Raw genomic sequence first — 57,671 nt, 5'->3', positions numbered from 1 at the left:
TTTGGAAAACAGTAAGTTTTTTGTAGGCAGCGGGGAACCAATTGATGAACCTATTGAAGCAAGGGGACCATTTGTAATGAATACTTCCTCTGAAATTATGGAGGCTTACAGGGATTATCAAATGGGCAAAATGGGTGTATTAATAGAAGACTGACGAAGTAATTACAATATCGTATTTTGAACTATTTCACTTTTGCCGGGGTAATCTGTATTAAAATGCAGCCCCCGGCTTTCGTGCCTTAGTTCGGCGCCTTTTACAATTAAGTAACTCACAGTAATCATGTTGCGTAATTCGCACAGTTGTGGCGATAGTTCTGTTCTTTGATAAAGGTTTACTGTTTCATCAAACAATAGGTCGAGCCTCCTGTTTGCCCTTTGCAAACGATCGTTATTGCGAACAATACCAACATAATCGCTCATGATAAGTTTGAGCTCTTTTATACTTTGTGTTATCACAATCATTTCTTTGGGCGCAGTGGTTCCGGCGGTATTCCAGTCGGGTATTGCTTTTTCTGAAATGGTAATTTTAGTATTTACTTTTTCTACAGCATCTATAAATGCCCTATGAGCTAAAACCATTGCTTCGAGCAAACTGTTACTGGCAAGGCGGTTGGCGCCATGCAACCCGGTACTGGCACATTCACCGGCGGCATATAAATTTTTTATGGAACTCCTTCCCCATTCATCTGTTTTTATTCCTCCGCAACTATAATGGGCTGCAGGTGAAACAGGTATCATATCATTTGCCACATCAATACCCATACTTTTACATTTGGCATGGATATTTGGGAAATGTTCTAAAAATTTTTGCTGATCCATGTGGCGGCAATCAAGGTAAACAAATTCGGTACCATTTACTTTCATTTCATTATCAATTGCACGGGCCACAATATCCCTTGGCGCAAGGTCTTTCCTGTTATCGTATCGCTCCATAAATGTTTCCCCATTTACATTACGTAAAATACCACCGTCGCCCCGTACCGCTTCTGTAATTAAAAAGCTTTGGCCCCTTACACCGGTTTCATATAATGCTGTAGGATGAAATTGGATGAATTCCATATTTTCAATACGGCCTTTGGCACGATAAACCATTGCCACACCATCTCCAGTAGCAATGGCAGGATTGGTTGTGCTCCTGTAAACCTGCCCGTTTCCACCGGTTGCCAGCAGGGTTACCGAAGCCAGGATTTTTTCAATTTTTTTGCTTTCCAGGTTTAAGACATACACACCATAACTCTCAATATCTGGTGTAGATTTTGTAACCAGGTAGCCTAAATGATGCTGGGTGATAATATCAATTACATAACAATGATTGATGATTTCAATATTTTTTTGCTTTGCTGCGGCTGTAAGTAAGGTGCGCTCCATTTCCCAGCCGGTAATATCTTTATGATGAAGGATGCGATATTCGCTATGCCCGCCTTCTTTTCCCAATTTATAATCCCCATCGGGGTCTTTATCAAAATTGGCGCCCCAATTAATTAATTCCGCAATGCGTTCAACACCTTCTTTCACTACAATTTCCACAATTGCAGGGTTACAAAGGCCATCCCCTGCAATGAGTGTGTCTTCAATATGTTTGGTAAAGCTATCGTGTTCTTTGTCCCATACACCTGCAACACCGCCTTGTGCATACTTGGTATTGGTTTCATCACTTTGTGTTTTAGTTAATACTGTAATTTTTTTTTGAGGGCAGGCCTGTGCCACTTTAATTGCATAACTCAGGCCGGCAATGCCACTACCTATTACTAAAAAATCTGTTTGCATTCAAATAAATATTATAGAAATTAATGGTAAAATACAGGAATTAAAGTTTCAAGCTTTTATAGTTGCATCTTAACCTGCGTCTCCGCATCTATCCACACCTCATTTTCTTTCAATAAATTGATCAATTCCTGCACGGCAATATCGCTATTGATATTTTTTTTCACAACTTTTTTCCCTTTGTATAAAGTTATTTTACCGGGGCCGCTGCCCACATAACCAAAATCGGCATCGGCCATTTCCCCAGGGCCATTTACAATACATCCCATAATTGCTATTTTCAACCCTTTTAGGTGCTGGGTAACAGCTCTTATTTTTGCGGTGGTTTCCTGTAAATCAAAAAGGGTACGGCCACAACTTGGGCAACTGATAAATTCTGTTTTGGAAATCCTGGTACGCACCGCCTGCAATATGGAAAAAGAAGTATTATTTAAGAACCGATGATTATTTTCCATAGGCAAATAAGTTCTTCCCTTCATGCCAATATTTTCCAGCTTTTCGGGGTTATTAATCAACCATATACCATCGCCAAGGCCATCTAAAAACAACCCTCCTGAAACTACGGAAAAATTGATTAACTGCTCATCAATAGTTACGGCATTGCTTTCCACTGCTATTACAACCGGGTTGGTAATTTTTTGCTGCATTAATTCAATAAAAAACATCCGGCATTGTTGCATGGCATTTACTTCATTTGAAAAAATACAAGGCACAAAATTTGTATTGTTTTGCAAAAAAGCAATAATAGCTGAACAATCCTCATCTGCATTTACGGCAATAAAGTTGAGCAACGGTGATGTGCGGTTGGCATTTTGATAGTTCGATCCATCAAACAAAGGAAAATACTTTTCGGGTTCATTTGTATGCAGCCATGTTTTATAACTACATATTACCCTTAAAGTGCCCGGAAGGTGAAAATTGATTGTTTTATCATGAGTAAAAATGAAGTCGGCTGCGCCATCGGCAATTTTCCATTTATCTGTTTCCGGGTTATAAACATAGCCAATAGATACCAAATCTGCAGGAGTTATTAGTTTCTGCAGCATAAAATCTGCAATTACAACTGGTACATGCTTTTTACCGGTATTAATAATTTCATGAGTGTTTCTCCTTGCATATTCAAAAGGTGAATAGGGCAATTCAACTTTTGCTACTATTGTATTTTCTGCTGGAAGGTTTTTGAGCAAATCTTTACAAACTGGTATTTCAAACTCGGGGTCTTCCGTTAAACTTACCCTAATGGTATCCCCAATTCCATCCTGCAAAAGGGAACCTATTCCAATCGCCGATTTTATCCTTCCATCTTCCCCATCTCCAGCTTCTGTTACCCCAAGGTGCAATGGATAACATTCAGCAAATTCGTCGCTCATGTGCTTTACAAGCAGGCGATATGCCTGGGCCATCACCAATGGGTTACTGCTCTTCATGCTCAGCATTATATTGTGGTAATTTTCACTGCGGGCAATACGCAAAAACTCCATTGCACTTTCCACCATGCCTATGGCAGTATCGCCATAACGGCTCATAATACGGTCGCTAAGGCTGCCATGGTTGGTGCCTATACGCATAGCAGTGCCATGCTCTTTGCAAATTTTTACCAGTGGGGTAAAACGCTCTCGAATCCTTTCAATTTCTTCTGCATAATCTGCATCGGAATATTCTATTTGTTCAAATTTTTTTTTGTCTATATAATTACCCGGATTAATTCTCACTTTTTCAACAATCTTTGCGGCAATTTCTGCAGCATTGGGCGTAAAGTGGATATCTGCAATTAGCGGGGTTTCATATCCCCTTTTCCTTAGCTCATTTTTAATTTGCAAAAGATTCTCTGCTTCTTTTTTAGAAGGAGCTGTAATACGCACCATTTCTGCACCAGCTTCAATACAACGAATGCATTGCGCTACTGTTGCCTGGGTATCCATAGTATCGGTTGTGGTCATGGTTTGCACCCTTATTGGATGGCCATTACCTAAAAGGAGTTGCCCAATTTTAACTTCTCGTGTTTTAAGCCGGCTATAGCTGGCCAATGAATTGCAATACGATTGCATGAAACAAAATTAATGAAGCAAAGTTAACGAATATCTGCCTGTGTTTGAGAAGGTAGCGATATAGTGGCATTACCAATCTTTTTCGGGTTGGTTGGGCGACTGTGCATTTTGCTTATTCAATTTATCGTGTAGGTTGCGCTCCTGCTGCATCAGCGCTTTTAATTTTTCTTCGGCATCTTTTTGGGAAAGCCTGGATGATTGTGGCTTGGGTTGCTGATTTTTATTTTGGTCTTGCTGATTTTGCTTTTCTTTTTTCTCCTGCTGTTTACGTAATGCCTTTTGAAGATTTTGCCGGGCTTGTTCATGCCTGGGGTTGAGCAATAAAGCATTCTTATAGGCTATGATGCACTCGTCATTTTTTTTATTGTTTTGCAATACCACGCCTCTATTATACCATACATCAGATAATTCAGATGAAGTACTTAAAAGTTTTGCGGCTTTATCATAAGCGGCTATAGACTCTTCGGTTTTTTTTGATTTATATTGTGCATTGGCAAGGTTATAGTAGGCAATACCACTTTTGGGGTTTTCTTTTATAGCTTCTTTATATTTATTTGCTGCGGCTGAATAGTTGCCTTTTTGATATTCGGCATTACCCTGCTTAATGAACTCATTTTCTGATTGTGCAATGGCAAAATTCGCAAAAACTAAAAAGTGTATCGCCGTGGTTATTATTTTTTTCTTAATGCCTCCATTTGCTTTACGCTTTTTTTCAGTTACAAATACTTCAATTAATAAAAGTATAAAAGCGGCAGCAGCAAAATATTGAAAATAATTAAGCCAATCCGTTAACGAATCATCTTTTACTGCTTTTTGCTCCATATGTGCAATTTGGTTTAAAATATTATTCACCACTTTATCGGTATTGTCAAAATATTGGTAAAGGCCATTGCCACTTTTTGCTATCTGCCTAAGCTCTACTTCATTAAGCTTGCTTATGATTGTATTTCCATTGATATCTGTTTTTAACTGGCCAGTTAATAGGTCTAAAATAGGTGCACCTTGCTGGGAACCCATGCCTACGGTATGTATGATACCACCTGATGCCGCAATATTTTTGGCAACGGCCAGTGCATCTTCATCGTGGTCTTCCCCATCGCTTATAAGAATAATGGTTTTATACTTTTTTTCGTTACTGTTAAATGCGGCATTACTCATTTTCAAGGCTTCAGCAATTATTGTTCCCTGAGTAGGAATAATATCCGGCGATGCAGTAGATAAATACATTTTTGCTGCACTATGATCTGCCGTTAAAGGCATTTGTAAATAGGCTTTTCCTGCAAAAACCACAATCCCCAGCCTGTCGTTCTGCAACCGGTCAATTAATTTATTTACCAATTGCCTTGCCCTTTCCAGCCTGTTGGGTTTAATATCCCCGGCAAGCATGCTTTTACTTACGTCCAGTGCAATCATTACATCAACTCCGTTTCTTTTACCCAAAGGTGTACCCGCAGAGCTTCGCATATTTGCAAGAGAAAATACCAGCAAACTCAATGCAGTAACTATCAATAAAAATTTGATTAGGTATTTACGGGAACTGTAAGCCGCCGTAAGTTGATCTACCAATTTTTTATCCCCAATTTTTTTTGCCGCTTTTTTCTTTTTCCTGAGGGCCTGTAAAAAAATGAGCACGGCTACTACAGGCAACAGTAGCCCGGCATATAATAAATAGGTATACTGAAATTCGGGAATGCTCATATAATACGATAACTGGATTTATTTTTTTAAGTACGAAAGGGAAAATACCCTTAAACAATGGCCTTATTTTTTTCCTTCAAAAAAACCATAGCTCTTTAAAATATCTTTTGTTATGGCAATTCTTGCAGGCACCATATCAAAATTTTTGTCTGGCGATTTAAGTAAGGTTACAAAAAAATATACATGCCTGTTTTCTTCAATCCAGCCGGTAAGCCAGCCAATGCTGTTCCCTGCTTCATCAAATCCCCAACCGGTTTTATAGCTCAGCTTATAAGCTGTATTATCTTCCTGCACCATCAATCTACTCATTGTTTGCTGAACGGATTTTCTAAAGGGTAATTGTTCAAAATATAATTTTTTTAATAGGCCTAATTGCTCATCTGGTGAAATTTTTAAGGTATTATTCAACCAAAACGAATCTACGGGGCCAGATATTTTTTTTGTACCATAACCCAGGCTATCTAACCAAAGCTGCAGGGTATCTTTACCAATGCGCCTTGCCAGCTCCTGAAAGTAAGGAACTGCGCTTGCCTTAAAAGCTTCTTTAAAGGTTAAATCTTTGTTCCAATCGGTAGCTTCTTTTCCGTTGGGGAAATACACTTTATTGCCATTCCATTTTATGGGCATATTTTCATCGGTGGCAGTGCCGGTTTCTAAAGCTATTAACCCATTTACTATTTTAAATGTAGATGCCGGCAAAAAGCGTGTGGTATCCATAGCAAAATTGTAAACGGTTATTTTACCGTTTGAATTATCTAAAAAAGCAAAACAACCGTCTACTTTTTTTGCATCGAAATATTTTTTAAGGCTACTATCTACTTTAGCTTCGTTTGTATTACACCCGTAAATAAAGGATAAAGAAAGGGCAATTATAAAAATATTAGGTTTCATTTTTTTGAATTTAGATGAATGGCTGCAGCTGATAGCGCCTCGTAAAATTTTTTCCCAAACTTACGTATTAATGGTTCTTTTAAAAACTCGTAAACAGGAACTTTAAGTTTTTTTCCTAACGTACATCCTGGCTTACAATGGTCTTCCCTGGGCTCGTAGTTTACGTATTCCGTTGTACTGTTTTTACTTTTTTTTACTATTATGGGAAACAAGTGGCAGCTTACCGGCTTCTTCCATTTTATTTTATTATCGTAAAATGCCTGTTCGACACCGCATTTTACCACACCGTTTTTATCTTTAATACCATACACACATATTGCGCCGTTAATAGCCGGCGTTACCCAGCCAAACTCTTTATGGTACACATAAAGGCCCTGCTTTTCAATTTCAGCAATACTTTCTGCATTGAGGTAAGGTTTTACTTTATCGTACACTTTATCTATCATTTTCAATTCGTCTTTTTCCAATGGTGCGCCGGCATCACCATCTACGCAACAGGCGCCTTTACATTTTGCAAGGTCGCAAACAAATTTTTCCTGAAGTACTTCATCGCTAAGTAAAACATGGTCTATTGCTATCATAAAACAAAAATACTATTAATGCACATTGATAAAACTATAAATATTGCTAGCAAACCTACAGCCCAACAAAAAATAAAAAACCCTGCTCAAAAGCAGGGTCAATAAAAAAAGTTAAAAAATTATTTATTGCTATCGGGAGCAACCGTTCCTGGCATTTGTGTTGCATTGGTAGCAGGTGCCGGTTGAGATTTAGGTACGGAAACCGGTGTGCTTTTTAGTAAATCATCGCCGGATGCTGCACCTTCTTTTGGAATAAAAGCCGGGGAAATGAGGCATAACAAAGCCACAATACCGGCAAAAACCCAGGTACTTTTTTCCAGTACATCTGTAGTTTGTTTTACACCCATAAACTGGTTGCCAAAACCACCAAAAGTACCGGATAGGCCACCACCTTTGGGATTTTGAATTAACACGATTAAGCCCAGTATAACTGCTGCAAGTATCACTAATATTCCGAATATAACTAACATCTTAATTGTCTTTTAAATATTCAATTTGGGCTGCAAAGTAAGCACTTTTTGAAGGATTAAGCAAACTTAATTTTTGATAAATTTCCCTTGCTTTTTCTGATTTGCCCTGGGTTTTGTATGCCTCGGCCATGGTTTCGGTTATAATTTCCTGCTCTTCATTGCTTTTTTCAGCCAAATTTTCAACGGCATGGTCCACAGGCGCATCTGGGGAAACCTTATAATGGCTTTGTTTTTTCATAATTTTGAGCCACTCTGTAAAGCTTTTAAGTTGCTTCCCCAATTTATCGGAGCCTGCGGTATCCTCAGTAATTTTTATACCCTGCGATGCAAAATAATCGGTAGTATGCAGTGGTTCAAATAACCATTCCTGGGGCAAAGCTTGTTGTTGGATAGCAACTTCAGGTTCATTGATGCCCTTTTTTTCTGGCATTGCAGGCTCTTTGTTTTCCGGAGTTGCTTTATTGGGTACGTTTGGCGGGGCTAATTCTTCTTCGTGTTTTAGAAAACTATTTTTATCCAGTAAATTTTGAAGGGCGCCTTCAACAACAGGTATGCCGGCGTTTTCCTGCAACCGTGCTGATTTTTCAGGGATAGGATGTAGCATTTCATTACTGTAATGAAATTCTTTTTCAACTTCAAGGCCTTGACCCACAAACGGTTCATCTATATTAGCAAGGTAAGCCGTATTACTCATTGGCGTAGGTTCCTCATGTATTATTTCTTCTTTTTCACGCTGAGCAATAATTTCTACTGGCTTTATGGCTTGCCCGTTTTCACTATTATTTAACCGGAAATTCAATAAAAATGGATTATGAAAATGCAATGCTGTTTTTGCGGCACTGTTTTCATCGTAAACGGTATCTTTCTTTAACTTAAAAAAATGCGCCAGTGAAAAATACGGATACTCCTCAGTAACCTGCTTTAAAAGGTAAACATCGGAAGAGTCAAAAGAAGTTTTAAAAATTGTCCTAAAAATATCATCCTGCAGCATCGGTTCAGTTTTACCAGTTGGAAAATATCTTGTTAAAAATTTCGTCTGTAAGGTCACGAACTATATCTGGAGATAGCGATGCATCAATTTGCGAAAGTGAGGCATCGCCGGATATATCATAGGAACGGGAAAGGTCGGCTTCAAAACTTTTTGTATCGTCGAGTGTATTCTTAAACGTAAGGTGAAAGGCAACGCTTAAGCGGTTGCCACTTGTATTATTTCCTGTAATGCTTACAAAGGTAATGCTATATTGCGATAAATAGCCGCTGATATCATAATGGGCATCATCGCTGTTGGTTTGCCGCAGGCGTGTAGTGCCTATTATTTTTTGCTTTAGCTTTTCGGTAAGCTCCGGGCTAAGCCTGGTATTTACATATTGTGCTTTATTCTCCAGGTAATTTACTCTAAAAGTTTTTATATCGGGCGATAAAGCGCCTACATCATTAAAACCATATTTGCAGGTGGCAAAATTAAATACGGTAAAGCACATCAGCAATAATAAGTAAGCGGCTAATTTATTTTTTAAGAAGAACATACATTTCAAGTTAATAAAAGCAATGTTAAACATTTACAAATCTTCAATATCATATTCCTTCAGCTTTCGGTAAAGGGTGCGTTCGCTAATGCCTAGGTCGAGTGATGCATCTTTTCTTTTTCCCCGGTGCTTTTTTAAAGCTTTAATGATGAGTTCTTTTTCTTTATCCATGATGCTCAAAGATTCTTCCACTTCTTCATGTGGTTGAATTACATTGGATGAACGGCCGGGCAATATTACCGAAGGATTGCCCGATATTAAAGTATTGGCGCCATTTGAGGCAGGATAAATTTCGTTATGTACCTGGTGGTTTTCATTATTAAAAACTGGGGCGGCGTGTGCCGGGTTTTGTAAAATATCAAAAAACATTTTCTTCAATTCATTTACATCTTTTTTCATGTCGAAAAAAAGCTTGTATAAAATTTCTCTTTCATTGGCAAACTCCGCATGGCTTACACTTGTACCCGTACCTGCCAGCACTGGCAGCCTGTCGTAATGCGTCTCGGGCAAAAAGCCCCTGAATTGGTCAGCAGAAACCGATTTATCTTTGCTCAGCACTGAAATTTGTTCGGCTATATTTTTTAGTTCCCTCACATTTCCAGGCCAGGAATAATGAAGCAAAACTTCTACAGCGCCATCGCTTAACTGTACCGGCGTAGTTTTATATTTATCGGCAAAATCTGATGCAAACTTGCGGAATAATAAATAAATATCTTCTTTTCTGTCCCTCAATGCAGGCACTCGAATGGGCACGGTGTTTAAACGGTAATATAAATCCTCCCTGAACTTCCCGGTATGGGTTGATTCTAGCAAATCTTTATTGGTAGCGGCAATTACCCTTACATCGGTTTTTTGCACTTTGCTGCTCCCTACCCTTATATATTCTCCGGTTTCCAAAACCCGGAGCAGCCTTGCCTGCGTACCCAGCGGAAGCTCACCAATTTCATCCAAAAAAATGGTGCCCCCGTTTACGGTTTCAAAATATCCTTTGCGGCCGTCAACAGCTCCGGTAAAGGAGCCTTTTTCATGGCCGAATAACTCAGAATCAATAGTGCCTTCGGGAATTGCGCCGCAGTTTACGGCAATAAATGGATTGTGCTTGCGGGCAGACAGTGCATGTATGATTTGTGAAAACACTTCCTTACCCACGCCGCTTTCGCCATTAATTAAAACGCTTAAATCGGTATTGGCAACCTGTGCCGCAACATTCAATGCATGGTTTAACCCTGGTGAATTACCAATTATGCCAAATCTGTTTTTTAGTGATTGAAGTTCCATTGTACATTTTTAAATTAATCTTGCTTTATAGTTGCTTCAGCCTTTTCTTCTTTTTTAAAAGCCCCATGCATTATGATTGCTATTTCATCCAACACTGCAAATTCTGCTTTATATTTTGCACGGAAATAATTATTGCCATACATGTTTATGGCCTTTAAATTCAATTTACCATGTTTAATTAAAATATTGCTCTTTATTAAACTCGTATCAATTGAAATATTTTCTAACGGCAAATTCTTTGAATACCTGTAAACCGTTGTTTTATTATTTAATTTTTTTAAAGCTGGTTTTTTACTTATAACAAAATCGAACAAATCAAAATCTACATCATTTTTTACCCTGGTTACTTTACCGTTACGGGTTTCTATTAAATAGGGATCGCCATTATATTCAAAATAAAGTATGGAATATAGTGTAGTATGGGCTTTAACTTCGTAATACCAAATACAGGATTCCAATTTGACGCTTTTTAAATAAGCATCCCATTGCTCCAATGTGTTTTGTGCCTTTGCATTAAAACCCTGGCCAATGCCCAGTAAAAGAAAGATTACTGCTTTTTTTACCATTTCTTTTTTAAAAAATTTACTGTTTTGTCCACCCATTTTATTTTCATGAAACCAATAATTTTACATTCCGTATTATTCGAAAGCAGCTTCCATTTTTTGCACTATTTCATTTAACAAGCTATAAAAGGGCTGAAACTTTTCATCAACAAGTGAAACCTCAGTGGGCAATCTAAAATGATTGCAATGAACACTTTTAAACTTTATGGCAACATTTCTAATATCAATAGCCGTATTTAAGTAATCTGTCTTATAATTCGGGAAAACCTTCCTGCAAACTTTTAATAAATTGTTTGCATTATATTTTAGGTCCTTATAGTTTTGTTCAAGCAGTTGAAAATAATCTTCCCCGGCCAGTTTAACATTGAGCAGCTTGCCCTTTTCGTAAAGGGCAAGATACTTTTCATCTTTATATTTAAAATAGTATATCCTCTTTACAATACTTCCACCGCTTTTAAAAAAATAATTAAAATACTCTTTGGGTACTGCAGTGCTAAGGTATGCTGCCCAATCTTCAATGTTGGTTTGCTGTGCTTTTACACCTGTTACAGAAAACACAATTACCAAAAGCAAAAAAAACCTTTTCGTCATTTTTATTAATGTATGGCTTTACCAATTAAAGTTCCGGCGGTACAAGTTTCAACCAGCACATTTACATACTGGCCTTTGCTAAAATTTTCCTTAGGGAAAACAATTACTTTATTTTGCTCGTTTCTTCCAAAGAGTTCATCTGCATTTTTTCTAGAAGCACCTTCAATAAGCACTTTAAAGGCTTTGCCCACATCTTTTTGCATACTTTTTAAAGAGTGGATACGGTGCAGGTCAACCATTTGCTGCAGCCTTTTTTTCTTTACTTCCAAAGGAATATCATCGGCAAACCTGCGTGCAGCAAGGGTTCCCGGCCTTTCGCTATAAAAATACATATAAGCCAGGTCGTATTGGCAATACTCCATTAGTTCCAGCGATTGCTCATGGTCTCCTTCGGTTTCGGTACAAAAGCCTACAATCATGTCGGTAGATAAACCACAGTTGGGCAATATTTCCCTTATACGATTTACCCGTGCAACATACCATTCCCGGCTGTAAGTGCGGTTCATTAAAGAAAGTACCCTGCTGCTGCCACTTTGCACCGGAAGGTGGATATAATTACAAATATTTTCATACCGGGCAATGGTAAACAATACTTCATCGGTAATATCTTTTGGATGCGATGTAGAAAAACGCACTCTTAAATTGGGTGAAATTTTCGCTACCATTTCTAAAAGTTTGGCAAAATTTATTACCCTATTATTCCTTTCATCAATAAAGTGATAACTATCTACATTTTGGCCCAATAAAGTTACTTCTTTGTACCCATCATTAAATAATGCTTCACATTCTTTCACCACACTGTTGACATCTCTGCTGCGTTCCCTGCCACGGGTAAAGGGCACTACACAAAACGAACACATATTATTGCAGCCCCTCATAATACTTACAAAGGCCGTTACGCCATTACTGTTTAAGCGAATGGGAGAAATATCTGCATAGGTTTCTTCCCGGCTAAGTAAAACATTTACGGCTTTTTGTCCGCCTTCTGCTTCCGTTATTAATTGCGGAAGGGTACGGTAAGCATCTGGGCCTACCACAATATCTACCAGTTTCTCTTCTTCCAAAAATGTTGCTTTAAGCCTTTCTGCCATACAGCCTAAAACGCCTATCAGCATTCCTGGGTTACGCTTTTTATAAGACTTGAGAATGGTAAGCCTTTTACGTACGGTTTGTTCAGCTTTTTCCCTTATAGAGCAAGTATTAATAAATATGAGATCGGCAATTTCCGGTTCTATGGTAGCGCCAAATCCTTCTTTTTGTAATATTGAAGCTACCACCTCGCTATCGGCAAAGTTCATAGCACAACCATAGCTTTCAATATAAAATTTTTTAGAGCCAGATTCATTAAATATTTCTGGTAATGAAATAGCTTCTCCCTGCCTGAGCTCATCAATAGTTTTATGTGTAAATAATTCTTCCATCTTTAAAAATAGAATAGCAAATATACGCAGATTCTATTACAAAAGTGACATAGTGGCAGGCGCTAATCGTTTGTAGCCTGGTTATGGAAATTATCTTAAGTTTACATCCATACATATAAACAAGCCTGGGATTTGAGCGAAGAAAACTTACCATATAAGGATGATACTGAGCTACTTGAACTCTTTTCAGTAACAAAAGATAACGAGATATTAGGTCGCTTGCTTCAGCGCTATACCTATTTATTACTGGGGGTATGCATGAAATACCTCAACAACGAGGACGAAGCAAAAGATGCGGTACAACAGGTATTTTTAAAAGTAATTCATGAACTACCCAGGTATAAAGTGGAATATTTTAAAAGCTGGATATATACCATTGCCCGTAACCATTGCCTTATGCTGTTAAGGCTCAAAAACAAAATGCCATCACCGCTCAGTGAAAATATTGCTTCGGTTACGGAAGATCCTAATTTAGAACAAATAATACAAAAAGACATCCAATTAAACCAGCTCAACTTTGCCTTAGATCAACTTAATGATGAACAAAAGCTTTGTGTAACTTTATTTTATTTAAAAAAACAAACCTATCAGCAAATAGCCGAATTATCAGGATTTACTCTGATGCAGGTAAAAAGTTTTATACAAAACGGCAAAAGAAATTTAAAAATGAAACTATTGAAAATGCAGGAAAATGAACGATGACTTAAAAAATATGTTACAAAACCTCAACAATGAGATAGAGCAGGAAAAACTGCTTCAATATATTGATGGGAAATTGCCCGAACAGGAAATGCAAAAGCTCGAACAACAACTCCGGGACGACCCTTTTTTGGCCGATGCAATGGATGGTTTAAAAAATATAAGCAGTAAAGAAAAAGCATCGTTGCTGGCATTTCAAATAAACAAATCGCTAAAAGGGAAATTGCAAAAAGCAAAAAGGAACCGTGTTAAAAGCCTTTTCAGCAACGAGTATATTATTTACACTACAATAGGCATCTTACTGATTATCTCCATTATAAGCTACCTGATCATTAAAAAAATAGTAGGATAAGATTTAATTCGCCGTTGTAGCATCCTTTGGGTTTACTTCTATATTTTCGGATACTATATAAATATTTCCCGGAACAAGTTTTTGGGCAAGTAATAACTTACGCATCCTGTCGGCATCGCCCCTTTCTTCAAAATTGCCAAACTTTATTTTAATATACGGGCTTTGAAAGCTCATGTAAATACTTTCGTTGGGAAATTGCTGCAGCAGTTTTGTACGTACACTCATTGCCAGATCCCGGTTGCTTGTGCTAAGCAGCATTAAACGAAAGCCTTTTGACATCCTGGGTTTTGTGGCCAGGTTAAGGTTATATTCCGCCATTTTCTGGCCGAGTATTTCTATACGGTTGTCCTGCTTTATGGTTACAACTCCCAAACTATCTTTAAAATCAACCTGAGCTTTGCTCATAAAAGAGCAACAAAAAATAACCACAAAAATTATTATCTGCTTCATTTACATCAATAAATTACCTTTTGCAAAAATGAAAAATTTTCTCTTAATAGATTTAAAAAATAAGAAAAAGGTTTACTCATTTTCGCCAATACCCTGTTAATACCTGCAAAAATGGTTAAACAAAACTCTGGTTGATCGTTTACTTTTTAGCAAGTTTCATACCATAAATTACTGCATGTACCAAAGCAAAAATTAAAGAAATATAAAGCAAGGTCCTGTCTGCATCGTAGCCCACTGTATTTTGATGAAGGAAGCCTACAATTATTAACAATACCGATAACCCAATGCCTGTGTATCGGGCAACATTCATGCCGCTACGGCCATCGGCATCGGTTCCATCTCCCAAATGGCTATGCTTAGCGCCATAAACGAGATAAATATCCAGGCCAATGAGCATCCATACCAATAACCTTATCCAGGTATCCATAGGTAAAAAAACCATCATGAACAAGCAGGTAATAATGCCTAATACGGGAACAATGGGTACTAGCGGGGTTTTAAAACCCCTGGGTACATTGGGCATTTTTTTACGCATTACCAATATACCAATACAAACTAATATAAAGGCAAACAAAGTTCCAATACTTGTCATTTCCCCTACAACCCTTGCCGGAACAAAAGCAGCAAAAAGGCTTACAAAAACCATAAACATCATATTATTTTTTGCCGGTGTGCGAAACTTTGGATGAACAGATGAAAATACTTTAGGCAACAAGCCATCTTTACTCATACTGTAAAAAACCCTCGACTGTCCCATTAGCATTACTAGTATTACAGAAGCATATCCACCCAGTATGGCTACTACAATTGCCCTGTTGAGCCATGGATAATCGGGTTGAATAACACCACTTGCATTGGGTGAGCCCATGTGTTCAATCGCAACATATACGGGAGCAATAGCATCTTTACTATCGGTACCCAAAAAAGTTTTGTAGTTGGCAACCCCTGTCATTACATGTGCAAAAAGTAAATACAAAACAGTACAAATAGCCAATGAGCCCAAAATGCCAATGGGCATATTTCGCTTGGGGTTTTTTGTTTCCTGAGCTGCTGTACTTACTGCATCAAAACCAATATAGGCAAAGAAAACTATGGCTGCGGCCCTAATAACGCCACCAAACCCATGGTTAAAAAAGCTTTCATGGCCAGGCTCAGTTGCCGGAATAAAATAAGGATCGTAATTGCTGCTGTTGATATAATGCCAGCCAAGAAAAATAAAGGTGAGGACAACACTAACTTTTAGGGCAACTATTACAGCATTTACCCTTGCACTCTCTTTAGTGCCTTTTATAAGCAGTAAACTCATTAATACTATAATGAAAACTGCAGGAATATTAATAACACCACCATCCCAAGGCCCGGCAGTAAGCGCATTGGGTAAATGGATATTAAACCCCTTTAAAAATTTTACCAGGTAACCACTCCAGCTAATACCAACGGTTGCCGCACCAACGGCATATTCCAACACAAGGTCCCAACCAATAATCCATGCAATAAACTCACCCATGGTTGCATAAGAATAGGTATAAGCACTCCCTGCTACAGGAATCATTGAAGCAAACTCTGCGTAACACAGCCCTGCAAAAGCACAACCCAACCCCGCAACAATAAAAGAAATAGTAATGGCCGGGCCGGCATGGTTTGCAGCAGCCATTCCCGTAATGGAAAACAAGCCTGCGCCAATAATAGCGCCAATACCCAGGGCTATTAATCCCCAGGAACCAAGTGATCTTTTTAAGGTGTGCTCCCCAGATTCGCCTGCTTCATTCAACAGTACATCCATTGGTTTTTTAACAAACAAACTCATAAGTAAAAATTAGTTGTATTCAATAAATAATTACGGAAAAGTAAGAAAATAATTGGTATTAACCTTACTATTCATATATTTTATGGATGAACGATTACAAATTGGCTTTTAACGTATATTGCAAAATCAAAACCGCATTGGATATAAAAAGCACGTATGGTAACTTTATTGGAATTTAACTGGCACGAACTCTTAAACCCTGCTTTTTATATTGAAAACGGAGGGTTGTGGTTATTTTTATTTATAGTTTTTGCAGAAACCGGATTGTTTGCAGGATTTTTTCTTCCCGGTGATTCGTTGCTTTTTGTAGCCGGTATTTATAGCAATGATTTAATAATGCAGGGCCTCAATATCAATACCGGATCAGATTTTTTACAACTCCTCATCCTTACCGTGTTAGTGATTATCTGTGGTGTTTTGGGCAATTCCGTTGGCTATTGGTTTGGCCTTAAAAGCGGCCCAACCCTTTACAAAAGAAAAGACAGCTTCTTTTTTAAAAAAAGGTACCTGGAACAAGCGCATGATTTTTATGAAAAAAACGGGGCAGGCACCATCGTAGTAGCAAGGTTTTTGCCCATCATCCGCACCTTTGCACCCATTGTTGCCGGTATTGTAAAAATGGATAAAAAGAAGTTTATGTTTTACAATATTGTAGGTTGTATTGCCTGGGCGGTAACCATGCTTTTTGCAGGCCACTACCTCAATGCCTTTATCAAATCAAAATATAATTTCGATTTAAAAGAACACCTGGAAGTAATTGTTATAGGAATTGTATTGATTACAACTTTGCCGGTTATATGGAAACTTTTTTTCAGTAAAAAGAAAAATTTACCCAAAGACTAATGTTGCTATTTACCTAAATCCCTTTTTCCGCATTTTATTCCAAAATGACAAAGATCCTAGTTATACGGTTTTCATCCATTGGCGACATTGTATTGGCCAGCCCTGCTTTTCGTTGTATCAAAAAACAAATGGGCGATACAGCGTTACATTTTATTACTAAGTATTCTTTTAAAAAAGTAACCGAATACAACCCCTATATTGACAAGTTTTTTTATTATCAAAATAATTTGAAGGAATTGGTAAAACAGTTGAAAGCCGAAAACTATGATTATGTTATTGACCTCCACAATAATTTCCGCAGTGCAAAAATAAAATTTGCTTTACGCAAACCCTCTTTTACCATTCAAAAACTGAGCCTACAAAAATTTTTACTTACCGAGTTTAGCCTAAACCTGATGCCCAAAAAGCATATTACGCAACGCAGTCTGGAAACCGTGGCCCCGCTTGGGGTGCAGGATGATGGGCTCGGTTTGGATTTTTTTATTCCCGAAAATGAAATGGTAACTGAAGACCATTTGCCCACATCGCATCAGGCAGGATTTATATGCCTGGTAATTGGCGCTTCTTATGCTACAAAAAAATTGCCCGTACATAAATTAAAGGAATTGTGCAGCAAAATCAACCATCCCATAATACTTATTGGCGGCAAAGAAGACCGGAGCAATGGAAAAAAAATTGCCGCAGCCGACCCGGTTAAGGTATATAATTCCTGCGGAAAGTATAATTTACTGGAATCGGCGGATTTAATACGAAAAAGCAAACTGGTTATTTCACACGATACAGGCATGCAATATATTGCCTGCGCTTTTCAAAAACAGGTATTAGCAATTTGGGGCGCCACTACGCCCCAGCTTGATGTTGCGCCTTACTATGGCACAGCTTACAGGCATAGCGGCCCATATCCCATTTATGAAAACATTTCTCTAAACCTTTGTTGCCAGCCCTGCAGTAAGTATGGCGAAGATAAATGCCCGCTGGAACATTTTAATTGCATGGAAAAATTGGATATGGGTAGCATTGCAGCAAATGTTCACCGCCGCCTTTCAGAAAAATAGCTGTTAAGGATTTGGTAATCCGTGGGCTTTTAATTTTTTATTTGCAATTAAGCCTATTTATTTGCTTTGCCTATTATGAAATTTTCTTTAGCCATATTTTTAATTTTTTACTGTTCTACAGTTAAAGCACAATTACATACCAATGTTTACTGGACCCAGCAAACCGAATTGGCTTCTCAGGAAGTAATTTATTATAACCGCAACGAAAAACTGAGCTGGGCCGATTTTAAGGGTCCCCCGCCAGTGGAAAAAGGTAGTACTGCCGCCATTACCATGAGTGGGTTTGGTTACAAAGCATCGGTAACCACTGCCGGTGAAATATTAAATGTAAATGTGGCGGTGTATTGTTATTTCAACAAACCGCAATCATGGGTAAAGCCCGATAAAAAATCGGCCTATATCCTCAACCATGAGCAACATCATTTTAACATCAGCTTTATTGCAGCAAGTGTATTTGTTTCTAAAATAAAAAATGCGGCAATATCTTCATCCAATTATAAAACCTTAATTCCTTCCATATACAGGGAATGCCTGGATTATATGAACAACCTGCAAAACCAATATGATGAGCAAACACAAAATGGCCGCAACTTTGAAAAGCAGGAACAATGGAACAATACACTTGAAAAAAAGCTTATGGCTATTTCAAAGTAACTACCAGTACAGGTATTTTTAATTGGTGCCGCACTGCATTTACCGTTTCACCATACAATAAATCCCGGAAAGCCGTATGGCCATGTGCGCCTATTACCAAAAGGTCCGATTGGCTTTCTTTTACAATTCTTACTATTTCTTTCACCCTTTTATTATAGCCAATTTCGGCAGTGGCTTTATATCCTTTTTCACTTAAATGCTTTATATATGCCTGGAGTTGCTCCATGTCTTTTTGTGTTTCATAATCGGCAGACTCTTTTCCATGCAACCTTGCAGAAGCGCTTTCCACAATATGCAAAAGCAGGTATTGCGTATTTATATTTCCCTGGCCAAGGGCATAGGTAATAATTTTATAATCGTTTGTACTAAAATCAAGGGCAACGGCAATTTTATTATATACCGGCAAATTAAATGTTGTGGGCATCTCGGCAACGCCATGTATTTTAATAGAAGCATCGGCTTTTTTCTTATGAAACAAAGGAAATAAAATAATATAAAGCAGCAACAGCAGGCAGGCCGCAGCTATAATACTAATTGTAATTATTGCCGCAAAATTATTGCCTTGAAAAACAGGTACCACTTCGTTGATCAACATTCTAATGTTGAGATAAACCAGTACCGAAGCAATTAACCATGCCGCTATTTTAGTAATGCCTTTAATAGCAAAATTTCCCATGGTAGATTTATCGCTCACAAAATGAATAAGCGGAATAATGGCAAAGCCAAGTTGCAAACTTAATATCACCTGGCTGAGTACCAATAAGGTATCGGCTTCGGTTTCTCCATAAATTAAAATGGCAAAAAAAGCAGGTATAATAGCAATAAGCCGGGTAATTAACCTCCGCAACATGGGATTTATGCGCAAACGCAAATATCCTTCCATTACTATTTGACCTGCAAGGGTGCCTGTAACCGTGCTGCTTTGGCCAGATGCAATTAAGGCAACGGCAAATAATACCGGTGCCACATTTCCTAAAAATGATGGCAGTAAACGATGGGCTTCTTTAATTTCTGCCACATGGGAATTACCGGTTTTAAAAAATACCGTAGCAGCAAGTATAAGAATAGAAGCATTTACCAAAAAAGCAATATTGAGGGCAATGGTAGTGTCAATGCGGTTAAATCGCAAAGCTTCTTTAAACCCTTTTTCCGATTTTTCAATTTTACGGGTTTGCACCAGTGCAGAATGCAGGTAGAGGTTGTGTGGCATAACCGTTGCACCAATAATACCAATGGCAATATACAAGGCTTCATTATTGGGCAAGGATGGTACAAAGCCTGTTGCAATTTCACTCAACACTGGTTTAGCCAGTGCCAGTTCAATAAAAAATGAAATGGCAATTATAGCAACGAGCGCTATAATGAATGCCTCCATTTTTTTCATACCCAGGCGCTGTAAATAGAGTAGTAAAAAAGTATCTAAAATGGTTAAACTTACTCCCCAAATAAGGGGCAGCCCGGTAAGCAATTGTATGCCTATGGCCATACCCAATACTTCTGCAAGGTCGGTTGCAGCTATGGCAATTTCGGCAAGTATGTACAATGCAAAATTTATTGGCCGGGGAAAAGTTTCCCGGTTTGCCTGGGCAAGGTCACGGCCCCGTACAATACCCAACCTTGCGGAAAGGCCCTGTAACAACAAAGCCATTAGGTTGCTCATGAGCAATACCCAAATAAGTTTATAGCCAAACTTGCTTCCACCGGCAAGGTCGGTTGCCCAGTTTCCGGGATCCATATAACCCACGCTTACCAGGTAAGCAGGACCTAGAAAAGAAAAAATTCTACGCCAGCCAATATGCTTTGCTGTAGTAGTATCAATGGTTTCATGCACTTCACTTAAAGAAGCAGATTTTTCGTTGAGCAAATTCATATAATACAAAAAATATTTTGGGCAGCCTGCCGGCTGAGGATGGTTAAAGGTTGCTTGTTAATTTTTATTTCTACCGAACCATCAAATGAAAAATGCCGGTTTATTTTTATTTTGGTTCCGATATTTATATGATGGTGCTTTAAAAGTTCATGCATGGTTTGGCTTTGGTCGGCTATGGCATTTACGGTTACCACTTTTTTTTCGGGAATTTCTGAAAGGATAGTTTGTCGAACGGTTTTAATTTTTCCATTGCGGTCGGGAATGGGGTCGCCATGCGGATCGAAAGACGGTGAACCGAGAAATATATCCAGGCGGTGAATGAGTTCCCTGCTGCTGATATGCTCCAGTTCTTCTGCAATAGAATGCACCTCGTGCCATTCAAACCCAAGCTTTTCCACTAAAAAAAATTCCCAAAGCCGGTGCTTACGGATAACTTCAAGGGCAATTTTACTACCCAAATCGGATAAACTGAAATTATGGTAAGGCTTATAGTTAATTAACTTTTTACGGTGGAGCCGTTTAAGCATATCGGTTACCGATGCCGCTTTGGTTTGCACACTGGTTGCAAGCATGGTAGCTGAAACGCCCTGGCCGGGCACATGCAAATGATAAATACTCTTTATATAATTCTCTTCACTTTCCGTTAAATTCATACTATTGAAAAAATTATTTAGGTAAAGCTAAAAAATAAGTTCATACAGGCAAAAACAATTTTAATGTGTTTTTTTTACACATTTTAGCCAAAATGCTCTTTTTTTTGGAGAAATAGCAGTTATTTTGTGGCAAATTTTTTAGCAGTATGAATTTTAATGAGTTTCAGGTTCCCTATTCTATTGATACCAAATACCAGAAGAAAGTAGCTTATTTCTCAATGGAGTTTGCCATTAGCCAACCTTTAAAAATATATAGCGGTGGCCTGGGGTTTTTAAGCGGCTCCCATTTACGCAGTACTTACGAACTTAGGCAAAATTTAATTGGCATTGGCATTCTTTGGAAATATGGCTATTACGATCAGGCCCGTAATCCCGATCAAACTTTGCAGGTGCAATGGAATGAAAAAATATATAATTACCTGGAAGATACTGGTATAAAATTTCAAATTCCCATTCATGGTCACCAGGTTTGGGTAAAAGCCTTATACTTAAACCCCGAAACATTTAAATCGGCACCGCTTTTTTTACTAAGTACCGACTTGCCGGAGAATGATTTTGTATCGCAAACAATTTGTCACCGGCTATACGATGCCAACGTAGCCACAAAAGTTGCCCAATTTATTTTATTGGGTATTGGCGGAGCAAAATTGGTGGATTTACTCAATTTTAACCCGGAAATTTACCACCTCAACGAAGCCCATGCTTTTAGCGCTGCTTTTTATTTGCTCAAAAAATTTGGCAGTAAAGATGAAGTAAAAAAACACATGGTTTTCACAACACATACACCGGAAGAAGCCGGCAATGAAAAACACGATATTCATCTTTGCGAAAAGATGGGATATTTTTACGGTTTCTCTATTGAGGATGTAAGAAAACTCACCGGCATGGAAGATGATTTATTCAATCATTCACTTGCGGCTTTACGTTTTTCAAAATTAGCCAACGGCGTAAGCCAGTTGCATGGCGAGGTGAGCCGTAAAATGTGGGGTAAATATGATAACATTTGCGAAATAAAATCTATAACCAACGCACAAAACTGGCATTACTGGGCCGATAAGCAATTGTACCATTATATGGACAATAACAACGAAGAGGCTTTTGATGACCGTAAACGTTTTTTGAAAAAAAGGGCATTTGATATTGTAGCTGATAATAGCGGCAAGCTGTTTAACCCGGATGTGTTTACCATTGTGTGGGCAAGGCGATTTGCTGGTTATAAGCGTGCAGAATTAATTACAGAGGACAATGACCGATTTAAAAAATTATTGGATAACAAAAAACACCCGGTGCAAATAATATGGGCTGGCAAACCTTACCCAATGGATTACCCGGCAATTTCGGAATTTAATAACCTGGTAAACCTCAGCAAAGAACATAATAATATGGCAGTATGCGTTGGCTATGAACTGGCGCTTAGCAAAAGGTTAAAACAAGCTTCAGATTTATGGCTTAACAACCCAAGGGTACCGAGGGAAGCAAGCGGTACCAGTGGCATGACGGCAGCCATGAATGGATCTGTAAATATTAGTACCAACGATGGATGGATATGCGAATTTATAAACCATGGCAACAACGGATTTTTAATTACGCCAACCGATTATGAAAAAATGTCGGTATTTGAACAGGATGAATACGACGAAGAAAAATTATTTGACATTATAGAAAACCAGGTTTTGCCGCTTTATTACGAAAACAAAGCGGTGTGGAAACAAATTATTAAAAATGGTATGAGTGATGTGAGATGGCAGTTTGATAGCAACCGGATGGTTAAAGAATACTATGAACTTTTATATATTTAGTTGCCCAAAAAGATGATAGAAATTAACCTGCCTATACAAATTCGCTGGGCCGATCTTGACCCTAATTTTCATGTATTACATTCAAAGTATTACGATTTTGGTGCCTTTTGCCGTATGGTTTATTTAACAGAAAATGGAATATCTACAGCGCTATTGACTGAAAATAATATTGGTCCAATTTTATTAAAGGAAGATTGTACTTTTCGCAGGGAACTGAAATTTGAAGATAAGGTAAGCATCAACTTAAAAATAAGCTGGTATTCTAAAAACGGTGCCCGGTGGGGAATGCAGCACCAAATTTTCAAAAACGATGACATTTTAAGCGCTACTATTAATATAGAAGGTGCATGGATGGATACCCAGCTGCGCAAACTTACAGCGCCTCCAGAACCTGTAATTTCCCTTTTTGAAAACACTCAAAAAACAGTAGATTTTTTTGTAAAATAAATGAAGGGTTTATCCATTGCATATTTTGGCTAGTTCTATAAAATTTTACACACTTTTTGAATTATTAAAAGAGTGTATTCAACTTACTTTTCATCAGTAATTGATAATCAAGGGAAAAGGCATGTTAAAAAACACTTTTGGTTATTTCGTTGTAAACTCTACATTTGCAAAAAATTAAACGTTACAAAAGATGTTTTGGACACTTGAATTAGCCTCACATTTAGAAGACGCACCCTGGCCGGCAACAAAAGATGAATTGATAGATTACAGCATTCGCAGTGGGGCGCCTATTGAAGTAATTGAAAACCTGCAGGAGTTGGAAGATGAAGGTGACCTCTATGAAGGCCTTGAAGATATTTGGCCCGACTACCCCAGCCAGGAAGATTTTTTCTTTAATGAAGATGAGTATTAAATTATTTATATAGCAACAACCCCGGGAATTCCGGGGTGTTTTTTTTTAAGATGCATCGCTAATAATATGAAATTTTAAACGGAAAACCGGCTTGCTGAAAATTTGTATCCTTATTTTTCCATTTGCTCAATTACAGCCTGTGTTACTCCAGTATAAGAAAACCCACCATCGTGGAAGAGGTTTTGCATGGTAACCATTTTTGTAAGGTCGCTAAACATGGTAACAATATAATTAGCACAATCCATTGCGGATGCATTGCCCAGTGGGCTCATTTTTTCTGCATAAGCAATAAAGCCATCGAAGCCTTTTACACCGCTGCCTGCGGTTGTACGGGTTGGCGACTGAGAAATAGTATTAATGCGTACTTGCTTTTTTATGCCATAATGGTAACCAAAACTCCGGGTTACACTTTCCAGCAATGCTTTAGCATCAGCCATTTCGTTATAATCAGGAAAAACTCTTTGTGCAGCAATATAGGTTAATGCCACTACGCTGCCCCAATCGTTTAAAGCATCTTTTTGCATACAGGTAGCTAATACCCTGTGAAGGCTCATGGCGCTAATATCGAGGGTTTTGGCATTAAAGCCATAGTCAATTTCCGTATAATGTTTTCCTTTGCGTACATTTAAGCTCATACCAATGGAATGCAGCACAAAATCAAATTTTCCCCCAAAATGTTCCCTTGATTTTTCAATAAGGTTATTGACATCATCATTGCTGCTTACATCACAGGGTATTACCGGGGCATTAATTTTTTCTGCCAGCTTATTTATTTCGCCCATACGCATGGCTACGGGTGCATTTGTGAGTACAATTTGGGCGCCTTCTTCGTGGCAGCGTATTGCAGTAATCCAGGCTATGGATTTTTCATCCAGGGCCCCAAAAATAATTCCCTTTTTTCCTTTAAGCAGGTTATAAGACATGGTTGTAAAATTTTAAAAATGCTTTAGAATAATATAAAAGTAAAACTAAAGTTGCAAAGTAAAACAGCAAAAACCTTAATCGTAAATAAATTTATGCAGTAAGATAAAATAAAAATGGCTATAAAATGTGCCAGTAAATACAAAATAAAATGAGCAGGCGATACCCTTGGATTAATAAAATGCCTGATGAGTTTATGTACTACATAACCTAAAACCAGCGCCAGCAATAAAATCAAAAATACCTGAGCCCTGTTCACCGGCAAACAAATTGGGTTTTTAAATTTTATTTCATCAATTCCTTACCATTTCCCTGGCATTTTCCAGTGCGGCAGCTGTTGGCTTTTCACCGCTTAGCATTTGAGCAATAGCCAATATACGTTCTTCATTATTCAGGTTTCTAACTGCCGTTGCAATTTTATTGTTCTTTTCCTGCTTAAAAACAAAATAATGCACCGAAGCTTTTGCCGCAATTTGTGGTTGGTGGGTAATGGCAATTACCTGCCTTAAAGAAGACAATTTTTTTAAGATGATACCTGCCTGCTTTGCAGCTTCGCCGCTGATGCCGGTGTCTATTTCGTCAAATATTAAGGTTGGCAATTCCAGCTTTTCGGCTACCAGCGATTTTACGCACAACATAAGCCGGCTCAGTTCGCCACCACTGGCCACTTTGTGCAAGGGCTCAAACCTTGAGCTTTTGTTGGCATCAAACAAAAAAATTATGGTATCCGTTCCCCAAGTGGAAAGCTTGGCTTCTTCTACAGTAATTTTAAGCCTTGCGTTGGGCATACCCACCTGTGCAAGCAACTTATTTACATTGTTTACCAATGGTTGAACCTGTGCTTTGCGCTTTTGAGAAAGCTGGCCGGCAAGTAAATTGCAAGAGGCAAACAATGCTTCGGATTCTTTTAATTTTTCTTCAATTTGGAAGGAAATATTTAACTCATTGTTTAACTTTTGCTGTAAGTTATTTTGAATATCTAGCAAGGCTGAAGTTTCTTTTACAGCGTGCTTTTTCAGTAATTTATATCCTGCAGAAAGCCTGTCGTTAATTACTTGTATCCTTTGGGTATCGTAGGAAATTGTTGTTTCTATCCTTTCGAGCTCGGCTGCAATATCCTGTAATTCTATAAAGCTGTTTTGTGTTCTCTGTGCAAGGTCTTTAAGCGCCGGGTGATAAGTTTGCAGTGCATGTATTTTTTGCGATAGTATTCTAATTTGTTGTACAAGCGGCTGGTCGCTGTCTTTTAAATCAAAATAAATTGTTTGCAGGTGCTGTTTTATATTTTCGGCATTACTCAGCAATTTTAATTCTGCATCCAGCTCTTCCAACTCATTTTCTTTCAAAGCAATTTCGTTCAGTTCGTTAAATAAAAACTGGTTATAACCTGCTTCTTTAGCTGCAATTTCCTGCTGAGCCTGAAGCCTGCTTAACTCCTGTTTAAGCCCGGTATATTGAGCAAATTTTTGCTTAAGCCCTGCAAGTAAAATACTACTCCCTGCAAGCGCATCCAATACTTCCCGCTGAAAGTTTTCAGTGCCTAGTTCCAGTGTGTCAAATTGCTGGTTAAGGTCAACCAGCAGAGAAGCCAGCATTTTTAACTGAGATAGGTTTACGGGTGTATCGTTAATAAAACTCCTCGATTTTCCGTTGGCGGCAATTTCCCTCCTTAGCAAAAGGGTATTTTCATGATCCAGATGGTTTTGTTCCAAAAATAATTGTATCGCTTTATTTCCTGTTGCAAGGAACTCCCCTTCAATAATGGATTTTTTCGATGTATCCTGCAGCACACTGCTATCTGCCCTTTGGCCCAGTATGAGCCCCAATGCACCCATTACTATACTTTTGCCTGCGCCTGTTTCGCCGGTAATAATACTTAAGCCATTAAAAAAATCAAGCTCAAGGTTTTCAATAATTGCGTAATTGCTTATAGATAATTTTTGCAGCATTTGAAAAGCAAATTAGGAAATTTAAAGCGGCACAAAAGAATTTTATTTACAGGAGATAATTTTATTCTGTTAATCCTATTTTCTTCATAAAATAAATAGTATACTAAAAACAACCTGAATTAAATGCAGCAATGCCATTTTTTGTTTAGCAACCAGCTAAAACTCTAAAGAAACTTACCTTTTAAAGATATGGTAACCAGGAATTTACATTTATTTTTGCGTGTTTGAAATAATCAAAAAAAAATCTACTTATCCCATTCATTTCTTTTTTTATACCGGGCATTCCGGTATTATCTTTTCTTTCGCAATAAAACCATTTCCTAAAATGATATTCTTTATTTTATTTAAATTCATTATTAATCCACATTCCGTTTACAAAAAAAATCATATTTTTTTTTAACGGATATCCCTGTTATTTTTGTAAATGGTATAAATTTGGTTTTATTAAATATATATAATATGCAAAATGAAATAACATCAGGCAGTTTACCTTCTCATTCAAACAATGGAGGCGCCATTTCAAGGTTTTTAAACTGGTGTGATTTACAAGAGCCCAGTAAAATAAAATGGATTGGGTTTTCTATTTTGGGATATATTGGCGGCATCATTCCTTTAACTGCTATGCTCATTATTTTATCCGGAAATAGTTTTGCACTATGGTTGATCATAATTATTGCTGGAACAGCGGTACTTTCAGTTAACTTATCGGCAATGCCAACCAAAATAACTATTCCCACTTTGTTTGTTTCCATTGGCATCTCTGTAGTAATCTTGTTATATTGCCTGATAAGGTTACTCATGTAATTATCGTTTTCTGCAGCTGTAAATATTTTGCTTATATTGGGTGATATTTATTTGAATGAGCGGCACAACAGAATTTGAGGCTTTATTTAACCATGCTACAATAGGCATTATTGTTAGCAATAGCCAGGGGAAAATCATCAATTTTAATCCTTCTGCCGAATCCCAGTTTGGCTATTCCAAAAATGAAGTTATTGGTCAATCCCTAGAAATACTCCTGCCTGACCAGTTCAGGAAATTTCATGAAACATTAAGAAACAATTTTTATACCCATCCTTCCCCCCGGCGTATGGGCGAAGGCCGTGACCTTTATGGCAGAAAAAAAGGAGGCGCTGAATTTCCCATAGAAATAAGCCTTGGTTACTACAGCAATAACGGGCAACATTATGTAATTGCCTTTTCTATTGACATCAGTTCCAGGAAAAAAAGTGAAGAAATGGTGCTTAACCAGCGGGATGAATTAAAAAGGGTTACTACAGAAATTAAATTACTTAACGAAGAACTGGAGCAAAAAGTAAAAGCCCGTACCACAATGCTTATTGAAACGCTCAACCAACTGGAGCGCTCCAGGGAAGAGCTGAGCCGTTCTCTTGAAAATGAAAAAAATCTGAATGAATTAAAATCCAGGTTTGTTACAACGGCATCTCATGAGTTTCGCACTCCTTTGAGCACCATCCTTTCCTCCGCCTATTTACTGGAAAAATATAATGATACCCAGGAAGTAGAAAAGCGAAAAAAACACCTGCGCCATATTAAAGATGCCGTAGCCGATATGAAGGACATACTGGAAGATTTTTTATCGCTGGGTAAGCTGGAAGAAGGATTGGTAAGAGCCAATACTGTTACAGAAAGTGTAACAGTATTTATACAATATTTACAAGGTATTATAGATGAAACAATGCCCATTTGCAAAACCGGCCAGCAAATAATTTTACAACATACCGGCATTAGCCCGGTAACTATTGATAAGCATATTTTCAGAAATATCATGCTTAACCTAATTTCCAATGCCATAAAATTTTCGCCACAAAATGCAACCATTCATATAAGTTGTACTTTTGAAAAAAATAAATTTTCGGTAGTAGTGCAAGATGAAGGTATTGGCATATCAGAAGAAGACCAGCAGCATTTATTTGAACGTTTTTTCCGGGCAAAAAATGCTGCCAATATACAGGGAACCGGCCTTGGCTTGCACATTATTAGCAAGTACCTGGAGCTATTAAATGGATCAATACAATTAACCAGCGAATTAAACAATGGAACCAGCATTTCATTTACGGTTCCTTACAAGCAAGCAAAATGAAAACCATTTTAGTAATAGAAGACAATAATGAAGTAAGGGAAAATATTGCCGAAATACTTGAGCTTTCCAATTACAGGGTACTTACTGCGCCCGAAGGTAAAACCGGCGTAGAAACCGCACTTAAAGAAAAGCCCGACTTAATAGTATGCGACATAATGATGCCGGTGCTGGATGGCTATGGCGTTTTGCATTTATTAAATAAACATAACGACACTTACGGCACTCCCTTTATTTTTCTTACGGCTAAATCAGAAAAGTCTGATTTCAGAAAAGGAATGGAAATGGGTGCAGATGATTATATCACCAAACCATTTGACGGAATAGAACTGTTAAAAGCCATAGAAATAAGGCTCCAGAAAAACGAAACCTTAAAAATACAGGCACAATCCCCGGTGAGCCAGTTTTTAAATACCGCCGCAACTTTTAGCGAACAGCAACTCATTTCCGATAACAATGAAATTCAAAGCCTGGCCAAAAAGCAAAAAATTTATGCAGAAGGCAGGCGGCCCCATTCGGTATATTATATTGTAAACGGAAAAGTAAAAACCTATAAAATAAATGATAACGGCAAAGAATTTATTACCGATATTTTCAGCAAAGGCGATTTTTTTGGATTTAATGCCATTATTGAAGACAGGAATTATAGCGATAACGCCGATACACTTGAAGAAACAGATTTAATGCTGATACCAAGGGAAGAATTCCTTTCCCTGTTTACAAATGATGCACAGGTTTCGAAACATTTTATAAAACTCATCACCAAAAATGTATTTGAAAAAGAAGAGGCCTTAATCAACCTGGCTTATAATTCACTGCGTAAAAAAGTGGCCTTTGGCCTTATAAGGGTTTTAGAGAAATACCGCAATGAAAAAGCAGATAATAGCATTTCTGAACTTTCCAGGGAAAACCTTGCCCAACTAATTGGTGTGGCTACTGAATCGCTAATTCGTACCCTTGCCGACTTTAAATCGGAAGGTTTAATAAACCTTGAACCTTCGAAAATTATTATTATAAATGAAAAAAAAATAAGGGATTTGCCCTGCTAACTATTCTGTTTCCTGGCCTGGTGGGTTATTTTCGTCATAAAAACTTATACCAGATGAAGTTGCTTTTCCTGATACATTCGGTTTACTCATTTGTTCCCCTTCCTGGTTTTGCTTTTTTAAGGTCCATTTATCCGTAAGTGTTGTTTCAATCCATACATTTCCCGACTTACGGTAAACCTGCATATTAACGCCAAATTGTTTTTTAAATCCCATTTCCATTTCTGCAACGGTTAAGTTTTCATCTACAGGTATGGTACCCGAGCTATTTACTGAGCATATGGTATGAAACATTTCATGTGGCATGGCATACATTCCCTTTACCGTTCTTCGTTCGGTAAGGCTTTTCTTTAAAAATTCAATCTTCAAAAATGGATACAGTATGGAAAATTGCTGTTGGATTTCTTTTACCAGGCTCTCTTTTTTTACATTAATGGACATTCTAATTAATTAAAATTTATCCTTCAAAAATAACCAATATGCCTTCCTGTATTGGTAATCGTCGTCAGTAATATTTATGAGTTTTATCACAGCATACTGGTAGTTTAAGCTTTAAATTTGATAAAAACAATAGAAATGCTGGGAGAACTAAATGAAATTCAAATGCATAACTTATTAATGAGCCAGGCATCGGGCAGGTTGGGTTGCAGCGTTGATAACCAACCTTATATAGTACCGGTAACTTATGCCTACGATGGCAAGTACATTTACGGCCAATTGACAGAAGGCAAAAAACTGGAAATGCTCCGAAAAAACAATAAAGTATGTTTTGAAGTAGATATGGTAATGAACATGCAAAACTGGCAAGGAGTAATAGTATATGGAACTTTTGAAGAATTGAAAGGTAAAGATTTGAAAGAAGCAAAGGATATATTTTACAGCCAAAATTATCCCTTATCTACTGGCAATAAAGTGCATCCGCATGAACATGGCGTAAATGTAAAATTAGATGATAGCAACAGGGTTAAACCTGTGATGTACCGTATTAAAATAAAAAATAAAAGCGGAAGGTTTGAAAAGCAGTGAGTAAATTGAATGGAATAATTACGCCATTCTTTAAATTTAAATCCCAAAGACCTTTTGTTGCACCCTATTCATGCAATACCAGCAATGGAATTGCCGAATACAGGGCAAATTGCTTTGTCTGGCTTTTGTGAAAAATATTTTCAAAGAACCCATAAGTTTTATGTAACACAACCAGCAAATCAATTTGGTTAGCTAACACAAATTGGGTAATTGCATCTTCTGTATTCTCTCCTGTTATAAAATGAAATTGAGGATCCAGCACTTTAAGCTCCCTTTGTAAAGCGCCTGAGGCAAATACGGAATTTTCGTAAAACTGCTCCTGCTTGCCAAAATTTACAATATGTAAACTTGCCATAAAATCAGTAACCCAGTTTTTCAATAAGGCAAGTGCAGTTTTGGCAAGGTCTTTATCCAGGTCGCTGGCAAAGGCAATTTTTTTAATACCGGCAAAAGCAAAATTTGCCGGTACGGCAATAATAGGCCAATGCAAATGCTTTAATGCGTACACGGTATTGCTCCCAAAGAAAAACCGTTCTGCTGCTGTGGTTCCATGGCAGCCCATAACCACAGTATAAGGCTCCATATCTTCGCAAATATCTTTGAGGCAACCTATTAAAGAGCCTTCACTTACCTCGGTTTGCAAAAACAATGCTGGCCCTTTTGCATCCTGCAACCTTTCTTTAATAGTATCAAGTTGTCTTTTATTATCTGCAATAAGCGCCTCCATATCATAAACTATAGGCATTTCAGATACGGCTACAGGTATTTGGTAAGCATGAAAAAGTATAAGCCTGGCTTTTAACTGTAGTGCCATTTCTGCAGCATAATTGATAGCATTTTCTGCTGCGTCTGAAAAATCTGTTGCTACAATAATTGTTTTCATGATTATTTATTTAAGTGGTTTACCCAAAAACTCATCATCCTTGAGTTTTTAAAGCCCGGCGTCCATTATTTGCGCCTGTCATAACCCATAAATCAAGTGGCAAATTATTTGCCGAAAATTATTTTACATTTCAAATTTATTTTATTCATTAGCTTAATTTTACGACCAGGGTCAACATGGTTTATGAGATTGATCAATAACAGGTATCTTTAAAAGATGAAAAAAAATATAATAACACTTATTTTTTTCTTATGTACTGCAACTGAAATACAGGCACAAGCTTCATTGAATATTATGACTTTCAATATAAGGCTCAACCTGGTATCGGACAGCCTGGATGCATGGCCTTACCGTAAAGACCTTGTTGCATCTGAAGTGCTGTTTCATAATGTGGATATTTTAGGCGTTCAGGAAGCACTTTACGATCAAATGAAGGACCTGCAGCAGCGGTTACCCCATTTTAAATACCTTGGTGTTGGCCGGGATGACGGAAAAACAAAAGGTGAATTTTCGGCCATATTTTATAATAGTACCCGGCTAAGGGCTTTAGATACAAAAACTTTCTGGCTGAGTTTAACGCCTGATATACCAGGCAGTAAAAGCTGGGATGCCGCAATTACGAGAATAGTAACCTGGGTAAAATTCAAAGACCTTAAAACTCAAAAAATATTTTTTGTTTTCAATACCCATTTTGACCATATAGGCCGGGAAGCCCGTAAAAACAGCGCTATTTTACTCAAAGAAAAAGTATTTGCACTCACAGCAAAAAAACCGGCAATTATAATGGGTGATTTCAACAGTACCGAAGACGACGGGCCTATACAGATTTTACTCAACAAAAGCACTTCAAAATACTTTATTAATGCTAAAAATATTTCATCTGCTCCCCATTATGGCCCACAGGGTTCATTTACGGCGTTTGGGCCCAAAGAAATTTCCGATAAACCTATAGATTATATTTTTATAAAAGGAAAAGCCAAAGTGCTGAAACATGCAAATATTTCACAAACCTGGCAGGGCAGGTATGCATCAGATCATTTTGCCGTTTTTGCCCGTATTGTACTATAATTTAAAACAAACTTTAGCTTAAAAGCAATATTTATTAAACCAATTTATGACAAAAAAAAAGGCCGGCATTTTATCGTTGTTACTGTTTACCATAGTAGCAATATTGCATATTTTACATGAGTATGTTACGCCCATTTCTTCTGCTGTTTTAATGTGGAGCAGGTGGATTTTTATTGCCAGCCTCTTTATTTGGGGATGGTTTAAAAAATCTTTAACTACATGGATAATGATTGCCATGGCAATGGGTATTGAAATTGGCGTGGACTTTCCGGCATTTTCGCAAAACCTTCAATTTTTAAGTAAAATATTCTTAAGGTTAATAAAAACAATTGTTGCGCCATTACTATTTTCCACTTTAGTGGTTGGTATTGCCAGCCATAGCAACCTTAAGCAGGTGGGCCGAATGGGTTGGAAATCTATTTTATATTTTGAAGTGGTAACAACGCTGGCTTTAATCATAGGTTTAATTTTTATAAACCTCACCCAGGCGGGCGTAGGCATTGAGGTTCCCAAGGCATTACTTACGGAGCTGCCCAATGTTGTGCCTAAAACCTGGCAGGACCATATTATTGATATTTTTCCGGAAAATATCATCAAATCGGTTTATGAGGGCAATGTTTTACCAATTGTATTGTTTAGCGTTGTATTCGGTATATCGCTGGCTATGCTCAAAGAGCAAAAGAAAAAACCGATGCTTGAGTTTGCGGAGAGTTTAGCAGAAACCATGTTCAGGTTTACCAACATCATAATGTATTTTGCGCCCTTTGGAGTTGGCGCCGCTATTGCAGTAACAGTTGGGCATTTAGGCATTGATATTTTAAAAAACCTGGTAATATTATTGCTTACGCTTTATGTAGCTTTAATTGCATTTTTATTATTTGTATTGCTGCCCATTGCATTGTATGTTGCCAAAATTCCCATAAAAAAATTCATTCAGGCAATTAGGGAACCGGTATCTATTGCTTTTGCCACCACCAGTTCCGACTCTGCCCTGCCCATTGCCCTGGAAAATATGGAGCGCTTTGGTGTGCCCCGAAAAATTGTATCTTTTGTAATTCCTACGGGTTACACTTTTAACCTCGATGGTACAACTCTTTATCTTTCCCTTGCATCGGTATTTGTAGCACAGGCTGCAAATATGCATTTGGATTTTTGGCACCAGCTATTAATTGGTTTATCGCTAATGCTTACCAGCAAAGGCGTTGCTGCGGTTCCACGGGCTTCCCTGGTTATATTAATTGCTACCGCTTCTACTTTCAATTTTCCGCTTTGGCCCATTATGGCAATATATGGCATAGATGAATTAATGGATATGGCCCGTACCTCAGTTAATGTAATAGGCAATACATTGGCCAGTACGGTAATTGCCCGCTGGGAAGGTGAATTTGATGATGAAAAAGCAAAAAATTTTACAGAGGTTTAGTTCGATTTTCTGGCACGCCAACCTATTTTTAAAACAAATGATTTTACCGGAACTGTACTGCCTTTACCACACTTACTTTTCTCACCAGCAAAGCAGGAATTAATAAAGTAAGCATACAAACGATAAAGGTAATAAGGCACACAAAGAAAACCTGCCAGCAGTTAATGGCAACTGCAGCCGTTGAAATAAAGTAGGCTTCTTCATTTAATTTAATAAACCCGGTTTTCATTTGGGCAAAACATATTGCTAGCCCAAGTACGGCCCCAAGTACAATACCTGTTAATGCAATAAAAGAAGTGTTGTATAAAAATATCCCGCTTATGGTATTGTTGCTGGCGCCGAGTGCCTTTAAAACACCCGTCATGCGGATGCGCTCCAATACCAAAATAATAAGGCAGGTAATGAGGTTTACAACCGCAACGATAATCATTATTACAATGAGTATTTTTTTTATTTGCGATTGCAACTTTAGCCAGTCGAAAATATTGGGATATATTTCACTTATGCTCCTGCTGTACCAGGTTTGCGGCAGCTCTTCATAAATTTTATTGTTCATACTGTCCGTTTCCCGGTAATCTTTTAAATACACTTCATAAGCGGCAATATCGGCACTGTCCCATTTGTTGAGCCTGCGTAAAAGGTTGATATCGGCAATGGCAAAATTTTTATCGTACTCTTCAAGCCCGGTTTTAAATAAGCCTGCAACTGTTAATTTTCTTGCGGTTTTAGTACCGTCTTCTCTAAAAAAAAACACCAGCAGTTCATCACCCGGTTTTATATTAAGCCTGTTGGCAGTATAAGTGCTTATGTTTACTAGGTTGCTGTATCCGCTATCGGGAAAAGTAAGCCACTTACCCGATTGTAAAAATGGCTGCAACCTTGAAAAATGAAAATTTCGGTCAATGCCTTTTAACAAAACACTTTCAATATCGGAATTAAATTTTAGAATTGCCGATTTGGTTGCGTACTTTTCTACACTGGCTACCTGTGGTAAATTTTTTAAATAATTTTCTATGGTATCGTTGGCCGGGCTGGGATATTCTTCGGAGAGAACCGTGCCATTTCCCAAATTTTGTTGCACACGTATATGACCCCAAAAACTAAAAACTTTGTTGCTGATTACCTGCTGAAAACCATTGGCAAAACTTAAAGCCACTATCATTACTGCCACGCTTAATGCTGTAGCGCTTATAGCAAGCCCAATAATAAAACGGCTGAACGAATGTTGCTTTACTGAAGCTAATCTACGGGCAATGAAAAAGGAAAGGTTCAAAACAATTTATTTCGTACCTTTCAAAAGTAAATGAATTTACGCTATTCGATGAAAATACATACAGCAGTAAAACGATTTTATTTTCTTTTTTTACTTTTTTCTTTTACACAAAACCATGCCCAGGTAATTGAAAAAATTTACAAGCCTTATATTGCCACGGCACAATTATACGGCTTTGGCAACCAGCAGCAACTCCCCATTTATACGCTTAATAGCAAAGAGCCCATTCAACTGGAGTTTGACGACCTTGAAGGCAGCCTTAAAAGTTATTACTATACCTATGTACTATGTGATTACAACTGGCAGCCTGCCAACCTCAGCACATTTGATTACATAAAAGGCTTTACCCAAAACAGGATTACCAATTACCGTTATTCTTCTTATGCCTTAACCAGGTATACACATTATGAAGCTATACTGCCCGATGCTAATTCCCTTCCCGTAAAATCGGGCAACTACCTTTTAAAAATTTTTTTAAATGGCGATACATCCAACCTTGTTTTTACCAAACAAATGCTGGTGGTAGATGCAAATTCGGTGGTATCGGCACAGGTAGTGCAGCCGCTTGCGCCGCAATATTTTAAAACCCATCAACGGCTCGATTTATCGGTATTACTGCCCAAAGATATGAATGCCTTTAGCGCAATACAACAGGTAAAAGCCGTGATATTACAAAACAACCGATGGGATAATGCACAAAGAGATGTGGTTGCAAGTTTTCAAAGAAACAATACGCTTATTTATAATATGCAAAATGTGGGTTTATTTCCTGCAGGTAAAGAATGGCGCTGGCTCGACCTGAGAAGTTTCCGTTTACAAAGCGACCGGGTGGATAGCGCACATTATTTTAAAAAAAGTACCGACATTTTTCTTAAACCCGATGTGGACAGAACCGGGCAGCGATATGTTTATTTTCCCGATTATGATGGGATGTACAATATTATTTCTTACGAATCCATTAATCCGCATTACCAGGGTGATTATGCAACGGTAAACTTTCGGTATGCCCCGCCGGATGCAAAGCCCTATTTTGGCCAAAGCCTTTATTTATCTGCCGCATTTACAGAATACAAACCTGATGATAGATGGAAACTTCATTTTAATGATACAACCGGTTTTTATGAAACCTCGGCATATTTAAAACAAGGATATTATAATTATCAATACATTTTACAAAATGATGGTAACCCATCCTCACAAAAAACACTGGAAGGCGATTACTGGGAAACAGAAAACAGTTATACCATATTAATTTATTATAAATCGTTTACCGACCGTAACGACCAACTTATAGGCATTTCACAGGTAAATTCAAGAAGGGACAGGCCGGGATTTAGTTTTTAACTTACTTTTAAAATTGCTCACAATTTGAAAAGTAATTTTACTTTAAACATACTATATTTGCGCCCCGGCAAGTCTTATACGACCAGCTCCTGCTGAACTCCCCCAGAACCGGAAGGTAGCAAGGGTAAGTGGTTGAGCGGTGCGATATAAGTAACTTGCCGTTTTTAATTTCCTTTTTTCTAAAGGCAGCATTGCCAGCAAATGCTTAAATTTGCAAAAAAATACAATACATGAAATTCTTTTTAGATACTGCCAATCTTGCGCAAATAAAAGAAGCAAACGATTTAGGTATTTTAGATGGTGTAACTACCAACCCATCTTTAATGGCAAAGGAAGGCATTAAAGGAAAAGCTGCTATTGAAAAACATTATATTGACATTTGCAATATGGTGCAAGGCGATATTAGCGCCGAAGTAATATCAACAGATTTTGATGGTATTGTTGCCGAAGGAAAACATCTTGCCGCTTTACATAAAAATATTGTGGTAAAAGTGCCCATGATTAAAGAAGGTGTAAAAGCCATGAAATGGTTTAGCGATAATGGCATACGCACTAACTGCACTTTGGTATTTTCTGCAGGGCAGGCCATTTTAGCCGCCAAAGCCGGCGCTAAATATGTTTCTCCATTTATTGGAAGAATTGATGATACCGGCTGGTACGGCATTGAACTTATTCACCAAATCCGCCAGATATATTCTGTACAAGGTTTTAAAACAGAAATACTTGCAGCTTCAATCCGTAACGCAAACCATATTACCCAGTGTGCCGAAGCCGGAGCAGATGTTTGCACCTGCCCGCTTGATTCTATTTTAGGGTTACTTAAACATCCTTTAACTGATATTGGGTTAGCTAAATTTTTAGAAGACGCCAAGAAGTTTGTTTAATTAGTTGAAGTTTGAAAGTTGAATGACCAACGCCCACAGCCACATCCCCCAAGCTCCAAACTATTTCTTACTTCAACCAACTCAACAACTAATTACTTATCCCCACCCTTTCTCTTACAAACTCATTATTATTAAGTTCATTTACCATAAACAAAGCAATATCGCCTGAAGTAATGTGGTAATGATTTGTTTCCGGCGGATGATTTGCAGCCGTGGTATAAATTCCGGTAGGCCCTTCGTACAATATTTCAGGTGCACCAAGTAAGGTCCATTTTAAATTGGAGGCTGCAAGATGTTTGTATGCTTCAAAGTGTTCCTTAGAAACATTGTAAAAGTGCAGGGGAAAATTATCAGAGTCCATCATCAATTCTCCATTTACTTTTGTAAGGTCATCTAATATACCCAAGCCGCCTACACTAATAATCCTATCCACTCCTGCCCTTTGCATTTGCTGCACAATATTTTTCATTCCCAGGGAGCGGCTTTTGTCTGTACCATCCATTGCGCCGCCAATAACAGAAAGTACAGCATCGCTTCCTAAAATGGCATTATATACCGCCTCTTCATCAAATAAAGTTCCGGGCAGCAGTTCTAAACTTTTATTTTCCCTAAAAGCTGCTGTAAAAACATTACGGCCATAAGCCCTTACCGTATGGCCTTCATTTAAAAAAGTTTTAACAATTTGCTTCCCAACCTTTCCAGTGGCGCCAAAAATGGTGATTATCATTTTGATTGTTTTAGAACTTACAAGTTAAATATTTTTTGTTTTTGTTTTTTGAAATGCAGGGTTTTTAACATATATGGAAGGATGTTAATTATTACAAAACACTATGGAAAAACACATATTTGGCATTATCTTGCAAAACATTTAAATTTAAAAAATACATTTATTCAGTAATGAAAAAATATTTACTCCTCCTGGCAATTTTACCTTTTACAAGTTTTGCACAAACTGCAACTACAAAAATAAAATCCAAAGACATAGCAGTTAATCAATCGGGATTTACAATTAACGGAACGGTAAAAGGGTATGAAGATGGTACATTGGTAAATTTACTTAACCCCAATAGCGGCCAGCCCGAAGCTTCGGCAACGCTTAAAGCAGGCAAGTTTTTATTATCGGGCAAAATGCCATTTCCCGATGTGCGGTTAATAAATTTTAATAATGAACAAAAATATATTACACTTTTTTTAGACAACAGCACAATTCATTTATCTACCTACCGGGATTCTGTTCAAAATGCTACGGTAACAGGCTCTGCTTCTCATACCGAGTTTATGGACTACTTAAAAGTTACCAAACCTTATGAAGGTTTAATAAACCAGCAGGGCCGCTACGATGCTGCCACAACGGCTAAAGCAAGTGATGTACTTGAAAATTTTACAAAATCGCACCCTGGGTCTTATGTTTCACCATTGGCCTTGTACCGCCATTTTCAAATAAATAACGATGCCATAAAAGTAGAAGAAATTTTTAATTCTTTTACCCAGGCAGTAAGAACATCTCCGGTTGGAAATTATATTTCCCAAATTATTGCAGAAGAAAAGAAGTTTCCCATTGGTAAACCATTAGCCGATTTTTCGCAGGAAGATAAAGATGGCAATAAAATATCGTTATCCTCTTTTAAAGGAAAATATGTGCTGGTAGATTTTTGGGCAAGTTGGTGCAGGCCATGCCGTGCAGAAAACCCCAACCTGGTAAGGAGCTTTGCTGCTTTTAAAGATAAAAATTTTACCATATTCGGTGTGTCGCTCGATAAAGAAAAACAAAAGTGGCTGGATGCGGTAGCAGAAGACGGTTTAAACTGGACGCAGGTAAGCGACCTTAAAGGCTGGGGAAATGCGGTTGCACAGCAATTTGGCATTAATAGCATACCGCAAAGTTTTTTACTCGACCCTAATGGAAATGTAATTGGCAAAAACCTGCGAGGCGCTGCATTAGAAAACAAGCTGAATGCGGTTTTAAAATAACCCTCTATTTTTTTTGTATTATATAAAAGCCGCCACATTACTTGGCGGCTTTTTGAGTTGAAGTTTAACGGAAAGAGTTATTTGCGAATTGAAGTTCCCCAAATCCATTTAAAAAATTCCGGGAAAGCCCTTGCCCAGGTTGCCACATCGTGCCTGCCATCTTTAAGTTCCAGGTATTGAATATCTGTTTTGCTGCTGTACCCTTTTTTAACCAATTCATCAATAGTTGCACAGGTATCGTCAATTGAATCAATAACGCCATTGCTGTTGCGGTCTTCTGTTTCATCGAGTGTACCTACCTCAAAAAAAAATTTTAACCATGGATTATAGCTGCCTTCCCTGATTTGCTTTTGCATTATGCGGTTTATATTCTCATCAAAACCTTTATCCAGGTGGCTTTTATCACGCCACCATAGCGAGCCGCTAAATACAGCAGCAAATCGAAATTCGTAATGCTGGTTCCACACAATATCCAATGCACAAAGCCCACCCAGCGAAAACCCGGCAAAGGATTTGTCTTTAAATGAATTTATGCGGTATTCTTTTCTTAAAAAAGGCAGCAGTTCCAGCATAATAAATGCGGTATATAAATGTGCTTTTGCGCCACGGCCTTTATAATCCAAAAACCTTGCTGTACCATATTCGTTTTTTCGGTCGGTGGAACAATGTATGCCTACACAAAAAATGGGTTCAATTTCTTTAGTTCGAATGAGGGAGCCCAACATTGCATCAAATGGCATTTTGGGAAGGTCTTGCCCGTCATTAATCAAAATAAGGCTTATGTTATTAAGGCTAGGTATGCCGGCCGGAATATAACAGTCAATAATTACTTCCCTTTCGAGGTACAGGGAATAGTAAAGATGTTGCGTAACAATCAAAGCCTCTTCGGTGCTTTTTAACAGGGTCATAGCCCAAAAATAGGTAAAGCTTGCATAAGATGCCAGTCTTTTGGCAAAAAACAAAACATTTTTGTTTTATTGGCAGGTACAAAATATATTTGAATAGCAGAGCCACAAATTAATTTTATCATCAATTAAATATTTATTATGAAGAAAATAGGAATGTTATTCGGTAAAGAAAGAAGCTTTCCGGATGCTTTTGTAGAAAGGGTAAACAGTAAAGCGGTACCGGGTATAGTAGCAGAAGCAGTAAGAATAGACAAAGTAATGCAGGGCGAACAAACTGAATATGCTGTAATATTTGACCGCATCAGCCAGGATGTTCCCTTTTACAGGGCTTATTTAAAAAACGCCGCATTGTGCGGCACAGCAGTTATCAATAATCCATTTTGGTGGAGTGCAGATGAAAAATTTTTTAATAATTGCCTTGCAACAAAAATTGGCGTACCTGTTCCTAAAACGGTTATATTACCTTCAAGGGATTTGCCACCCGATACTTCAGCCGAATCGTTCAGCAACCTTGGTTATCCTTTGGATTGGGACGGTATTTTTAAGTACATTGGTTTCCCTGCTTACATGAAGCCTTTTGCCGGCGGCGGATGGAAAAGTGTTTACCAGTTAAACAGCATGGATGAATTTTTTGAAAAACATGCCGAAACAGAACAATTGGTGATGATGCTGCAGGAAGAAATTAAATTTGAAGAGTATTATCGCTGTTATTGCATTGGCGGAAAATATGTACGCATTATGCCTTACGAGCCCCGCAACCCACATCACCTGCGCTATGTGGCCGACTTCTCCCCTTCGCCAGAAAGTTATAAATTAATGGAAGATATTGTGCTGCGTATTTGCCGCTACCTGGGCTACGATTTTAATACCGTAGAACTGGCCTTACGCAATGGCGTACCGTATGCCATTGATTTTTGCAACCCTGCCCCAGATGCGGAAGTAACCAGTGTAGGACAGGAAAATTTTGACTGGGTGGTGGAAACCGCAGCAACTTATGCCATTGAAAAAGCACAAGCCCATGTAGAGGGCGCCGATAACCTTACCTGGGGAGAATACATAAAAAGAAGTAGCAACAAACAAAAACTTTTTTAATTACAGTATAATGTGAAAGGTATCATGTATCATTTACTAAATTAATGTTACGCTACTCTTTCCAGTTTCAATTATCCACTTTCAACTAATATAAATGGCAAATATTTCTTACAAGCATTTTACCCTTGGTGTTGAAGAAGAATACATGGTACTTGACCCTAAAACCTGTGAATTAAAAAGCCACGACCAGAAAATTGTACAGGAAGGTCAAAAAATTATTAAGGATAAAGTAAAAGCAGAAATGCACCAGGCCGTTGTAGAAGTAGGTACCGACATTTGTGCCGATGTAGATGAAGCTTTTATTGATGTAGCCACACTCCGCAAAACCATTAGCAGTATTGCTGAAGATTTAGACCTATGGGTAGGCGCAAGTGGCACGCATCCCTTTAGCCATTGGGAAAGCCAAATGATTACGGAGCATGTACGCTACAATGAAATTGTAAATGAATTGCAGGAGGCGGCACGCAGCAACCTTATTTTTGGCTTGCATGTGCATGTAGGCATGGAAACCCGTGAAATGGCTATTCATATTGCCAACTCGGCCCGATATTTTTTACCGCATATTTATGCACTTAGCACCAACTCACCATTTTGGGAAGGCCGAAAAACCGGGTATAAAAGTTTTCGCACCAAGGTATTTGACAAATTTCCACGAACCGGCATACCCGATTTTTTTGAAAGCATAGAAGCTTATGACAACTATGTAAAATTATTAATTAAAACCAATTGTATTGATAATGCAAAGAAAATATGGTGGGATTTAAGGGTACACCCGTTTTTTAATACGGTTGAGTTCAGGGTTTGTGATATCCCTATGACGGTGCAGGAAACTATTACTATTGCAGCATTGTTCCAGGCTATTTGTGCAAAATTGTACAAGCTCAGAACACAGAATCTTAATTTTATAATCTATCCCAGAAACCTCGTAAATGAAAATAAATGGCGGGCCAGCCGTTATGGTATTGAAGGCAGTATGATAGATTTTGGGAAAGAATCTGAAGTGAATACCAGGGTGCTTATTTATGAATTACTTGATTTTGTGAGTGATGTAGTACCTCATTTGGGCAGCCAGCACTATATAAGCCATGTACATAAAATATTGGAGCAAGGAACCGGCGCCGACAGGCAGCTTAAAGTATATGAAGAAACCGGCAGCCTGCCTTCGGTAGTAAAACACATACATGAGAATTTTTTAGCCGGATTATAACAAAAGCAAAGAGATTTTGTTTTATCTTTGCTGTCCAAAAATGGCTGCGTAGCTCAACTGAATAGAGCATCTGACTACGGATCAGAAGGTTTTAGGTTTGAATCCTAACGCGGTCACCACACAGGAGGTTATCCCAAATGATAATCTCTTTTTTATGTTTAGTACTTATATACTTTATTCCGAAGCAATCAATAAATTTTATATCGGGTTTACCGGGGAAGAGGTACAATTTAGATTAGCCAAACATCTCGCTCACCATAAAGGTTTTACCGCAAAAGCAAAAGACTGGAAAATAGTGCATACCGAAAATTTTGAAAATAAGCTACAAGCACAAACCAGAGAAAAACAAATTAAAGGCTGGAAAAACGCTGAACGTATATGGAATTTAATAAGGCGTAGCGCAACCCAATAGAGCATCCCGACATACCTGTCGGGAAGGTTTTAGGTTTGAATCCTAACGCGGTCACCACACAGGAGGTTATCCCAAATGATAATCTCTTTTTATGTTTAGTACTTATATACTTTATTCCGAAGCAATCAATAAATTTTATATCGGGTTTACCGGGGAAGAGGTACAATTTAGATTAGCCAAACATCTCGCTCACCATAAAGGTTTTACCGCAAAAGCAAAAGACTGGAAAATAGTGCATACCGAAAATTTTGAAAATAAGCTACAAGCACAAACCAGAGAAAAACAAATTAAAGGCTGGAAAAACGCTGAACGTATATGGAATTTAATAAGGCGTAGCGCAACCCAATAGAGCATCCCGACATACCTGTCGGGAAGGTTTTAGGTTTGAATCCTAACGCGGTCACCACACAGGAGGTTATCCCAAATGATAATCTCTTTTTTATGTTTAGTACTTATATACTTTATTCCGAAGCAATCAATAAATTTTATATCGGGTTTACCGGGGAAGAGGTACAATTTAGATTAGCCAAACATCTCGCTCACCATAAAGGTTTTACCGCAAAAGCAAAAGACTGGAAAATAGTGCATACCGAAAATTTTGAAAATAAGCTACAAGCACAAACCAGAGAAAAACAAATTAAAGGCTGGAAAAACGCTGAACGTATATGGAATTTAATAAGGCGTAGCGCAACCCAATAGAGCATCCCGACATACCTGTCGGGAAGGTTTTAGGTTTGAATCCTAACGCGGTCACCACACAGGAGGTTATCCCAAATGATAATCTCTTTTTTATGTTTAGTACTTATATACTTTATTCCGAAGCAATCAATAAATTTTATATCGGGTTTACCGGGGAAGAGGTACAATTTAGATTAGCCAAACATCTCGCTCACCATAAAGGTTTTACCGCAAAAGCAAAAGACTGGAAAATAGTGCATACCGAAAATTTTGAAAATAAGCTACAAGCACAAACCAGAGAAAAACAAATTAAAGGCTGGAAAAACGCTGAACGTATATGGAATTTAATAAGGCGTAGCGCAACCCAATAGAGCATCCCGACATACCTGTCGGGAAGGTTTTAGGTTTGAATCCTAACGCGGTCACCACACAGGAGGTTATCCCAAATGATAATCTCTTTTTTATGTTTAGTACTTATATACTTTATTCCGAAGCAATCAATAAATTTTATATCGGGTTTACCGGGGAAGAGGTACAATTTAGATTAGCCAAACATCTCGCTCACCATAAAGGTTTTACCGCAAAAGCAAAAGACTGGAAAATAGTGCATACCGAAAATTTTGAAAATAAGCTACAAGCACAAACCAGAGAAAAACAAATTAAAGGCTGGAAAAACGCTGAACGTATATGGAATTTAATAAGGCGTAGCGCAACCCAATAGAGCATCCCGACATACCTGTCGGGAAGGTTTTAGGTTTGAATCCTAACGCGGTCACCACACAGGAGGTTATCCCAAATGATAATCTCTTTTTTATGTTTAGTACTTATATACTTTATTCCGAAGCAATCAATAAATTTTATATCGGGTTTACCGGGGAAGAGGTACAATTTAGATTAGCCAAACATCTCGCTCACCATAAAGGTTTTACCGCAAAAGCAAAAGACTGGAAAATAGTGCATACCGAAAATTTTGAAAATAAGCTACAAGCACAAACCAGAGAAAAACAAATTAAAGGCTGGAAAAACGCTGAACGTATATGGAATTTAATAAGGCGTAGCGCAACCCAATAGAGCATCCCGACATACCTGTCGGGAAGGTTTTAGGTTTGAATCCTAACGCGGTCACCACAAGAGGTTATCCCAAATGATAATCTCTTTTTTATGTTTAGTACTTATATCCTTTATTCCAAAGCAATCAATAAATTTTATATCGGGTTTACCGGGGAAGAGGTACATTTTAGATTAGCCAAACATCTCGCTCACCATAAAGGTTTTACCGCAAAAACAAAAGACTGGAAAATAGTGCATATCGTGTCATTTCATATTTATTAAAATATAAACTATTCATTAAGTGACATTAAAAAAAAGTTAATAGCAAAAAGCAAAAATCCAAACAGCACCCATATGTGTTAAAATAAAAATCTGTTTAAAAAATATGCTTATTAACAAATATTTAAAATTTATTAACATTATGATTAATAGAAATATTTTTTAAAAAATTAAACAAAATATTTTAAATAATTTATTTTCAACTATATATATAGTTAAAACATTTTAACTAATTTTAAATATATTGAGCCACTTATTATAATTATTAACAAATTACTATATTAATTAAAAAGAAAACAATACTTTTTAATTTTATTATTAAAGATATTCCTACCTTAGCTTTCAATTTTAACATTTTGCTCTTCTTGTATATTTATGCTCGATAAACAGACAGTTTATAAAAAGCAAATTCAAAAACATCTCTACTTTGGTGGAGAATTATCCTGTTCGGACTTAAGTGACCTTACAGAGAAAAGCATTCCCCTTACCTCAAAAATTATAAATGAACTTATTGATGAAGGGTCGGTAATTGAGAGTGGTTTTGCAAATTCTACAGGCGGCAGGCGCCCGCAAATGTATTCGCTTAAGAGCGATGTGATGTATATAGTGGCTGTATCTATGGATCAGTTGGTAACCCGTGTGGCGATATTGGATATGCAGAATAATTTTGCATTCCCCATTGAAAATTTTGAGCTTACCCTTGCCAATAACCCGAAATCTTTATACCAGCTTTTAGACCTTCTAAAAAATTATATCCAAAAATCCGGCATCGCTAAAAATAAAATTGTGGGCATTGGTATAGGTATGCCGGGATTTGTTGACATTAAAAAAAGCATCAATAATACCTATCTAAAACCTGCACGTGGAAACGTAGTGAGTGAGTTGGAGTCGGAATTGGGAGTACCTGTTTTTATTGATAACGACTCCAGCCTTGTTGCCCTTGCTGAATTGAAATTTGGCAAAGCCCGTAACAGAAAAAATTCCATGGTTATAAATATAGGCTGGGGTGTGGGTTTAGGAATGATATTAAATGGCGAATTATTCAGAGGCAATAATGGATTTGCCGGCGAATTCAGCCATATACCCATTTTTACCAATAATAAAATTTGTGGTTGTGGCAAAAGCGGTTGCCTGGAAACAGAAACCTCACTACTGGTTATAATTGACAAAGCTATTAAAGGCATTAAAGAGGGAAAATCTACCTCCTTAAAAGATATAAGCATGGATCACCCAGAAGCTGCAGCCCATAGTATTATTGAGGCTGCACTTCATGGCGATTCGTTCTCCATAGATTTAATTACAGAAGTTGGTTATAATATTGGCCGTGGCGTTGCCATTCTCATCCATATATTAAACCCCGAATTGATTGTACTTAGCGGCCGTGGCTCATTAGCAGGCCGACTTTGGCGTGCTCCTATACAACAGGCAATTAACAAGCTTTGCATTCCAAAAATTGCCGAAGACACTACAATTGAAATATCACAAATGAACTACCAGGCAGAAATTATTGGTACGGCCTGCCTGGTAATGGACCAAATAGACAAAAGAAAATTTTTATTAACCCATGAAAAGTCATTGATTTCCTAATTGAAAAACAATTGTAAACAAATTCTTCATTATTAAAAAAAACTGCAAATGAAAAATCTGATTGGTAGGCTGTTAACGGTAATGCTGCTGACGGTTCTATGCATCCTGGATGTAAGCGCCCAGGATAAAAAATTAGTTACTGGCACCATAAAGGATGCCGATGGTAACCCTGTTGCATCTGCAACTATCAGGGAAAAGAAAACCAACAACTACGCCACCAGTGATTTAAACGGAAATTTTAAAATTTCTGTATCCCCTGGTGCTACATTGGTTTTCAGTTCTATTGGGTTTGACGACAAAGAAGTAGTAAACGACAATAGCGGAAGCATTAATGTTCAGCTTGCTATTGCTTCTAAAGAAATGACTGCTGTTGTTGTTACCGCCCTGGGTATTAAAAGAGAAAAAAAATCACTGGGTTATGCTATGCAGGAACTAAAAGGAGAGTCGTTGGTTTCAGCTAAAGAACCCAACCTTGCAAATGCACTTACGGGTAAAATTGCTGGGTTACAGGTAGTTCGTTCAAGCGATGGACCTGCAGGATCTTCAAAAATATTATTAAGAGGTAGCAACTCTTTAACTGGTAGTAACCAACCATTAATTGTTGTTGATGGAATTCCATTCGATAACTTTACGGGTGCACCAGACAATGGTTATTGGAACCGTTCATTAGATATGGGTAATGGAATTGCTGATATTAACCCCGATGATATAGAAAGCATGTCTGTTCTTAAAGGGCCTTCTGCCGCTGCATTGTATGGCTCAAGGGCAGGTAACGGTGTAATTCTTATTACCACCAAATCAGGAAAAAGGCAAAAGGGTTTGGGTATTTCATTTTCTACAACATTGGGTACTGAAAGCATTTTAACCAATCCCGATATGCAAAATAGTTTTGGCCAGGGTCTTAATGGTGTATATAATAAACAAGAAACCAGCAGCTGGGGACCAAAAGCAGCGGGGCAAACGGTTGAAAACTGGGATGGCCGTCAGGTACCACTTTCTATCTACAACAACGTAGATAATTTTATGGGTACCGGAACTAATCAAAACTATAGCTTATCTTTTCAACAGCTTTATAAATCAACAGGTATCTATACTTCATTTAATCGTTTAGAAGATAAAGGTATGTGGCCTGGCATTAAATTAACCAGAACTAACCTTACTGCAAGGGCAATTACCAAATTTGGCCCTTCAGACCGCTGGTCAACAGATACTAAAATACAATATAGTAACTCCACGGCAGGAAACAGGCCAATAGGTGGTAGGGATAATAGCAGTGCATATACAATGTATATGCTGCCTCGCTCAATGGATATTTTACAGTTTAAAAATGCTGTAGATACTACAACTGGAAAAATGATATGGTTCCCAGGTGCAGGCAGCCAGGTAAACCCATATTGGGGTAGCAAGTATAACCTTAATGCCGATTCAAGAGATCGTTTTGTTATGTTTGGCTCTGTTAAATATCAATTTACCAATTGGCTAAATGCAGAAGTAAAGGCAGGTGCAGATATGTACACTACAAATACACAATCAAAAATTTATGGAGGAAGCCCTCTTACTTCATCAGGCAGGTACAGCCTGGGAAAACAAACTTTTATAGAAAAAAATTATAGTACCCTATTAACTGCACGTAAGGATAATTTATTTGGAAGAGTAGGCGGTATGGCTACCATTGGAGGAAATATCATGTCACAAAAGTGGGAATCTATAAATGCTTCATCAGGAGAATTAGTGGTACCTAATTTATTCTCTTTAAATAATGGTGTAAATGCACCTACAGTTGGTGAAGGTTTTACCGAAAGAAAAATGAATTCACTATATGGTAGTGTTCAATTAAACTATGATAGTTATTTATTTTTGGATGCCACATTTAGGAACGACTGGTCTTCCACTTTAAGTAAAAGCAACCGTTCTTTCTTCTACCCTTCTGTAAGTTTATCATACATTTTTACAGAAATGCTGAATAATATGGGTACCAACCTTCCTAACTGGATGAGCTATGGTAAATTGAGAGCATCTTACGCAGCCGTGGGTAATGATTTAACTCCTTACCAATTATACAATACCTTTTTAATTGGCAAAGACCCCAACAATAATACTACAGCTACAAGAAGAAATACACTATTTGACCCCAATGTACAAAGTGAGTTAATTAAATCAACTGAGCTGGGTCTTGAAATGCGTTTCCTGAATAATCGTATTGGCTTTGATCTTGCCTGGTACAAATCAAATGCTACTAAGCAATTGATTGATTTACCAATGGACCCTCAAAGTGGTTATTCAACAAAGAAAATAAATGCCGGTGATGTACAAAATACAGGTATTGAATTAATGGTAGATGGTAAAGTGTTAAGCAAAGAAAAGGGCCTTAACTGGAGCCTGTCAGTAAATTACTCTGCTAATAACAATACGGTTGAAGAACTTTCTGAAGGTGTTACAAAATATGGCTTAGGTGGCTTTGATGATGTTGCTGTATTGGCTGTTGTAGGTCAAAAATATGGCGAAATTTATGGAACAAAATTCAACAGGGTTTCCGACAAGGCCAGCCCTTTTTATGGCAAAATTATTTTGGATGGTAATGGATTACCCACCCGCAACGCTGAAATTGTAAGATTAGGCAACCAACAAGCCAAAGGCTTATTAGGTTTTACGAATGCTTTTGAATATAAAGGCTTTGGTTTATCTTTCCTATTTGATGCAAGATTTGGTGGCCAAATATTCTCTGCTACTCAGGTTGCTATGCAGCGCTTTGGTACTGCAGGCATTACAGCTCCAAATGGTGAAAGAGAAAACTTTGTAGTGGATGGTGTGGTAGCATCGGGAAATACATTTGTACAGAACACTACTGAAGTTACACCACAACAATATTGGGTAAGCGTGTCCACGGCCAACAACCTGGGTATTACCGAAGCAAATCTTTATGATGCATCAAGTTTCCGTTTAAGAAACGTACAATTAAGCTATGAATTGCCTACTAGGTTTTTAGCAAAAACGCCTATACAAAAAGCTAAAATTGGTATTTCGTGCAACAACGTATGGCTAATAAAAAGCCATGTACGTGGAATTGACCCCGAATCGGTTTATGCAACCAATACCAATGCAACCGGTTTTGAAAATGCAGGGTTACCCACTACACGTGCTTTTATGTTTAACCTAAACCTAAGCTTTTAATTTTAAAAATTATTTTCAAATGAAAAAGATAATTAAAATAACAACCTTACTCACAACATTGGGTGTGTTGTTTACTTCGTGTAAAAAATTTGAAGAAATTAATAACGATCCGCTTGCAGCCAGCTTAGACCAGGTGCAGGTTGAATACTTTATCAATGGATCAATAATTGGTACACAAATGGATCCGCATATTGCCGAGAGAACCTTTGTGTTGTACTGGCAATGTGCAAGTCACCAATCTTTCCAGGGAACTTCAATAAGTGGCGGTATCTATAATGATGGCTGGAGCAGCGATTATTACGGTAACGGCTATATGAGTGGCTGGTTAAATCAAATCAATTCAGCAGTACAAGTAGCAGAATCAAAAATTGCCTCTGGTAATGTGAAGCCATATACCAACAACTTATTACAAGTTGCCCGTATTTGGAGGGCTTACTTAATGAGTGAATTATCGGATAATTTTGGCCCTATTCCTATTAATGCTTTCCAGGGTGTAAATCCACAACCAGCAAGCGTTAAGGATGTATATTATTTTTTATTGGAAGAATTGAAAGATGCAAGCAGCAAACTGGATGTATCTGTTGTAAACCCCGATGTAGTGAAAAAAGAAGACCCTGTCTATAGTTATGATTATGCTAAATGGAGAAGGTATGCCAACTCTATGCGTTTACGCCTTGCAATGCGTTTATCAGAAATAGATCCTGGAAAAGCAAAAACTGAATTTGAAGCAGCGGCAACAGGCGAACTCATTACTGATGCCGATCAAACTTTCCAGATTTCAGAAAAACCAGGTTGGGATGCATTAACGGGTGTAATGAGCCGTGAATGGAATCCCGGTCGCTTAAGCGCTACCTTAAAAAACTTATATACAGGTTTAGGTGGGATAACTTCTGCCGATCAGTTAGATGCTAAATTTGATCCGTATATTAAAGCTGCCGACTATGTTGGTATTAAATATGCTAATCATTTTTCGCCTTTAACCAATGATCCTACAGCGGCCTATTGGCTGGATGGCTTACCCAATATGATTGATCCCCGTGCTTATAAAGCCTTTATCATTCCGGGTGATTTTTCAAGAGGTGTATATAATGCTTCAAACCCATCCACTCCGGTTAATGATCCTAATTTCCCAACAGGATGGAGTGGCAACTCAAACTTTAATTCTTATCCTTCATGGGATCAATCTGCAATTACCACTGTTCATACATTAACAGATGCATCCAGTGCAGTTGTTGCAACTGTTGATGCAAAGTTTACTTACAATGCGTATACTGGGGGAGATTGGGGAGCAAAAGGATCTACAAACAATGTAAGAGCAGATGGTGGCAGCATTCCACGTATGGCAAACCAATTTAGGAACAGCACCAATAAACGCATCTTCTTTGCAGCCTGGGAAACATACTTTTTATTAGCAGAAGCGGCAGTTAGAGGATGGTCTGTTCCAATGGGCGCTCAGGCGGCATATGAAGAGGGAGTTCGCAAAAGTTTTGAATATTGGGGAGTAGAATCATTCCTGGCATCTTATTTAAGTTCTACTAATTATAACAGGTGTGGTACATCTGTAAGTTGGACTCATACTACAGAACCAGCTGCAACCCTTGTGATGAATTATGTTGATGGGTATACCAATACCCCTGGTGTGGTAAATATTTCATACCCTACAAATAATTTGTATAGCAACGGAACAGTTAAAAATGATTTATTAAGTAAAATCATTACGCAGAAATATATAGCACAAGTTCCCTGGTTACCATTGGAAGGATGGAATGATCAAAGGAGATTAGGATTGCCATTCCTGGAAAACCCGGTTATTGAAAATGCACTACCCAACCTTCCCGCTTTAACTTCCAGCACTTATATGACAAGTGACGTAAAATTTTTCCCACAAAGGTTAAAATACCCCTCAAGCCTGAGAAACAGTAACGAAGCTGGTTACAACGCAGCTGTTGCTTTATTGGGAGGGCCTGATGAAGTACTCACACCGCTTTGGTGGGCTAAACATTAAACTATTTTTCTACGAAAAACCATTTTTCTTAAGCAGTAATTAGAATAAGTTTCAGCCGGCCATTCTTGGCCGGCTTTTTTTCAAATAATAACTTAACTTTCAGTTAATATAAAAATGAAAAAATATTTAATTATCCTTTGCTCATTGTGCCATTATCATTCGGTATGGGCGCAGCAAGGTAATTATGTATTGCTTCAGCCTAACGACGGCTATAAGGAAATTATTTCAAAAGCGGCCCATGTTGTTCCTTCTCCCAGGCAGTTAAGATGGCAGCAGTTGGAGATCACCGCATTTTTTCATTTTGGCACCAATACATTTACTGGCCGTGAATGGGGAACAGGTAAAGAAGATCCTAAAATTTTTAACCCCACTGCACTGGATGCAAACCAGTGGGTTCAAATTGCAAAAGATGCAGGCATAAAACAAGTAATATTAACGGCAAAGCATCATGATGGTTTTTGCCTTTGGCCCACAAAAACCAGTAAACATTCAGTAGCCGCAAGCCCATGGAAAAAGGGCAAAGGCGATGTGGTGAAAGCAGTAAGCAGGGCCTGTAAAAAATACGGTATTGGCTTTGGCATTTATCTCTCTCCATGGGATATGAATGCAGCGATGTATGGCAGCGATGCATACAATGACTTTTTTGTACAACAACTTACCGAATTGCTCAGCAACTATGGTCGTATTGATGAAGTATGGTTTGATGGCGCCAATGGCGAAGGGCTAAACGGGAAAAAACAAGTGTACGATTTTGACCGATGGTACAAGCTGATACGGGAACTTCAACCCACGGCTACCATTGCCATTATGGGCCCCGATGTAAGATGGGTAGGTACCGAAACAGGATATGGAAGAGAAACTGAATGGAGCGTGGTGCCCACCAATAACTTAAACATTGCTTCAATTACCGAAGGCTCACAAAAAAATTTGGCCTTTAAACCACAGGGCGATATGACCGGAAGCGATTTAGGCAGCCGTGATAAAATAATTAATGCAAAAGGCCTGGTATGGTACCCGGCAGAAACCGATGTATCCATAAGGCCGGGATGGTTTTTTCATGAAGAAGAAAATAGTAAAGTAAAAACACCGGAAAAATTACTGGATATTTATTTTAATTCCGTAGGCCGCAATGGAGTTTTATTACTCAATATACCGCCCGACAAAGAAGGTTTGATAAACGACAGTGATATTGCTGCACTTAAAAAATGGAAACAACTTCGGGATAATATCTTCAAAAAAAATTTTGCAAAAAATGCAATTTTAGAAAGCAGCAATGGCATAAATGCCGGTTTAATTTTAGATAATAATGATGCCACTCATTTCACCACAACCGGCAATGATACCACAGCTATAATTGAAATACAACTGAAAACCAAGGCTACTTTTAATGTATTGCAATTGCAGGAAAACATCCGCATGGGCCAAAGAATTGAAAAATTTGCCCTTGAATATTGGGATGGAAAAGCATGGATAATGGCTGCACAGGGTACCAGCATTGGGTTTAAACGGTTATTAAAATTTAGTACAGTAAAAGCAGTTAAATTAAGGTTGAAAATATTGTCTTCAAGGCTTAACCCATGCCTTGCAGAATTTGGGTTATATTTTATGAAAGTTTGATCCTATGAAACGTTTTGATATGCCCAACCCTTTGTATAAATGTAAAAGTAATGTGTAAGCTTATGTTACAGGCAAAAAAATATTAACGCAGTTTTATTAAATATCAAAAATATGATAACAGAAACACTAATTAAACAGCAGTTCACCTCTTTTGAGAAAATCCCGGTTACTATCTTTAATAAAGCAGATGATGCATGCAAATCTGTTTCCAACGAAATTGCCAGTCTCATTCGCTCAAAACAGCAACAGAGCGCACATGCCGTACTCGGTTTGGCTACCGGTTCTACACCGTTAAAAATATACCAGGAGCTGGTGAGGATGCACAAGGAAGAAGGCCTTAGCTTTAAAAATGTAATTTCTTTTAACCTCGACGAGTATTATCCGCTGCCGCCGGAATCTTTACAAAGTTACAGGCACTTCATGCAAGAAAATTTATTTAAGCATATAGATATTGATCCGGCAAATTGCCATATTCCCAGTGGACAGGTGGGCCTGGAAAATGTAAAACAACATTGTGAACAATATGAAGAGTTGATAAAAAATGTAGGTGGAATAGATTTTCAACTATTAGGCATTGGCCGCAACGGGCATATAGGTTTTAATGAACCCGGCTCACACATTAGTTCTGTTACACGGTTAATTACCCTGGACAAAGTAACCAGGTTTGATGCAGCCGCAGAGTTTAACGGCATTGCTAATATTCCCAGGAAGGCAATTACCATGGGTGTGCATACCGTTCTTAATGCAAAACGAATTGTATTACTTGCCTGGGGCGAAAGAAAAGCAGAAATTGTAAAACTGGCTGTTGAAGGCCCAATTTCAGATTTTGTTCCTGCATCTTATTTGCAAACCCATCAAAACACCAGCTTTGTTTTAGATGAAGCCGCAGCCGCATTACTTACCCGCAAAAAAACACCCTGGCTCACAGAAGATGTTATCTGGACAAATCAAATGATCAAAAAAGCAGTGATCCATCTTGCTTTATCCTGCGAAAAACCCATTCTTAAACTTACCAATAACGACTATAACGAAAACGGCTTAAGCAGCTTGCTGGTTTTACATGGCAATGCGTATGATATAAATATAAAAATATTTAACGGCCTGCAACACACAATTACGGGATGGCCTGGCGGAAAACCCAATGCAGATGACACTTACAGGCCCGAAAGGGCAGAACCCAGCCGTAAAAGGGTAATCATCTTTAGCCCGCATCCCGATGATGATATTATATCCATGGGCGGAACTTTTCAGCGGCTTGCCGACCAGGGACACGATGTGCATGTGGCTTACCAAACCAGTGGAAATATTGCAGTAGCAGACGATGAAGCTTTTCGCTTTGTAGAATTTGTAAAAGATTTTAATACACAGTTTACTATTAAATCACCTGAAGCTGATAATATCTACAACAATTCCAATTCCTTTTTAAAACAAAAGAAAAATGCTGAGCCAGATACTAGTGAACTACGGTTTGTAAAAGGGTTAATAAGAAAAGGTGAAGCCACAAACACCTGCCGCTTTGTGGGCATCCCAGATGAAAACATACATTTCCTCAACCTGCCCTTTTATGAAACAGGCACAATTGAAAAAAAACCAATAGGTGAAGATGATATACATATCATTGCTTCATTGATACAAAAAATAAAACCTCATCAAATTTATGCAGCAGGCGACCTTGCCGATCCGCATGGCACCCATAAGGTTTGCCTTGATGGCATTTTTGCAGCCTTAAACCGCATTAAGCAGCTTGACTTTATGAAAGAATGCTGGCTTTGGTTGTATAAAGGCGCCTGGGCAGAGTGGGATATTGATGCCATAGAAATGGCCGTACCCATGAGCCCCGAACAGCTTTTGAAAAAAAGATATGGCATTTTTAAACACCAGTCTCAAAAAGACGGTGTGGTTTTTCAAGGTACTGACAGCAGGGAGTTTTGGCAAAGGGCCGAAGACAGGAATAAAGCTACAGCCGAAATATACAATCAACTTGGCCTGGCAGAATATGAAGCAATGGAAGCCTTTGTGAGATGGCATTATTAATCACTGAACTACTCTAATTTTCTTTAACAAAAAATAACTAGAAGCCGATTTATCTAATAAAATACAAAATGAAAAAACTATTTTTCCTGGCCATACTCTTTCCTTTTACCTGCTTTGCCCAGCAAGCTGTAAATATTATTCCACAACCGGTTCAAATAAATCTTCTGCAGGGCAATTTTATTATTGATAAGAATACCTCTTTAAATTTTAACAATAGCAATAAAGATTTGTTGGCAACAGCAAATTTTTTAAACCATTATATTAACAAAATATCGGGCATTCATTTAGTTACAAATAAAACATCAACCAATTCAATAGAATTAAAGCTTATTCATACAGCTCAAATTGGGCAAGAAGGTTACCTGCTTAATGTTTCTTCGAAAGCAATAATTATTTCTGCCAATACAAAAATTGGGATAGTTTATGGCATGCAGTCTTTATTTCAATTACTGCCTGCAATACGCACCAATGCAACACTTCATGTGCCATGCTTGAGCATTACCGATTACCCAAGGTTTGCCTATAGAGGAATGCATTTAGATGTAAGCCGCCATTTCTTTGGGCCCGAACTTGTAAAAGAATACATTGATTTAATTGCTGCTTATAAAATGAATACCTTTCACTGGCACTTGGTTGACGACCAGGGCTGGCGCATTGAAATAAAAAAATATCCTAGCCTTACCACAACTGGCGCATGGCGTGTTGACCAAAACGATAAAGCCTGGGGAAGCCGCCCACAGGCAAAACCCGGTGAAGCTACAACCTATGGCGGTTATTACACACAGGATCAAATAAAAGAAATTATTAAATATGCTTCAGATAGAAATATAACTATCATTCCCGAAATAGAAATGCCCGGGCATGTTGCATCTGCAATAGCATCTTATCCCTATTTAAGTTGTACGCAACAACCACAGTTGCCATTAACCGGTGGAAATTATACCGGCATGGCTTCCGGTTATTGTGCTGGTAATGATAGTGTATTTACTTTTCTTGAAAATGTTTTAACAGAAGTGATCAATCTATTTCCATCTAAATACATTCATATTGGTGGAGATGAAATGGATAAAGGGCCCTGGAAAATATGCCCTCGCTGCCAGGCAAGAATTAAAAAAGAAGTATTGAAAAATGAAGATGAATTGCAGAGTTATTTTATTAAACGCATTGAAAAATTTGTGAACAGTAAAAACAGAAAAATAATTGGTTGGGACGAAATTTTAGAAGGCGGGCTTGCACCCGAAGCCACAGTAATGAGTTGGCGTGGAGAAACAGGTGGAATAGAAGCAGCCAAAATGCAGCATGATGTGATAATGACACCAGGCAAGCCTTTGTACTTTGACCATTACCAGGCAGGCCCCGAAGGTGAACCTGTTGCATTTGGCGGTATGAACACATTAAAAAATGTGTACGATTACGAACCCATACCTACCGAACTTACTACCGAACAAGCCAAATACGTTTTGGGGGCTCAGGCCAATTTATGGTGCGAAAGTATTTCTACTGCCGATCATGTAGAATATATGATTTTACCCCGTATGCCTGCATTGGCAGAAGTACTTTGGAGCCCTAAAGAAAACAAAAACTGGAAGGATTTTAATAACCGGTTAGAAAATCATTTTAAAGTTTATGGGCAAAAAGGATTGCGGTATTGCGCCGGCAATTATACAGTTAACATCAAACCATCATCGGTAAATGGAAAGCTGCTTGTGAACTTAACGAGTGATATTGTACATGCAAATATATATTATACCCTCGATGGAACCGAGCCAATACTGAGCAGTAGTAAGTACACGGCACCTATTGAAATAAATAATTCTGTTTTATTAAAAGCTTCAACTGAACTAAATGGCCGCATAATGGGCGTTCAGGC

Annotated in this window: 56 protein-coding genes, 1 tRNA gene and 1 other RNA gene (2 of these 58 cut by a window edge); 34 read left to right on the top strand and 24 right to left on the bottom strand. The window is 38.0% G+C overall.

The annotated features are described in order from the left end of the window. Window positions 1-154, top strand: the 3' end of a protein-coding gene (locus IPO46_11680; protein ID QQS62733.1) for a pirin family protein. Its footprint begins 713 nt before the window's first position; the window shows 154 of its 867 coding nt (coding positions 714-867); its start codon lies beyond the left edge, outside the window; it ends in the stop codon at window positions 152-154. 8 nt (window positions 155-162) lie between these two features. Here IPO46_11680 and nadB read toward each other — a convergent pair whose 3' ends face one another. The 12 genes from nadB to miaB form a co-directional block, all read right to left on the bottom strand. Then, window positions 163-1,767: an L-aspartate oxidase gene (gene nadB / locus IPO46_11675; protein QQS62732.1), complete on the bottom strand. Its 1,605-nt coding sequence runs from the start codon at window positions 1,765-1,767 to the stop codon at window positions 163-165. A 56-nt stretch (window positions 1,768-1,823) separates the two neighbouring features. Beyond that, the gene (gene ispG, locus IPO46_11670) at window positions 1,824-3,812 is read right to left on the bottom strand and encodes a (E)-4-hydroxy-3-methylbut-2-enyl-diphosphate synthase (protein QQS62731.1); all 1,989 of its coding nucleotides are present in this window, start codon (window positions 3,810-3,812) and stop codon (window positions 1,824-1,826) included. A 69-nt stretch (window positions 3,813-3,881) separates the two neighbouring features. Further along, window positions 3,882-5,510: a VWA domain-containing protein gene (locus IPO46_11665; GenBank protein QQS62730.1), complete on the bottom strand. Its 1,629-nt coding sequence runs from the start codon at window positions 5,508-5,510 to the stop codon at window positions 3,882-3,884. A 63-nt stretch (window positions 5,511-5,573) separates the two neighbouring features. Continuing rightward, window positions 5,574-6,401 (bottom strand): class D beta-lactamase, encoded by an 828-nt coding sequence (locus IPO46_11660; protein QQS62729.1) that lies wholly within the window; start codon window positions 6,399-6,401, stop codon window positions 5,574-5,576. Then, the gene (locus IPO46_11655; protein ID QQS62728.1) at window positions 6,398-6,982 is read right to left on the bottom strand and encodes a DUF3109 family protein; all 585 of its coding nucleotides are present in this window, start codon (window positions 6,980-6,982) and stop codon (window positions 6,398-6,400) included. The genes IPO46_11660 and IPO46_11655 overlap by 4 nt, the downstream gene beginning before the upstream one ends. A 119-nt stretch (window positions 6,983-7,101) precedes the next feature. Next, complete coding sequence (secG, locus tag IPO46_11650; GenBank protein QQS62727.1) at window positions 7,102-7,452, bottom strand: preprotein translocase subunit SecG; 351 nt, start codon at window positions 7,450-7,452, stop codon at window positions 7,102-7,104. Between the two features lies 1 nt (window position 7,453). After that, a complete protein-coding gene (locus tag IPO46_11645; GenBank protein ID QQS62726.1) occupies window positions 7,454-8,443 on the bottom strand; it encodes a hypothetical protein in 990 nt (329 codons plus the stop codon). A gap of 10 nt (window positions 8,444-8,453) precedes the next feature. Then, on the bottom strand, window positions 8,454-8,978 hold the full coding sequence (locus IPO46_11640; GenBank protein QQS62725.1) for a hypothetical protein: 525 nt from the start codon (window positions 8,976-8,978) through the stop codon (window positions 8,454-8,456). 33 nt (window positions 8,979-9,011) lie between these two features. After that, window positions 9,012-10,256 (bottom strand): sigma-54-dependent Fis family transcriptional regulator, encoded by a 1,245-nt coding sequence (locus IPO46_11635; GenBank protein QQS62724.1) that lies wholly within the window; start codon window positions 10,254-10,256, stop codon window positions 9,012-9,014. 14 nt (window positions 10,257-10,270) lie between these two features. Then, a complete protein-coding gene (locus tag IPO46_11630) occupies window positions 10,271-10,822 on the bottom strand; it encodes a hypothetical protein (GenBank protein ID QQS62723.1) in 552 nt (183 codons plus the stop codon). A gap of 72 nt (window positions 10,823-10,894) precedes the next feature. Continuing rightward, window positions 10,895-11,410: a hypothetical protein gene (locus tag IPO46_11625; protein QQS62722.1), complete on the bottom strand. Its 516-nt coding sequence runs from the start codon at window positions 11,408-11,410 to the stop codon at window positions 10,895-10,897. Between the two features lie 5 nt (window positions 11,411-11,415). Continuing rightward, entirely contained in the window at window positions 11,416-12,831 is a 1,416-nt protein-coding gene (miaB, locus tag IPO46_11620) for a tRNA (N6-isopentenyl adenosine(37)-C2)-methylthiotransferase MiaB (protein QQS62721.1), read from the bottom strand. Between the two features lie 132 nt (window positions 12,832-12,963). On the opposite strand from miaB, the gene IPO46_11615 reads away from it, so the two are divergent. Together IPO46_11615 and IPO46_11610 are read left to right on the top strand one after the other, a co-directional pair. Next, window positions 12,964-13,533, top strand: a complete 570-nt coding sequence (locus tag IPO46_11615) for a sigma-70 family RNA polymerase sigma factor (protein QQS62720.1) — start codon at window positions 12,964-12,966, stop codon at window positions 13,531-13,533. Next, complete coding sequence (locus tag IPO46_11610; GenBank protein QQS62719.1) at window positions 13,523-13,882, top strand: hypothetical protein; 360 nt, start codon at window positions 13,523-13,525, stop codon at window positions 13,880-13,882. The genes IPO46_11615 and IPO46_11610 overlap by 11 nt, the downstream gene beginning before the upstream one ends. 3 nt (window positions 13,883-13,885) lie before the next feature. Here the strand turns inward: IPO46_11610 and IPO46_11605 are convergent, their stop codons facing one another. Then, on the bottom strand, window positions 13,886-14,287 hold the full coding sequence (locus IPO46_11605) for an SPOR domain-containing protein (protein QQS62718.1): 402 nt from the start codon (window positions 14,285-14,287) through the stop codon (window positions 13,886-13,888). A gap of 184 nt (window positions 14,288-14,471) precedes the next feature. After that, a complete protein-coding gene (locus tag IPO46_11600) occupies window positions 14,472-16,139 on the bottom strand; it encodes an amino acid permease (protein ID QQS62717.1) in 1,668 nt (555 codons plus the stop codon). Between the two features lie 156 nt (window positions 16,140-16,295). On the opposite strand from IPO46_11600, the gene IPO46_11595 reads away from it, so the two are divergent. From IPO46_11595 to IPO46_11585, 3 genes are all read left to right on the top strand, one after another. Next, complete coding sequence (locus IPO46_11595; protein ID QQS62716.1) at window positions 16,296-16,982, top strand: VTT domain-containing protein; 687 nt, start codon at window positions 16,296-16,298, stop codon at window positions 16,980-16,982. Window positions 16,983-17,026: 44 nt separating this feature from the next. Next, entirely contained in the window at window positions 17,027-18,037 is a 1,011-nt protein-coding gene (locus IPO46_11590; protein ID QQS62715.1) for a glycosyltransferase family 9 protein, read from the top strand. Between the two features lie 75 nt (window positions 18,038-18,112). Then, window positions 18,113-18,691 (top strand): hypothetical protein, encoded by a 579-nt coding sequence (locus IPO46_11585; GenBank protein ID QQS62714.1) that lies wholly within the window; start codon window positions 18,113-18,115, stop codon window positions 18,689-18,691. Here IPO46_11585 and IPO46_11580 read toward each other — a convergent pair. Continuing rightward, on the bottom strand, window positions 18,678-20,561 hold the full coding sequence (locus IPO46_11580) for an Nramp family divalent metal transporter (protein ID QQS62713.1): 1,884 nt from the start codon (window positions 20,559-20,561) through the stop codon (window positions 18,678-18,680). The genes IPO46_11585 and IPO46_11580 overlap by 14 nt on opposite strands. After that, window positions 20,558-21,214: a metal-dependent transcriptional regulator gene (locus IPO46_11575; protein QQS62712.1), complete on the bottom strand. Its 657-nt coding sequence runs from the start codon at window positions 21,212-21,214 to the stop codon at window positions 20,558-20,560. Before IPO46_11575 ends, IPO46_11580 begins: the two co-directional genes overlap by 4 nt. A 146-nt stretch (window positions 21,215-21,360) precedes the next feature. Here IPO46_11575 and glgP point away from each other — a divergent pair, with 146 nt between their 5' ends. The 3 genes from glgP to IPO46_11560 all read left to right on the top strand — a co-directional run bounded on the left by glgP (window position 21,361) and on the right by IPO46_11560 (window position 23,872). Beyond that, window positions 21,361-23,013: an alpha-glucan family phosphorylase gene (gene glgP / locus IPO46_11570; GenBank protein QQS62711.1), complete on the top strand. Its 1,653-nt coding sequence runs from the start codon at window positions 21,361-21,363 to the stop codon at window positions 23,011-23,013. A gap of 12 nt (window positions 23,014-23,025) precedes the next feature. Further along, entirely contained in the window at window positions 23,026-23,460 is a 435-nt protein-coding gene (locus IPO46_11565; GenBank protein ID QQS62710.1) for an acyl-CoA thioesterase, read from the top strand. A gap of 190 nt (window positions 23,461-23,650) precedes the next feature. Next, window positions 23,651-23,872, top strand: a complete 222-nt coding sequence (locus tag IPO46_11560) for a DUF2795 domain-containing protein (GenBank protein ID QQS62709.1) — start codon at window positions 23,651-23,653, stop codon at window positions 23,870-23,872. 110 nt (window positions 23,873-23,982) lie between these two features. On the opposite strand, the gene IPO46_11555 is transcribed toward IPO46_11560, so the two are convergent. From IPO46_11555 to IPO46_11545, 3 genes are all read right to left on the bottom strand, one after another. Beyond that, complete coding sequence (locus IPO46_11555) at window positions 23,983-24,795, bottom strand: SDR family oxidoreductase (protein ID QQS62708.1); 813 nt, start codon at window positions 24,793-24,795, stop codon at window positions 23,983-23,985. A 291-nt stretch (window positions 24,796-25,086) separates the two neighbouring features. Next, complete coding sequence (gene recN / locus IPO46_11550) at window positions 25,087-26,742, bottom strand: DNA repair protein RecN (GenBank protein QQS62707.1); 1,656 nt, start codon at window positions 26,740-26,742, stop codon at window positions 25,087-25,089. 494 nt (window positions 26,743-27,236) lie between these two features. Then, window positions 27,237-27,542, bottom strand: a complete 306-nt coding sequence (locus IPO46_11545; GenBank protein ID QQS62706.1) for a hypothetical protein — start codon at window positions 27,540-27,542, stop codon at window positions 27,237-27,239. Between the two features lie 59 nt (window positions 27,543-27,601). Between IPO46_11545 and IPO46_11540 the strand changes: the two genes are divergently transcribed. Next, the gene (locus IPO46_11540; GenBank protein QQS62705.1) at window positions 27,602-28,846 is read left to right on the top strand and encodes a PAS domain S-box protein; all 1,245 of its coding nucleotides are present in this window, start codon (window positions 27,602-27,604) and stop codon (window positions 28,844-28,846) included. Then, window positions 28,843-29,892, top strand: a complete 1,050-nt coding sequence (locus tag IPO46_11535) for a response regulator (GenBank protein QQS62704.1) — start codon at window positions 28,843-28,845, stop codon at window positions 29,890-29,892. Before IPO46_11540 ends, IPO46_11535 begins: the two co-directional genes overlap by 4 nt. Here the strand turns inward: IPO46_11535 and IPO46_11530 are convergent, their stop codons facing one another. Further along, a complete protein-coding gene (locus IPO46_11530; GenBank protein QQS62703.1) occupies window positions 29,893-30,330 on the bottom strand; it encodes a hypothetical protein in 438 nt (145 codons plus the stop codon). A gap of 117 nt (window positions 30,331-30,447) precedes the next feature. Between IPO46_11530 and IPO46_11525 the strand changes: the two genes are divergently transcribed. Beyond that, window positions 30,448-30,915, top strand: a complete 468-nt coding sequence (locus IPO46_11525; GenBank protein ID QQS62702.1) for a pyridoxamine 5'-phosphate oxidase family protein — start codon at window positions 30,448-30,450, stop codon at window positions 30,913-30,915. 64 nt (window positions 30,916-30,979) lie between these two features. Here IPO46_11525 and IPO46_11520 read toward each other — a convergent pair whose 3' ends face one another. Then, window positions 30,980-31,798 (bottom strand): universal stress protein, encoded by an 819-nt coding sequence (locus IPO46_11520; GenBank protein QQS62701.1) that lies wholly within the window; start codon window positions 31,796-31,798, stop codon window positions 30,980-30,982. Between the two features lie 216 nt (window positions 31,799-32,014). Here IPO46_11520 and IPO46_11515 point away from each other — a divergent pair, with 216 nt between their 5' ends. Both IPO46_11515 and IPO46_11510 read left to right on the top strand, forming a co-directional pair. After that, window positions 32,015-32,866: an endonuclease/exonuclease/phosphatase family protein gene (locus IPO46_11515; protein ID QQS62700.1), complete on the top strand. Its 852-nt coding sequence runs from the start codon at window positions 32,015-32,017 to the stop codon at window positions 32,864-32,866. 46 nt (window positions 32,867-32,912) lie between these two features. After that, entirely contained in the window at window positions 32,913-34,289 is a 1,377-nt protein-coding gene (locus IPO46_11510; protein ID QQS62699.1) for a cation:dicarboxylase symporter family transporter, read from the top strand. A gap of 43 nt (window positions 34,290-34,332) precedes the next feature. On the opposite strand, the gene IPO46_11505 is transcribed toward IPO46_11510, so the two are convergent. After that, window positions 34,333-35,562 carry an ABC transporter permease gene (locus IPO46_11505; protein QQS62698.1) on the bottom strand — a complete coding sequence of 410 codons (1,230 nt, stop codon included), beginning with the start codon at window positions 35,560-35,562 and terminating at the stop codon, window positions 34,333-34,335. 48 nt (window positions 35,563-35,610) lie between these two features. On the opposite strand from IPO46_11505, the gene IPO46_11500 reads away from it, so the two are divergent. The 3 genes from IPO46_11500 to fsa all read left to right on the top strand — a co-directional run bounded on the left by IPO46_11500 (window position 35,611) and on the right by fsa (window position 37,790). Then, window positions 35,611-36,906 carry a DUF5103 domain-containing protein gene (locus IPO46_11500; protein QQS62697.1) on the top strand — a complete coding sequence of 432 codons (1,296 nt, stop codon included), beginning with the start codon at window positions 35,611-35,613 and terminating at the stop codon, window positions 36,904-36,906. A 65-nt stretch (window positions 36,907-36,971) separates the two neighbouring features. Next, window positions 36,972-37,070: signal recognition particle sRNA small type (gene ffs / locus IPO46_11495), an RNA gene on the top strand. Window positions 37,071-37,136: 66 nt separating this feature from the next. After that, the gene (gene fsa / locus IPO46_11490) at window positions 37,137-37,790 is read left to right on the top strand and encodes a fructose-6-phosphate aldolase (GenBank protein ID QQS62696.1); all 654 of its coding nucleotides are present in this window, start codon (window positions 37,137-37,139) and stop codon (window positions 37,788-37,790) included. An 88-nt stretch (window positions 37,791-37,878) separates the two neighbouring features. On the opposite strand, the gene IPO46_11485 is transcribed toward fsa, so the two are convergent. Next, entirely contained in the window at window positions 37,879-38,517 is a 639-nt protein-coding gene (locus IPO46_11485) for an NAD(P)H-binding protein (protein QQS62695.1), read from the bottom strand. Window positions 38,518-38,687: 170 nt separating this feature from the next. On the opposite strand from IPO46_11485, the gene IPO46_11480 reads away from it, so the two are divergent. Further along, entirely contained in the window at window positions 38,688-39,761 is a 1,074-nt protein-coding gene (locus tag IPO46_11480) for an AhpC/TSA family protein (protein ID QQS62694.1), read from the top strand. A 77-nt stretch (window positions 39,762-39,838) separates the two neighbouring features. Here the strand turns inward: IPO46_11480 and IPO46_11475 are convergent, their stop codons facing one another. Further along, window positions 39,839-40,669 carry an esterase gene (locus IPO46_11475; protein ID QQS62693.1) on the bottom strand — a complete coding sequence of 277 codons (831 nt, stop codon included), beginning with the start codon at window positions 40,667-40,669 and terminating at the stop codon, window positions 39,839-39,841. Between the two features lie 138 nt (window positions 40,670-40,807). Between IPO46_11475 and IPO46_11470 the strand changes: the two genes are divergently transcribed. The 16 genes from IPO46_11470 to IPO46_11395 all read left to right on the top strand — a co-directional run. Beyond that, window positions 40,808-41,761, top strand: coding sequence for a hypothetical protein (locus IPO46_11470; protein QQS62692.1), 954 nt, complete (start codon window positions 40,808-40,810; stop codon window positions 41,759-41,761). A gap of 94 nt (window positions 41,762-41,855) precedes the next feature. Beyond that, window positions 41,856-42,968: a carboxylate-amine ligase gene (locus IPO46_11465; GenBank protein QQS62691.1), complete on the top strand. Its 1,113-nt coding sequence runs from the start codon at window positions 41,856-41,858 to the stop codon at window positions 42,966-42,968. Window positions 42,969-43,010: 42 nt separating this feature from the next. Further along, a tRNA-Arg gene (locus IPO46_11460) sits at window positions 43,011-43,087 on the top strand. A 35-nt stretch (window positions 43,088-43,122) separates the two neighbouring features. Beyond that, the gene (locus IPO46_11455; protein QQS62690.1) at window positions 43,123-43,380 is read left to right on the top strand and encodes a GIY-YIG nuclease family protein; all 258 of its coding nucleotides are present in this window, start codon (window positions 43,123-43,125) and stop codon (window positions 43,378-43,380) included. Between the two features lie 91 nt (window positions 43,381-43,471). After that, on the top strand, window positions 43,472-43,729 hold the full coding sequence (locus IPO46_11450; GenBank protein ID QQS62689.1) for a GIY-YIG nuclease family protein: 258 nt from the start codon (window positions 43,472-43,474) through the stop codon (window positions 43,727-43,729). Between the two features lie 92 nt (window positions 43,730-43,821). Continuing rightward, on the top strand, window positions 43,822-44,079 hold the full coding sequence (locus tag IPO46_11445; GenBank protein QQS62688.1) for a GIY-YIG nuclease family protein: 258 nt from the start codon (window positions 43,822-43,824) through the stop codon (window positions 44,077-44,079). Between the two features lie 92 nt (window positions 44,080-44,171). Continuing rightward, window positions 44,172-44,429, top strand: coding sequence for a GIY-YIG nuclease family protein (locus IPO46_11440; protein QQS62687.1), 258 nt, complete (start codon window positions 44,172-44,174; stop codon window positions 44,427-44,429). Window positions 44,430-44,521: 92 nt separating this feature from the next. After that, window positions 44,522-44,779: a GIY-YIG nuclease family protein gene (locus IPO46_11435; GenBank protein QQS62686.1), complete on the top strand. Its 258-nt coding sequence runs from the start codon at window positions 44,522-44,524 to the stop codon at window positions 44,777-44,779. 92 nt (window positions 44,780-44,871) lie between these two features. Continuing rightward, a complete protein-coding gene (locus IPO46_11430; GenBank protein QQS62685.1) occupies window positions 44,872-45,129 on the top strand; it encodes a GIY-YIG nuclease family protein in 258 nt (85 codons plus the stop codon). A gap of 90 nt (window positions 45,130-45,219) precedes the next feature. After that, window positions 45,220-45,390 (top strand): GIY-YIG nuclease family protein, encoded by a 171-nt coding sequence (locus tag IPO46_11425; protein ID QQS62684.1) that lies wholly within the window; start codon window positions 45,220-45,222, stop codon window positions 45,388-45,390. A gap of 372 nt (window positions 45,391-45,762) precedes the next feature. After that, window positions 45,763-46,974 carry an ROK family protein gene (locus tag IPO46_11420; GenBank protein QQS62683.1) on the top strand — a complete coding sequence of 404 codons (1,212 nt, stop codon included), beginning with the start codon at window positions 45,763-45,765 and terminating at the stop codon, window positions 46,972-46,974. A gap of 48 nt (window positions 46,975-47,022) precedes the next feature. Continuing rightward, complete coding sequence (locus IPO46_11415) at window positions 47,023-50,145, top strand: SusC/RagA family TonB-linked outer membrane protein (protein ID QQS62682.1); 3,123 nt, start codon at window positions 47,023-47,025, stop codon at window positions 50,143-50,145. 19 nt (window positions 50,146-50,164) lie between these two features. Further along, on the top strand, window positions 50,165-52,150 hold the full coding sequence (locus IPO46_11410; GenBank protein QQS62681.1) for a SusD/RagB family nutrient-binding outer membrane lipoprotein: 1,986 nt from the start codon (window positions 50,165-50,167) through the stop codon (window positions 52,148-52,150). A 114-nt stretch (window positions 52,151-52,264) separates the two neighbouring features. Beyond that, window positions 52,265-53,767, top strand: a complete 1,503-nt coding sequence (locus IPO46_11405; GenBank protein ID QQS62680.1) for an alpha-L-fucosidase — start codon at window positions 52,265-52,267, stop codon at window positions 53,765-53,767. A gap of 111 nt (window positions 53,768-53,878) precedes the next feature. After that, a complete protein-coding gene (gene nagB / locus IPO46_11400; GenBank protein QQS62679.1) occupies window positions 53,879-55,801 on the top strand; it encodes a glucosamine-6-phosphate deaminase in 1,923 nt (640 codons plus the stop codon). A 68-nt stretch (window positions 55,802-55,869) separates the two neighbouring features. Then, window positions 55,870-57,671 carry the 5' portion of a family 20 glycosylhydrolase gene (locus IPO46_11395; protein ID QQS62678.1) on the top strand. 490 nt of this gene lie beyond the right edge of the window, so 1,802 of the gene's 2,292 nt are visible here — the first part of the coding sequence; its start codon is at window positions 55,870-55,872; its stop codon lies off the right edge, out of view.

The organism is Chitinophagaceae bacterium, assembly GCA_016699815.1.
Taxonomy (GTDB): domain Bacteria; phylum Bacteroidota; class Bacteroidia; order Chitinophagales; family Chitinophagaceae; genus Ferruginibacter.
The sequence above is the reverse complement of the archived record's forward strand: the minus strand, read 5'-3'. Positions and strand labels throughout refer to the sequence as shown.

Excerpts from the sequence above, each read along its gene's own strand:
- nadB (QQS62732.1), bottom strand. The coding sequence starts at position 1,767 with ATGCAAACAGATTTTTTAGTAATAGGTAGTGGCATTGCCGGCCTGAGT.
- ispG (QQS62731.1), bottom strand. The coding sequence starts at position 3,812 with ATGCAATCGTATTGCAATTCATTGGCCAGCTATAGCCGGCTTAAAACA.
- IPO46_11665 (QQS62730.1), bottom strand. The coding sequence starts at position 5,510 with ATGAGCATTCCCGAATTTCAGTATACCTATTTATTATATGCCGGGCTA.
- IPO46_11660 (QQS62729.1), bottom strand. The coding sequence starts at position 6,401 with ATGAAACCTAATATTTTTATAATTGCCCTTTCTTTATCCTTTATTTAC.
- IPO46_11655 (QQS62728.1), bottom strand. The coding sequence starts at position 6,982 with ATGATAGCAATAGACCATGTTTTACTTAGCGATGAAGTACTTCAGGAA.
- secG (QQS62727.1), bottom strand. The coding sequence starts at position 7,452 with ATGTTAGTTATATTCGGAATATTAGTGATACTTGCAGCAGTTATACTG.
- IPO46_11645 (QQS62726.1), bottom strand. The coding sequence starts at position 8,443 with ATGCTGCAGGATGATATTTTTAGGACAATTTTTAAAACTTCTTTTGAC.
- IPO46_11640 (QQS62725.1), bottom strand. The coding sequence starts at position 8,978 with ATGTTCTTCTTAAAAAATAAATTAGCCGCTTACTTATTATTGCTGATG.
- IPO46_11635 (QQS62724.1), bottom strand. The coding sequence starts at position 10,256 with ATGGAACTTCAATCACTAAAAAACAGATTTGGCATAATTGGTAATTCA.
- IPO46_11630 (QQS62723.1), bottom strand. The coding sequence starts at position 10,822 with ATGGTAAAAAAAGCAGTAATCTTTCTTTTACTGGGCATTGGCCAGGGT.
- IPO46_11625 (QQS62722.1), bottom strand. The coding sequence starts at position 11,410 with ATGACGAAAAGGTTTTTTTTGCTTTTGGTAATTGTGTTTTCTGTAACA.
- miaB (QQS62721.1), bottom strand. The coding sequence starts at position 12,831 with ATGGAAGAATTATTTACACATAAAACTATTGATGAGCTCAGGCAGGGA.
- IPO46_11610 (QQS62719.1), top strand. The coding sequence starts at position 13,523 with ATGAACGATGACTTAAAAAATATGTTACAAAACCTCAACAATGAGATA.
- IPO46_11605 (QQS62718.1), bottom strand. The coding sequence starts at position 14,287 with ATGAGCAAAGCTCAGGTTGATTTTAAAGATAGTTTGGGAGTTGTAACC.
- IPO46_11600 (QQS62717.1), bottom strand. The coding sequence starts at position 16,139 with ATGAGTTTGTTTGTTAAAAAACCAATGGATGTACTGTTGAATGAAGCA.
- IPO46_11595 (QQS62716.1), top strand. The coding sequence starts at position 16,296 with ATGGTAACTTTATTGGAATTTAACTGGCACGAACTCTTAAACCCTGCT.
- IPO46_11590 (QQS62715.1), top strand. The coding sequence starts at position 17,027 with ATGACAAAGATCCTAGTTATACGGTTTTCATCCATTGGCGACATTGTA.
- IPO46_11585 (QQS62714.1), top strand. The coding sequence starts at position 18,113 with ATGAAATTTTCTTTAGCCATATTTTTAATTTTTTACTGTTCTACAGTT.
- IPO46_11580 (QQS62713.1), bottom strand. The coding sequence starts at position 20,561 with ATGAATTTGCTCAACGAAAAATCTGCTTCTTTAAGTGAAGTGCATGAA.
- IPO46_11575 (QQS62712.1), bottom strand. The coding sequence starts at position 21,214 with ATGAATTTAACGGAAAGTGAAGAGAATTATATAAAGAGTATTTATCAT.
- glgP (QQS62711.1), top strand. The coding sequence starts at position 21,361 with ATGAATTTTAATGAGTTTCAGGTTCCCTATTCTATTGATACCAAATAC.
- IPO46_11565 (QQS62710.1), top strand. The coding sequence starts at position 23,026 with ATGATAGAAATTAACCTGCCTATACAAATTCGCTGGGCCGATCTTGAC.
- IPO46_11560 (QQS62709.1), top strand. The coding sequence starts at position 23,651 with ATGTTTTGGACACTTGAATTAGCCTCACATTTAGAAGACGCACCCTGG.
- IPO46_11555 (QQS62708.1), bottom strand. The coding sequence starts at position 24,795 with ATGTCTTATAACCTGCTTAAAGGAAAAAAGGGAATTATTTTTGGGGCC.
- recN (QQS62707.1), bottom strand. The coding sequence starts at position 26,742 with ATGCTGCAAAAATTATCTATAAGCAATTACGCAATTATTGAAAACCTT.
- IPO46_11545 (QQS62706.1), bottom strand. The coding sequence starts at position 27,542 with ATGAGTAACCTTATCAGGCAATATAACAAGATTACTACAGAGATGCCA.
- IPO46_11540 (QQS62705.1), top strand. The coding sequence starts at position 27,602 with ATGAGCGGCACAACAGAATTTGAGGCTTTATTTAACCATGCTACAATA.
- IPO46_11535 (QQS62704.1), top strand. The coding sequence starts at position 28,843 with ATGAAAACCATTTTAGTAATAGAAGACAATAATGAAGTAAGGGAAAAT.
- IPO46_11530 (QQS62703.1), bottom strand. The coding sequence starts at position 30,330 with ATGTCCATTAATGTAAAAAAAGAGAGCCTGGTAAAAGAAATCCAACAG.
- IPO46_11520 (QQS62701.1), bottom strand. The coding sequence starts at position 31,798 with ATGAAAACAATTATTGTAGCAACAGATTTTTCAGACGCAGCAGAAAAT.
- IPO46_11515 (QQS62700.1), top strand. The coding sequence starts at position 32,015 with ATGAAAAAAAATATAATAACACTTATTTTTTTCTTATGTACTGCAACT.
- IPO46_11510 (QQS62699.1), top strand. The coding sequence starts at position 32,913 with ATGACAAAAAAAAAGGCCGGCATTTTATCGTTGTTACTGTTTACCATA.
- IPO46_11500 (QQS62697.1), top strand. The coding sequence starts at position 35,611 with ATGAAAATACATACAGCAGTAAAACGATTTTATTTTCTTTTTTTACTT.
- fsa (QQS62696.1), top strand. The coding sequence starts at position 37,137 with ATGAAATTCTTTTTAGATACTGCCAATCTTGCGCAAATAAAAGAAGCA.
- IPO46_11485 (QQS62695.1), bottom strand. The coding sequence starts at position 38,517 with ATGATAATCACCATTTTTGGCGCCACTGGAAAGGTTGGGAAGCAAATT.
- IPO46_11480 (QQS62694.1), top strand. The coding sequence starts at position 38,688 with ATGAAAAAATATTTACTCCTCCTGGCAATTTTACCTTTTACAAGTTTT.
- IPO46_11475 (QQS62693.1), bottom strand. The coding sequence starts at position 40,669 with ATGACCCTGTTAAAAAGCACCGAAGAGGCTTTGATTGTTACGCAACAT.
- IPO46_11470 (QQS62692.1), top strand. The coding sequence starts at position 40,808 with ATGAAGAAAATAGGAATGTTATTCGGTAAAGAAAGAAGCTTTCCGGAT.
- IPO46_11465 (QQS62691.1), top strand. The coding sequence starts at position 41,856 with ATGGCAAATATTTCTTACAAGCATTTTACCCTTGGTGTTGAAGAAGAA.
- IPO46_11455 (QQS62690.1), top strand. The coding sequence starts at position 43,123 with ATGTTTAGTACTTATATACTTTATTCCGAAGCAATCAATAAATTTTAT.
- IPO46_11450 (QQS62689.1), top strand. The coding sequence starts at position 43,472 with ATGTTTAGTACTTATATACTTTATTCCGAAGCAATCAATAAATTTTAT.
- IPO46_11445 (QQS62688.1), top strand. The coding sequence starts at position 43,822 with ATGTTTAGTACTTATATACTTTATTCCGAAGCAATCAATAAATTTTAT.
- IPO46_11440 (QQS62687.1), top strand. The coding sequence starts at position 44,172 with ATGTTTAGTACTTATATACTTTATTCCGAAGCAATCAATAAATTTTAT.
- IPO46_11435 (QQS62686.1), top strand. The coding sequence starts at position 44,522 with ATGTTTAGTACTTATATACTTTATTCCGAAGCAATCAATAAATTTTAT.
- IPO46_11430 (QQS62685.1), top strand. The coding sequence starts at position 44,872 with ATGTTTAGTACTTATATACTTTATTCCGAAGCAATCAATAAATTTTAT.
- IPO46_11425 (QQS62684.1), top strand. The coding sequence starts at position 45,220 with ATGTTTAGTACTTATATCCTTTATTCCAAAGCAATCAATAAATTTTAT.
- IPO46_11420 (QQS62683.1), top strand. The coding sequence starts at position 45,763 with ATGCTCGATAAACAGACAGTTTATAAAAAGCAAATTCAAAAACATCTC.
- IPO46_11415 (QQS62682.1), top strand. The coding sequence starts at position 47,023 with ATGAAAAATCTGATTGGTAGGCTGTTAACGGTAATGCTGCTGACGGTT.
- IPO46_11410 (QQS62681.1), top strand. The coding sequence starts at position 50,165 with ATGAAAAAGATAATTAAAATAACAACCTTACTCACAACATTGGGTGTG.
- IPO46_11405 (QQS62680.1), top strand. The coding sequence starts at position 52,265 with ATGAAAAAATATTTAATTATCCTTTGCTCATTGTGCCATTATCATTCG.
- nagB (QQS62679.1), top strand. The coding sequence starts at position 53,879 with ATGATAACAGAAACACTAATTAAACAGCAGTTCACCTCTTTTGAGAAA.